Source organism: Trichococcus shcherbakoviae (assembly GCF_963666195.1).
GTDB lineage: Bacteria > Bacillota > Bacilli > Lactobacillales > Aerococcaceae > Trichococcus > Trichococcus shcherbakoviae.
The window spans coordinates 1,880,515-1,938,185 of sequence record NZ_OY762653.1 but is presented as its reverse complement, the minus strand read 5'-3'; the positions used below and the strand labels follow the sequence as shown (position 1 = coordinate 1,938,185).

At 49.4% G+C, this 57,671-nt stretch carries 50 protein-coding genes and 1 other annotated feature (1 of these 51 running past the window's edge); of the genes, 10 read left to right on the top strand and 40 right to left on the bottom strand.

What is annotated here, in order from left to right:
• Positions 1 to 115: 115 nt before the first annotated feature.
• Positions 116 to 802, bottom strand: a complete 687-nt coding sequence (locus ACKPBX_RS09175) for a CBS domain-containing protein (RefSeq protein ID WP_072763807.1) — start codon at positions 800 to 802, stop codon at positions 116 to 118.
• A gap of 180 nt (positions 803 to 982) precedes the next feature.
• Between ACKPBX_RS09175 and ACKPBX_RS09170 the strand changes: the two genes are divergently transcribed.
• The gene (locus tag ACKPBX_RS09170) at positions 983 to 1,351 is read left to right on the top strand and encodes a VOC family protein (RefSeq protein ID WP_319995223.1); all 369 of its coding nucleotides are present in this window, start codon (positions 983 to 985) and stop codon (positions 1,349 to 1,351) included.
• A gap of 101 nt (positions 1,352 to 1,452) precedes the next feature.
• Here ACKPBX_RS09170 and ACKPBX_RS09165 read toward each other — a convergent pair whose 3' ends face one another.
• From ACKPBX_RS09165 to chvE, 5 genes are all read right to left on the bottom strand, one after another.
• Positions 1,453 to 2,175: a RibD family protein gene (locus tag ACKPBX_RS09165; RefSeq protein ID WP_319995222.1), complete on the bottom strand. Its 723-nt coding sequence runs from the start codon at positions 2,173 to 2,175 to the stop codon at positions 1,453 to 1,455.
• 367 nt (positions 2,176 to 2,542) lie between these two features.
• Positions 2,543 to 2,866, bottom strand: a complete 324-nt coding sequence (locus ACKPBX_RS09160; protein WP_319995221.1) for a PTS sugar transporter subunit IIB — start codon at positions 2,864 to 2,866, stop codon at positions 2,543 to 2,545.
• A 13-nt stretch (positions 2,867 to 2,879) separates the two neighbouring features.
• On the bottom strand, positions 2,880 to 4,079 hold the full coding sequence (gene mmsB / locus ACKPBX_RS09155; RefSeq protein WP_319995220.1) for a multiple monosaccharide ABC transporter permease: 1,200 nt from the start codon (positions 4,077 to 4,079) through the stop codon (positions 2,880 to 2,882).
• A complete protein-coding gene (gene mmsA / locus ACKPBX_RS09150; protein ID WP_319995219.1) occupies positions 4,080 to 5,612 on the bottom strand; it encodes a multiple monosaccharide ABC transporter ATP-binding protein in 1,533 nt (510 codons plus the stop codon).
• Positions 5,613 to 5,677: 65 nt separating this feature from the next.
• Positions 5,678 to 6,766 carry a multiple monosaccharide ABC transporter substrate-binding protein gene (gene chvE / locus ACKPBX_RS09145; protein WP_068561532.1) on the bottom strand — a complete coding sequence of 363 codons (1,089 nt, stop codon included), beginning with the start codon at positions 6,764 to 6,766 and terminating at the stop codon, positions 5,678 to 5,680.
• 233 nt (positions 6,767 to 6,999) lie between these two features.
• Here chvE and ACKPBX_RS09140 point away from each other — a divergent pair, with 233 nt between their 5' ends.
• The 3 genes from ACKPBX_RS09140 to ACKPBX_RS09130 are packed head-to-tail and all read left to right on the top strand — an operon-like array spanning position 7,000 to position 10,995.
• Positions 7,000 to 7,968, top strand: coding sequence for an ABC transporter substrate-binding protein (locus ACKPBX_RS09140; protein ID WP_319995218.1), 969 nt, complete (start codon positions 7,000 to 7,002; stop codon positions 7,966 to 7,968).
• Between the two features lie 12 nt (positions 7,969 to 7,980).
• Positions 7,981 to 9,405 carry a sensor histidine kinase gene (locus ACKPBX_RS09135; protein WP_319995217.1) on the top strand — a complete coding sequence of 475 codons (1,425 nt, stop codon included), beginning with the start codon at positions 7,981 to 7,983 and terminating at the stop codon, positions 9,403 to 9,405.
• A 15-nt stretch (positions 9,406 to 9,420) separates the two neighbouring features.
• Positions 9,421 to 10,995, top strand: a complete 1,575-nt coding sequence (locus ACKPBX_RS09130) for a response regulator transcription factor (protein ID WP_319995216.1) — start codon at positions 9,421 to 9,423, stop codon at positions 10,993 to 10,995.
• 379 nt (positions 10,996 to 11,374) lie between these two features.
• On the opposite strand, the gene ACKPBX_RS09125 is transcribed toward ACKPBX_RS09130, so the two are convergent.
• Positions 11,375 to 12,214, bottom strand: a complete 840-nt coding sequence (locus ACKPBX_RS09125; protein WP_319995215.1) for an AraC family transcriptional regulator — start codon at positions 12,212 to 12,214, stop codon at positions 11,375 to 11,377.
• 123 nt (positions 12,215 to 12,337) lie between these two features.
• Between ACKPBX_RS09125 and ACKPBX_RS09120 the strand changes: the two genes are divergently transcribed.
• Entirely contained in the window at positions 12,338 to 14,095 is a 1,758-nt protein-coding gene (locus ACKPBX_RS09120) for an ABC transporter ATP-binding protein (RefSeq protein WP_319995214.1), read from the top strand.
• A complete protein-coding gene (locus ACKPBX_RS09115) occupies positions 14,076 to 15,857 on the top strand; it encodes an ABC transporter ATP-binding protein (RefSeq protein ID WP_319995213.1) in 1,782 nt (593 codons plus the stop codon). Before ACKPBX_RS09120 ends, ACKPBX_RS09115 begins: the two co-directional genes overlap by 20 nt.
• A gap of 386 nt (positions 15,858 to 16,243) precedes the next feature.
• Here ACKPBX_RS09115 and ACKPBX_RS09110 read toward each other — a convergent pair whose 3' ends face one another.
• The 10 genes from ACKPBX_RS09110 to ACKPBX_RS09065 form a co-directional block, all read right to left on the bottom strand.
• On the bottom strand, positions 16,244 to 18,649 hold the full coding sequence (locus ACKPBX_RS09110) for a phosphoketolase family protein (RefSeq protein WP_319995212.1): 2,406 nt from the start codon (positions 18,647 to 18,649) through the stop codon (positions 16,244 to 16,246).
• A gap of 108 nt (positions 18,650 to 18,757) precedes the next feature.
• Positions 18,758 to 20,182: an L-arabinose isomerase gene (gene araA / locus ACKPBX_RS09105; RefSeq protein ID WP_319995211.1), complete on the bottom strand. Its 1,425-nt coding sequence runs from the start codon at positions 20,180 to 20,182 to the stop codon at positions 18,758 to 18,760.
• Between the two features lie 13 nt (positions 20,183 to 20,195).
• Positions 20,196 to 20,894 carry an L-ribulose-5-phosphate 4-epimerase gene (locus tag ACKPBX_RS09100; protein ID WP_140187357.1) on the bottom strand — a complete coding sequence of 233 codons (699 nt, stop codon included), beginning with the start codon at positions 20,892 to 20,894 and terminating at the stop codon, positions 20,196 to 20,198.
• Between the two features lie 16 nt (positions 20,895 to 20,910).
• Positions 20,911 to 22,521: a xylulokinase gene (locus ACKPBX_RS09095; protein ID WP_319995210.1), complete on the bottom strand. Its 1,611-nt coding sequence runs from the start codon at positions 22,519 to 22,521 to the stop codon at positions 20,911 to 20,913.
• 478 nt (positions 22,522 to 22,999) lie between these two features.
• Positions 23,000 to 24,076, bottom strand: coding sequence for a GntR family transcriptional regulator (locus ACKPBX_RS09090; RefSeq protein ID WP_319995209.1), 1,077 nt, complete (start codon positions 24,074 to 24,076; stop codon positions 23,000 to 23,002).
• A gap of 131 nt (positions 24,077 to 24,207) precedes the next feature.
• On the bottom strand, positions 24,208 to 25,320 hold the full coding sequence (ald, locus tag ACKPBX_RS09085) for an alanine dehydrogenase (protein ID WP_319995208.1): 1,113 nt from the start codon (positions 25,318 to 25,320) through the stop codon (positions 24,208 to 24,210).
• Positions 25,321 to 25,325: 5 nt separating this feature from the next.
• The gene (locus ACKPBX_RS09080) at positions 25,326 to 26,414 is read right to left on the bottom strand and encodes a glycerol dehydrogenase (protein WP_319995207.1); all 1,089 of its coding nucleotides are present in this window, start codon (positions 26,412 to 26,414) and stop codon (positions 25,326 to 25,328) included.
• Between the two features lie 165 nt (positions 26,415 to 26,579).
• Complete coding sequence (locus ACKPBX_RS09075; protein WP_319996424.1) at positions 26,580 to 28,082, bottom strand: flotillin family protein; 1,503 nt, start codon at positions 28,080 to 28,082, stop codon at positions 26,580 to 26,582.
• Positions 28,083 to 28,094: 12 nt separating this feature from the next.
• The gene (locus ACKPBX_RS09070) at positions 28,095 to 28,679 is read right to left on the bottom strand and encodes an NfeD C-terminal domain-containing protein (protein WP_319995206.1); all 585 of its coding nucleotides are present in this window, start codon (positions 28,677 to 28,679) and stop codon (positions 28,095 to 28,097) included.
• A 362-nt stretch (positions 28,680 to 29,041) separates the two neighbouring features.
• Positions 29,042 to 29,380, bottom strand: a complete 339-nt coding sequence (locus ACKPBX_RS09065; RefSeq protein ID WP_319995205.1) for a winged helix-turn-helix transcriptional regulator — start codon at positions 29,378 to 29,380, stop codon at positions 29,042 to 29,044.
• 123 nt (positions 29,381 to 29,503) lie between these two features.
• Between ACKPBX_RS09065 and ACKPBX_RS09060 the strand changes: the two genes are divergently transcribed.
• Entirely contained in the window at positions 29,504 to 30,619 is a 1,116-nt protein-coding gene (locus ACKPBX_RS09060) for an S-(hydroxymethyl)glutathione dehydrogenase/class III alcohol dehydrogenase (protein ID WP_319995204.1), read from the top strand.
• 4 nt (positions 30,620 to 30,623) lie between these two features.
• The gene (fghA, locus tag ACKPBX_RS09055) at positions 30,624 to 31,454 is read left to right on the top strand and encodes an S-formylglutathione hydrolase (RefSeq protein WP_319995203.1); all 831 of its coding nucleotides are present in this window, start codon (positions 30,624 to 30,626) and stop codon (positions 31,452 to 31,454) included.
• Positions 31,455 to 31,509: 55 nt separating this feature from the next.
• Here the strand turns inward: fghA and pepT are convergent, their stop codons facing one another.
• From pepT to ACKPBX_RS09000, 11 genes are all read right to left on the bottom strand, one after another.
• Complete coding sequence (pepT, locus tag ACKPBX_RS09050; RefSeq protein ID WP_319995202.1) at positions 31,510 to 32,811, bottom strand: peptidase T; 1,302 nt, start codon at positions 32,809 to 32,811, stop codon at positions 31,510 to 31,512.
• A 130-nt stretch (positions 32,812 to 32,941) separates the two neighbouring features.
• On the bottom strand, positions 32,942 to 34,609 hold the full coding sequence (locus tag ACKPBX_RS09045; RefSeq protein WP_319995201.1) for a peptide ABC transporter substrate-binding protein: 1,668 nt from the start codon (positions 34,607 to 34,609) through the stop codon (positions 32,942 to 32,944).
• Between the two features lie 216 nt (positions 34,610 to 34,825).
• Entirely contained in the window at positions 34,826 to 35,566 is a 741-nt protein-coding gene (locus ACKPBX_RS09040) for an amino acid ABC transporter ATP-binding protein (protein ID WP_086990048.1), read from the bottom strand.
• Entirely contained in the window at positions 35,541 to 36,326 is a 786-nt protein-coding gene (locus tag ACKPBX_RS09035; protein WP_370684643.1) for an amino acid ABC transporter permease, read from the bottom strand. The genes ACKPBX_RS09040 and ACKPBX_RS09035 overlap by 26 nt, the downstream gene beginning before the upstream one ends.
• Positions 36,327 to 36,350: 24 nt before the next feature.
• Positions 36,351 to 37,061 carry an amino acid ABC transporter permease gene (locus tag ACKPBX_RS09030; RefSeq protein ID WP_086990053.1) on the bottom strand — a complete coding sequence of 237 codons (711 nt, stop codon included), beginning with the start codon at positions 37,059 to 37,061 and terminating at the stop codon, positions 36,351 to 36,353.
• A 61-nt stretch (positions 37,062 to 37,122) separates the two neighbouring features.
• Entirely contained in the window at positions 37,123 to 37,995 is an 873-nt protein-coding gene (locus tag ACKPBX_RS09025) for a transporter substrate-binding domain-containing protein (RefSeq protein ID WP_086990056.1), read from the bottom strand.
• Positions 37,996 to 38,027: 32 nt separating this feature from the next.
• Positions 38,028 to 39,131, bottom strand: coding sequence for a uroporphyrinogen decarboxylase family protein (locus ACKPBX_RS09020; RefSeq protein WP_319995200.1), 1,104 nt, complete (start codon positions 39,129 to 39,131; stop codon positions 38,028 to 38,030).
• 1 nt (position 39,132) lies between these two features.
• On the bottom strand, positions 39,133 to 40,173 hold the full coding sequence (locus ACKPBX_RS09015) for a Gfo/Idh/MocA family protein (protein WP_086990608.1): 1,041 nt from the start codon (positions 40,171 to 40,173) through the stop codon (positions 39,133 to 39,135).
• A 150-nt stretch (positions 40,174 to 40,323) separates the two neighbouring features.
• Positions 40,324 to 41,370 (bottom strand): uroporphyrinogen decarboxylase family protein, encoded by a 1,047-nt coding sequence (locus ACKPBX_RS09010; RefSeq protein WP_319995199.1) that lies wholly within the window; start codon positions 41,368 to 41,370, stop codon positions 40,324 to 40,326.
• Positions 41,371 to 41,422: 52 nt separating this feature from the next.
• Positions 41,423 to 41,682, bottom strand: a binding site (T-box leader).
• Between the two features lie 201 nt (positions 41,683 to 41,883).
• On the bottom strand, positions 41,884 to 42,744 hold the full coding sequence (locus ACKPBX_RS09005; protein WP_319995198.1) for an SDR family oxidoreductase: 861 nt from the start codon (positions 42,742 to 42,744) through the stop codon (positions 41,884 to 41,886).
• A 23-nt stretch (positions 42,745 to 42,767) separates the two neighbouring features.
• Positions 42,768 to 43,127, bottom strand: coding sequence for a putative quinol monooxygenase (locus tag ACKPBX_RS09000; protein ID WP_319995197.1), 360 nt, complete (start codon positions 43,125 to 43,127; stop codon positions 42,768 to 42,770).
• A 190-nt stretch (positions 43,128 to 43,317) separates the two neighbouring features.
• Here ACKPBX_RS09000 and ACKPBX_RS08995 point away from each other — a divergent pair, with 190 nt between their 5' ends.
• On the top strand, positions 43,318 to 43,887 hold the full coding sequence (locus ACKPBX_RS08995; RefSeq protein ID WP_319995196.1) for an NADPH-dependent F420 reductase: 570 nt from the start codon (positions 43,318 to 43,320) through the stop codon (positions 43,885 to 43,887).
• Positions 43,888 to 43,973: 86 nt separating this feature from the next.
• Here ACKPBX_RS08995 and ACKPBX_RS08990 read toward each other — a convergent pair whose 3' ends face one another.
• The 9 genes from ACKPBX_RS08990 to ACKPBX_RS08950 form a co-directional block, all read right to left on the bottom strand.
• Entirely contained in the window at positions 43,974 to 44,942 is a 969-nt protein-coding gene (locus ACKPBX_RS08990) for a transketolase family protein (RefSeq protein WP_407702536.1), read from the bottom strand.
• A 2-nt stretch (positions 44,943 to 44,944) separates the two neighbouring features.
• Positions 44,945 to 45,781, bottom strand: coding sequence for a transketolase (locus tag ACKPBX_RS08985; RefSeq protein WP_319995195.1), 837 nt, complete (start codon positions 45,779 to 45,781; stop codon positions 44,945 to 44,947).
• Between the two features lie 16 nt (positions 45,782 to 45,797).
• On the bottom strand, positions 45,798 to 47,159 hold the full coding sequence (locus ACKPBX_RS08980) for a PTS ascorbate transporter subunit IIC (RefSeq protein ID WP_319995194.1): 1,362 nt from the start codon (positions 47,157 to 47,159) through the stop codon (positions 45,798 to 45,800).
• Positions 47,160 to 47,185: 26 nt separating this feature from the next.
• A complete protein-coding gene (locus ACKPBX_RS08975) occupies positions 47,186 to 47,476 on the bottom strand; it encodes a PTS sugar transporter subunit IIB (protein ID WP_319995193.1) in 291 nt (96 codons plus the stop codon).
• Positions 47,469 to 49,532, bottom strand: a complete 2,064-nt coding sequence (locus tag ACKPBX_RS08970; protein ID WP_319995192.1) for a BglG family transcription antiterminator — start codon at positions 49,530 to 49,532, stop codon at positions 47,469 to 47,471. Before ACKPBX_RS08970 ends, ACKPBX_RS08975 begins: the two co-directional genes overlap by 8 nt.
• Before the next feature lie 313 nt (positions 49,533 to 49,845).
• Positions 49,846 to 50,595 (bottom strand): esterase family protein, encoded by a 750-nt coding sequence (locus ACKPBX_RS08965; protein WP_319995191.1) that lies wholly within the window; start codon positions 50,593 to 50,595, stop codon positions 49,846 to 49,848.
• A gap of 15 nt (positions 50,596 to 50,610) precedes the next feature.
• Positions 50,611 to 51,774, bottom strand: coding sequence for an ATP-grasp domain-containing protein (locus ACKPBX_RS08960; protein ID WP_319995190.1), 1,164 nt, complete (start codon positions 51,772 to 51,774; stop codon positions 50,611 to 50,613).
• A 375-nt stretch (positions 51,775 to 52,149) separates the two neighbouring features.
• Entirely contained in the window at positions 52,150 to 53,217 is a 1,068-nt protein-coding gene (locus tag ACKPBX_RS08955) for a hypothetical protein (RefSeq protein WP_288925794.1), read from the bottom strand.
• A gap of 17 nt (positions 53,218 to 53,234) precedes the next feature.
• Entirely contained in the window at positions 53,235 to 53,525 is a 291-nt protein-coding gene (locus ACKPBX_RS08950) for a hypothetical protein (RefSeq protein WP_319995189.1), read from the bottom strand.
• A 332-nt stretch (positions 53,526 to 53,857) separates the two neighbouring features.
• Here ACKPBX_RS08950 and ACKPBX_RS08945 point away from each other — a divergent pair, with 332 nt between their 5' ends.
• Positions 53,858 to 55,012, top strand: coding sequence for a plasmid pRiA4b ORF-3 family protein (locus ACKPBX_RS08945; RefSeq protein ID WP_319995188.1), 1,155 nt, complete (start codon positions 53,858 to 53,860; stop codon positions 55,010 to 55,012).
• A gap of 392 nt (positions 55,013 to 55,404) precedes the next feature.
• Here the strand turns inward: ACKPBX_RS08945 and ltrA (ACKPBX_RS08940) are convergent, their stop codons facing one another.
• The 3 genes from ltrA (ACKPBX_RS08940) to ltrA (ACKPBX_RS08930) form a co-directional block, all read right to left on the bottom strand.
• Positions 55,405 to 56,643 (bottom strand): group II intron reverse transcriptase/maturase, encoded by a 1,239-nt coding sequence (ltrA, locus tag ACKPBX_RS08940; protein WP_319995187.1) that lies wholly within the window; start codon positions 56,641 to 56,643, stop codon positions 55,405 to 55,407.
• A 549-nt stretch (positions 56,644 to 57,192) separates the two neighbouring features.
• Positions 57,193 to 57,639 carry a group II intron maturase-specific domain-containing protein gene (locus ACKPBX_RS08935; protein ID WP_319995186.1) on the bottom strand — a complete coding sequence of 149 codons (447 nt, stop codon included), beginning with the start codon at positions 57,637 to 57,639 and terminating at the stop codon, positions 57,193 to 57,195.
• A protein-coding gene (gene ltrA / locus ACKPBX_RS08930; RefSeq protein ID WP_319995185.1) for a group II intron reverse transcriptase/maturase crosses the window boundary here: on the bottom strand, positions 57,570 to 57,671 show its final stretch. It continues 855 nt past the right edge of the window; 102 of the gene's 957 nt are visible here — the last part of the coding sequence; the start codon falls outside the window, past its right edge — the gene reads right to left on this strand; its stop codon occupies positions 57,570 to 57,572. Before ltrA (ACKPBX_RS08930) ends, ACKPBX_RS08935 begins: the two co-directional genes overlap by 70 nt.

The following is a 57,671-nucleotide window of genomic DNA, read 5'->3' as shown; positions in this document are numbered from 1 at the left end:
AAGGGGTCACTCACAGGAGCTGCGTATACATTTCGGCGCTCTGTTCCAAAAAAGACAGGCATTCCCACAAAAATGGGTAGCCTGTCTTTGTCGTATTTTCTGAACTAAAATCTATCTACACTTCCACCAGGTCAAATCGTGTAATGATGCCAAGCAGATTTTCCGTATTTTTGCCGCTGTGCGTCACCAGTAATGCATCGATTTTTTGGTTGTCGAATAGCGCTTCCGCCTCATAAATGCTCGCATCTTTTTTGACGAAGGCAAAATTATCCTTGTTATCGTCCAGTACAAGGATATCGCGTGCCAGCGTTCCGCCGATCGACACGGTTGCCTCATGCGCATGTTGGGACAGCCAGTGCGTGATGCCATTTTCTGTCAACAAGCCCATCACTTTTCCTTTTCCGTCTTTAATCGGGAATTGCGTCAAATCAGTGTTCCTGATCGTTTCGAGGACAGCGGATAGCGGGGTAGTTTCCTTGAAGAATTTCACATCATCCGATTTGATGTCGAAAGCCGTCTTTGGTTTCAACAGTTGTTCATGGATTGCTTTGATCATAGTCAGTGACTCCTCATTGACGAGCACCAGATCGCTTTGGTTTCCGTGGCTCAAGAAATTGCGCAGATCCCCTAGTATCTGGAAGTCATCCCGCTTCCTTTTCACAAAACTGTCGTAGCGCGCGGCGTTCTCCACCAACTCATAAAAGCTATAGTAGGATTTCCCGCGATTGGGCTTGTACGTCTTGTTGAAGAAACTCTCGATATCATTGAAATAACCCATAAATGCTTCGTTATTGCTATTCAATCGCCTTCACCCTCTCTCAAATTGATCTCGTTATGCTTCTATTCTAACAAGTCAAAGCGGGAAATACGAATCCAAAGCCTTTCATCCAAAGACGCTTGCTGCAACCGTTCTTCACATTGGCCTCCGAATTACTCCGAGCGTATAATGATATTATGATTGATAAGAAACGGAGGAAATGATATGACCACAGCGAATATCATGCTTTACGTAGAGGATGTAGAAGCGAATGCCGATTTTTGGAAACACTATCTCAATTTCAAGGAGGTTGAGCGTTATGACTTTGGGGATTCCATCAGCATCGTGCTGGCGGTGAGCTCTACGTGCAATCTGCAGCTTTTCAATATCGATTTCATCAGAAAGAATTCACCGGAAGTGGCCTCCAACAAACCTTCCTTATTGTTCGACATCTCCGATTTCGATGAGCTTTATGCGCGCTTCAAGGAGAACAACGAGACGGTCGGTGAGATCATCGAAATGGGCGGCGCCAGGACTTTCAACTTCCCTGACAGGGACGGGAACTACTTCGCCGTCCGGGATGCGGCTGAATAAGCAGACCACGCGCTCCGAACAAAGTTTAGTCAAAGAACCACCGAATCCAAAGGCAAAACGCCTTGGATCCGGTGGTTCTTTCGTTCTGCATGACCCTCGTTTCACTCCGAAAGATAATTCAGCCGGATGCCATCCGGACCGATCCGCTCGAATTTATCCAGCCTGAACTTCCGGATACGCTGATCAACACTGTTCCCGAACTCGAATAAAGAAACGGAATCGGAAACGCCTTCGATAAGTGGAGCGATGATGAGGCTGATTTCATCGACCAATCCTTCGCTCGCGAACGATCCGTTCACAAATCCTCCGCCGACCAGCATGAAAGTTTCGATGCCAAAATGGCTGTGCAGTTTGTCCAAGGCGACTGTCATCGACAATGGTTTGCTCTTCCCTGTAAAGATGTAGGAAACGCCCACTTTCCTGAGATGGGCCAGATACCGATCAGAGACCGCCTCGCTCAAAATCGTAACGATATGGTCGCCTCTTCTTTCCGGATACTCGTCACCGATCACATTCGTTTGCCAGCCGAGTTTCCCTTCCGGATCGACCGCAATCGCGTAAGTGCTGAAGGCAGCCGGATGAATGTAATCTTCCCTTGGGATGGCTTCATCCGAATAAATGGACAGGTCCACTTTGTTCCCGAGGGTGATGTGCTGCTCGAACGTGATCCGCCCGCAGATCCAATTGTCCGAACCGTAAGCTTGTAGCGTATCCTCATAGGCCTTTCCGTACGGCCCGAATTCGACCGCACTTAAATAGTGCCCCGCCGCGCGCCCGTCTATCGACATCGCCATGTGGCAAATCACTCTGTAAGGTCTGTTCATTTCTTTTTCCTCCATTCTGAATCTTAGTTGATGATTCCATCATAAACCCTTGAGGTTAGTTTAAGTCAAGAAGAAACTGTCAGGAAAATATGCTCAGATATCCTCGCGATTGAAGGAAAACTCAAAATCTATCCCCAGCTCCGGCGAGGCCCCGCTCGCCGGAGGACAACGGTAACTATCGCTCCTATCTCCGGTGAAGCCCGCCTCATCGGAGAACATATACAAAATGCAAGCTTACCTTCGGCGAAGCCTCCGTTCACCGGAGCTGAGAGCCGAAAAAACATTACCAAATATTTTATTCGGCTTATAAAAGTTCCCAATAAAAAGAGCCGACTCAACTTGAGGCGGCTCCCATACTTATTTGTGTTTATTCCCCGATCAACGCGATGATTTCCTCCAGCACCGCTTCTCCGTCCAGGATCTCATAATTTTCCCTCGAGATCAGCTTGTAGGGCACTGCCTTGTAAGTCAGGAAATCCTTCAACCGCGCGATTTCGTATTTTGATTGCGGGCCGATCATCAGGGCATCGATTGCTTGGCTTTGGATCGCCTGCTCCGCGATGATCGCCGGCGCGGAGTAGACATGGATGTCCAGTCCCCTTTCATCCGCCGCGTTCTGCACATTCTTCACCAGCAAGCCGGTCGTGATGCCTGCCGTACAAATCAATAAGGCTGTCTTTTGTTCGGTCATCTGCTTCAACCCCTTATGCTGCTTTCTTTTTCTTGTTGTAGATATCCAATACCACGGCCAGCAACAGAATCAAACCTTTAATCGCTTGCTGCCAGTCGACACCGACACCGAGAATGGACATCCCGTTATTCAAGACACCCATAACCAAACCGCCGACGATCGTGCCCACGATGGTGCCGATCCCGCCTGAAGTTGAGGCTCCGCCGAAGTATACGGCTGCCATCGCATCCAACTCCATGGAAGTACCTGCTTGCGGTGTGGCCGCATTCAGACGCGCTGCTAAGATCAAACCAGCCAACGCAGCCATCGCGCCCATGTTCACGAATACCCAGAAAGTGATTTTTTTCGTTTTGATACCGGACAATTCCGCCGCTTTACGGTTTCCGCCGGTTGCGTAGATTTGGCGTCCCGCAACGGTCTTGTTCGTCAAGAAAGCATAGGCTGCCACGATGACTCCCAAGATTACCAAAATGACAGGATAGCCTTGGTAAGAGGCAAAGATGTAAGTAACCCCAATCATCACCACTGCTGTCATGACCGCTTTCAACATGAACATATTCATTGATTCAACTTCGAACAGATTGTTCTTGCGTTTTTCGCGTGTGCGCCATTGTCCGAAAACAAGTGCTGCGGCAATAAGGACGCCCAGGATCATCGTCAGCAGATGCACACTGCCATCCGTCAGATCAGGCAGGTAGCCTGTAGAAATCTTTTGGAATATTTCCGGGAAAGGCGCCAACGATTGCCCGCCCAACACAACCTGTGTCAGCCCGCGGAACATCAACAGCCCCGCCAAAGTGACGATGAAGGCCGGGATGCCGAAGTAGGCTACCCAGTAACCTTGCCAAGCGCCGATGATCGCTCCGATCGCGATGCAGATCGGCACCGCTAACCAAGGGCTGACGTTCCAGTTCACCATCAAAATACCGGAGATGGCACCCACGAAAGCCATCACCGAACCGACCGAAAGATCGACATGGCCCAACAGGACCACTAATAGCATACCAGCAGCCAGAACCAGAATGTGGCTGTTCTGCAGCACGATGTTGGTGATGTTCAGCGGCCGCCAGAAGATGCCGTCCGTCATCAGTTGAAATGCGATCAATAACCCAATCAGAATAATTACCATACTGTATTTGCTGAAAATATCAAGCGCCTTTGTTTTTAGATCCAGTGTTTGCTTTTCCTTTTTTACGCCGTTCGTCGTTTCCATCTATAACACACCCTCTTCTTCCCTAGTCATTAGATTCATCAGCGATTCTTGGTTCGCGTCTTTGCGTAAAACCTCACCTGTGAATTTGCCGTCATTCATTGTGTAAATGCGATCGCACATCCCCAATATCTCAGGCAATTCGGAAGAGATGATGCAGACACATTTGCCTGCAGCCGCCATCTCCTCGATGATCGTGTAGATTTCGTATTTGGCGCCGACGTCGATTCCGCGTGTCGGTTCATCCAGGAACAGCACATCAGGTTCCGTCATCAGCCATTTGGCAAGGACTACCTTTTGCTGGTTCCCGCCGCTGAGACTGCTGACTTTTTGGTAAATCGAGTTCGTCTTTGTCCGCATTTTTTTGCGGTATTCTTCGGCTATCTGGACTTCTTTTTCTTTGTCCAAGACGCCCTGCTTGCTGATTTTCCCTAAGCTTGCGATTGTCGTATTCTCACGGATATCCATCAAGAGATTCAAACCCAGCGCTTTCCTGTCCTCGGATACATAAGCAAGCCCGTTTTCGATGGCTACAGGCACATCCTTGACCGAAATCTCCTGCCCTTCCTTAAATACTTTCCCGGAAATGTTGCTGCCGTAGGAACGACCGAAAACACTCATCGCGAATTCGGTCCGGCCTGCTCCCATCAATCCGGCAATCCCGACGATTTCGCCTTTGCGGATCTTAAAATTGATTTTGTCGTTCATGATGCGGTGTGCATCAATCGGATGATGGACCGTCCAATCCTTCACTTCAAAGTAGACGTCGCCGAGGTTCGGATGGCGTTCGGGATAACGGTTCGTCAAGTCCCTTCCGACCATGCCGCGGATGATGCGTTCCTCATTGATGGCTTCTTTTTCCAGCGTCTCGATCGTTTTGCCGTCGCGCAGAATGGTGATTCGGTCGGCCACATTGACGATTTCATTCAACTTATGGGAAATGATGATGGAAGTGATCCCTTGCCTTCTGAATTCCTTGATCAGCTCCAAAAGATTGGCGCTCTCTTCCTCATTCAGCGCGGCTGTCGGCTCATCCAAAATCAGCAAGCGTACCGATTTCGAGAAAGCTTTCGCGATTTCGACCAATTGCTGTTGCCCGACCCCGATCTGGGAAACGAGCGTATTGGGATTCACTCTCAATCCGACTGTCTTCAGCAGATTAGTCGTTTTCTTTTCCGTCAGGTCCCAGTCAATAATGCCGTGCTTTGCCTGTTCATTGCCCAGGAAAATATTTTCACTTACGGACAGATACGGGCTGAGCGCCAACTCCTGATGGATGATGACGATACCTTCATTTTCACTGTCCTTCAGATTCTTGAATTTGCATGTCTCGCCGTTATAGACGATGTCCCCCTCATAGCTCCCATAAGGATACAGCCCACTCAATACATTCATAAGTGTGGATTTACCCGCACCATTTTCGCCGCATAGGGCATGAATTTCGCCACGCTCGATTTTCAGATTCACATCACTCAATGCCCGGATGCCAGAAAATTCTTTGACGATATTTCGCATCTCCAATATATAATCCGCCATGATACCCCTCCTCTATGAAAGAGACTTCCTTGGCGTCACAAAGGAAGTCTCCGTTATTCACATTTTTATAAGCCTAAATCTTCTTCAGAATAGTAGTCTGTATCGATCAGCTCTGCCTGGTAGTTTTCTTTGTCCACTGAAACAGGATTAGCCAAGTAAGTCGGTACGACTTTCACGCCATTGTCATATGTTTCTGTATCGTTTACAGGCACTTCTTCCTCGTTGAAGATCGCTTCGATCATCTCGATTGTGTTTTGAGCCAAAATACGCGTATCCTTGAAGATCGTTTGTGTCTGTTCGCCAGCAATGATCGATTTTACGCCTGCTTGCGTTCCATCTTGGCCTGTGATGACCGGTAATGGTTTTTCAGCTGAACCGTAACCCACGCCTTTCAGAGAAGAAATGATTCCCAAGCTGATTGGATCATAAGGAGACAATACTGCATCCAAGGTTTTATCCGTGTAATTTGCGCTCAACAGGTTGTCCATCCGTGCTTGGGCAGTCGATCCGTCCCAACGCAAGGTTGCGATCTGGTTGAACTTTGTTTGTTCTGAAGGGATGACCAATTGGCCGCTCTCAATGTATTGTTGGAATACGGACATCACACCGTTGTAATTGATCAAGGCGTTGTTGTCATCAGGAGATCCGCCGAATAATTCGATGTTGTATGGGCCTTCACCTTCGGCCAAATTCAATGCATCTTCGATGTATGAAGCTTGCAGTACTCCCACCCCGAAATTATCGAAAGTTGCATAATAATCCACGTGTTCGGAATTCATCAACAAGCGGTCGTACGCGATGACTTCGATGCCTTCATCCGCTGCTTTTCCAAGCACGTCCGTCAAGGCGGATCCGTCAATGGAAGCGATCACCAAAACATCCACACCTTTTGTGATCATATTCTCGATCTGCGCCACCTGGTTCTCGACTTTGTCCTCGCCGTATTGAAGGTCCGTCTTGTAGCCCAGTTTCTCCAACTCAGTGACCATATTGTTGCCGTCCGCAATCCATCTCTCGGCTGACTTAGTCGGCATCGCGATTCCCACATAGCCGGCATCCCCTGTTGATGCTTCGCCATCCCCGCATGCACCTAGCACTACTGCGGATAATAACGTTGCTGCTGTAAGAAAACTTTTCTTCCAATTGAATTTCATCCCGAATTCCTCCACTGCTGTTTTATTTGATATACACATTGTACCCCTATCGGATACCGCTTACATTCACTATCTTTTTCCGTTTCTTGATATTCTTACTCAATTGTATCCGTTTCCATATGGATTTTTTCCGATTTTCTTTGTTTTTTTTCGAAGGCCTCATAAACTGTGCTAAACTATTCGATGGTAGCGTTTTATTTATAGTCAAATAATAGGAAGGAAGTTTTCCAACCATGAAGTACCTCCTGCATCTGCTCCTCTTGCTCTTTGTTGTCGGCGGCTGCGCGAACAGCCCTGATGCGGAAGAAGAGCCGGGGAACATCGTCATCGGGTTCTCGCAGTCGGGAACGGAGAGCAATTGGCGCAAGCGTCACACAGAATCAATCAGAGAAGAATTGGATAAAGAAGGATACGAAGTCCTGTACCGGAACGGTTTCATGAACCAAGGCCGCCAAATCCAGGATATGCGCACCTTTATTGCTTATAAAGTCGATATGATTGTCTTCACACCGATCGTGGAAGACGGTTGGGATGCTGTTCTCTTGGAAGCAAAAGCTGCAGGCATACCTGTTATCGTTGTCGACCGCGATATCCGCACAGCAGAAGAGAATCTGTATCTGACGCATATCGGTTCCAGTTTTAAGTCTGAAGGAAACCGGGCGGGACTCTATATCACCAATCATTTCCAAAACAGCTCCCAGTCTTCCGTAAAGATTTTGGAAATGAAAGGGCTTGCGAATACTTCCCCGACCAATTTCCGCAGTGAAGGCTTTATGGAAGTGATCAGCCGCGATTCAAGGATCATCGTCGAAGCCTCCTTGGAAGGGGATTTTATTCGATCCAAGGCGAAGGATGTCTTCCGGAAATACATAGAAGAGAACGGCTGGGAAGATATCGATGTCCTCTACAGCCATAACGATGAGATGACGCTGGGCATGCTGGAGGTCATGGAAGAAAACGGCATCGTCCCCGGTCAGGACATCCTCATCGTCACGATTGATGGCCAAGCGGAAATGATCGAAAACCTTCGTGCCGGCAAGGTCAATTGCGTCGTCGAATGCAATCCGAATGCGGGCTGGTACGTCCGAAACACCATCAAGCGTTATTTGAACGGCAATACGATCCCTGATGAAATTTACATGCCCGAAACGGTCTTCTCCGATAAAGGCAATCTCGACAGCATTCCGCCAAGGGACTACTAGGGAGGTCACGAGATGGAAAAAATAGCCAGCATCAAAGAAATTTTCCAGCAGACCAATCGCCTGCTGTTCAGCATCACACTGATCCCCTTGCTGGTGATCAGCATCTTTTACACGCGCAATATCCTGATCTACCGAAGCGCATTGGCGAACGTCGAGGAAGCGAATAGCGTTTCGACCATCGTTCAGGAAAATGTCTTGGAGGAACTGTGGGACCTGGTTTTCGGCCTCATCCAAGTCAGCGATTACGAGTCCGGCAACGAACTGGAAAAGGTGCGGCTCGCCATCGAAGAGATCCAGGCCAACACCACTACCGCAAAGGAAGCAGCCAACCTGGATGTCGCTTTGCGGACACTGGACACGCTCGACCACTACATTTCCAAAATGGAAAGCAATATCGCAAACGAGCGGCCCTTCGATGAGAACGAAGCCATCATGGTCCAGGTCGACGCCGTCACGGTCCTGCTTTACGCTATCCTGCAGGACTTTGTGCGCGTCGAAATCGAACTTGCGGGTAAAACCAGCGATGATATGCTTGTATCGCTCTATTACCTGATGCTCTTTGAGCTCATCATCGTCCTCACAATCATCTACTCTGCAAAAAAAAATAACCGCTTTTTAACGCAGCAGGTCCAGGAGCCGTTGAACGACCTGATCGTCCTTTCCGAGGAACTGTCACAAGGCCATCTCGATTACCGGGCAAAAGAGCCGGAAGTCGCCGAGCTGCGCGTCGTAACGGAAAGCATGAATGACATGGCGCAGAATCTGCATGTGTTGATAGAGGAAAACGCCGTGAAGCAATTCGACCTCGCCCAGAGCGAGCTGCGGGTCCTGCAGGCGCAGATTACGCCTCACTTCATCTACAACACCTTGGATGCCATCCTCTCCTTGGCCGAGCAAGGCAACAGCGAGCAGGTGAAGACGATGACCTACGCCCTCTCCGATTTCCTGCGTATTTCCTTGAGCAAAGGCCAAGACTGGATCACGATCGAGAAAGAAATCCGCCACGTCGAAGATTATCTCACGATCCTGCAGATCCGCTACGGGGCCATGCTGACGTTCGCCATCGACATCCCGGAAGAAATCATGCAGACGGAAGTGCTGAAGATGATCCTGCAGCCTTTGGTGGAAAATGCGGTCTACCACGGAACCAAGCATGTCCGGCGGGCCGGGAAAGTGACAGTCGCGGCGACCTATACGGCTGACACGATCCAGTTCTTCGTGACGGACAACGGCATCGGCATGCAGGAGGAGCGGCTCCTCGAAATTCAGGCACGGCTCGCCCAAGCCACTGTCGATGACTCCGGTGAAGGCGGGTATGGCCTTTACAATGTCCGCAAGCGTTTGTTGTTGTATTACGGCAATGTTGCTTCCCTGGATATCGACAGCACCTACAGAAAAGGCACGACCGTCACAGTGACAGTACCGAAGATTACCTAAAAGGAGCGAACAAGCATGTATAAAGTCTTTATAGTCGAGGATGAACACCTGATCCGCGACAGCCTGCGGAAACAACTGCTGTCCCTCGCCGAAACACACCCGCTGATTTTTTCAGGGGAAGCCTCCGACGGGGAAATGGCCTTGGCCTCGATCATGGACGTCAAACCCGATATCCTGCTGACCGATATCCGGATGCCCTTCATGGACGGCCTGAGTTTGGCAAAGGAAGTCCGGAAGATCTTCCCTTGGATCCGCATCATCTTCATCAGCGGCTTCGATGATTTCGAATATGCGCGTACCGCCATCCAAGTGCAGGCGGACGCCTATCTTCTGAAGCCGATCAAAGATACCGAGCTGATCCAAACGCTCGAGACTGTCATCACGGTATTGGACAAACAAAAAGAACCCGTCATGGAACGGGATACGCATGCGGATAATTTCGTCTTCGAACTGAAGAAAAATCATTTCCTGAACGGCATCTTCCGCGGGGATTTGTCGGTTCCGGAAGTGCTGCAGGAATCCGCCGCTTTGAAGCGCTCGGTTGTCGGGAAAAAGACCTGCGTCGTGTTGGCCACCAATCATTACGACAAGAGTTTCGACGATTATTTTCGTTTCAGCAATTATCTGCATTTTCTTTTCGGAGCGGATGAGAGCATCATTTTCTCCAGCATCTCTTCCCGCTTCATCAAATTTCTGCTGATGGACAGCGATACGGACAGGTTGTTGGAAAAGAGTTACCAACTGGCTCAGACGCTCGTCCACGAACTGAAGGACGAAGAGGCGGAGGACCTGATCGTTTCGATCGGCCCGATCGTCGAACGGCTCAGCGAAATTCCGCAGGCCTACCGCTACACGCAGAATATGCTCCAGACCTATGGGGTGCTGCGGACCGAACGGATCATCAGCTACGAGGACGACATCAAGGACGGCGAAGTTTCTCCGACGAATCCTTTCAAGCTCGATCTGGCCCAAAAAATCGCCCAGACCGAAGCGGATGAACTGGAGGAGCTGGTGCTGGAGCTTCAGGGAACACCCGGGGATACTGAAGAACGCAACCGCCTCTTCCGCTTTTTCGTGCTGACCGAATTGGGCAATCTTGTCCAAAAAAAGAAGCCCGGTTCGGAGCAGCCTTTGCTTGAAAAAATGAATGACCTTGATCAATTGGCGGCGGTGGCGGCCGATGCCGCGGAATATACCCAGATCATCGAAAAGCTGCTGGCTTTCCTGATGGCGGCCCACATCCACCCTTCCATGGTGAAGTATCAGAGCGTCATCCAAAAGGCCTTGGGATTCATCAAGGCGAATTTTACCGATCCGGACATTTCCCTGAATGTCGTGGCGGATGCCGTAAACCTGAGTCCGTCGCATTTCAGCACCATCTTCTCGCAGTCTTTGGGACAGACTTTCATCGACTTTCTGACCGAGTGCCGCCTGCAGCATGCCAAGGAGTTGTTGGCCGGGACGGATGATAAGCTGTCCGCCATTGCGATGGACATCGGCTACAACGATCCCAATTATTTCAGCTACCTCTTCAAAAAACGGGAAGGCCAGACCCCAAAAGAATTCCGAAGAACACATGCCAGAGCGTGATGAATCCCGCTCTAGAAATCGAGCACTAAGAGGACTACCACAAAGAGGACGCTTTTTGTCCTCGTGTGGTAGTCAGCTTAGGCACAGATTTCTGGGATTCAGAACGCGTTTAAGCCAGAGCGTGATGAATCGCGGGGGCGTGAAATTCCCCGCCAAATTGTCTTTGAAGGGGAATATTGTGTTGCCTTCGGACGTTTTACCCCGCCTAGTAGGTTTTGGCGGGCTATCTCGTGTTTCCCTTGGACATTTTTGCCCGCCAAATGGTTTTTGGCGGGGTATCTCTGAGCGTAAATTAAATTTCCACATAAAGAGGCTGTATCAAATCCAGAAAATTCTGTTCTGGTTCTGATACAGCCTCTTTTCTTGTTGACGATACTCGCTATACCGTTCGCTGTTCCTTGGTGACTTGGGACGGCGCAGTCCCGTAGTATTTTTTGAACAGTTTGCTGAAGTGGTACGCGTCCTGGTAACCGACAGCCTGGGCGACTTCTTTGATTGTCCACCCTTCCTGCTTCAGCAATTCCTTCGCATGCTTCAGGCGCACGTGGATCAGGTAATGGATTGGGCTCACTCCGGTCGCTTCCTTGAATATTTTTGAAAGATGGGCCGGGCTGACGAAGAGTTGCTGCGCCAGTTGTTCCAGCGTGATTTCCTCGGAATGGTGGTTTTCCAGATAATAGACGGCATGGTTCACCAGATGCTGTTGGCGCACAGCCGTTTGGGAAAGCGCCTGAGGAAGCGTATTGTCGGATCCGTCCTCCAGACTCCGCAGCAACAACCCCAGCATCTCCAATATCAGCCCTTTGCCCATCAGCTGATATTCACTCCGCTGCTCGTTGAACTCTTTCGTCACCCGCCAAGCCTTCTCCATGAAGGCATCCGCATAACAGCCCAAGTCCAGCAAAGCGCGTTTGTTCGGAAAATGATTGCGCGGAAGTCCGTTCAGCGAAAGGTTCGTCAAACCGATATGCAATTGATGGGAAACCGTGCCCTCTTTTTGCCGCTCCGCATGTTTCACACCCGGATTGAAAAGCATGACGGCGCCGGTTCCCAAGTCTTGCCGTTTTCCGTCCACCAAGTAATCCGCTTCCCCTTCCAGAAGGATGCTGATTTCCAGAAAGTTGTGGCTGTGCGTTTTGGAATAATTTCCGGCTTCATTCAAAGGATCGAAAGCGTACAGAATTTCAGGATTAAATGTTTGTACGTGTGTATAGGCCATCGCAAAAGTCCTCTCTGTTGAATACCCTTATATTGTACAGGAATTTGACGAAGAAAAGCCATTCCCATTCCTAAAAAAAGCAGTAACCTGTTAACATACACTTTTTTTGAGGAGGACTGTCTTATGAATCATTATCAATGGATTTGGCGCTATGCTCAGGCATACAAATCCAAAGGCTTACTGGCTTTATTCTTTGTTTTCCTGAATGCCCTCCTGATCATCGTCAATCCCTTGTTGGCCGGGGAATTGGTCGACAAAGTCATCGATGGGGGGCAGGATGATTTGTTGGTGCCGATTTTGGCACTAATGATCGGCATCACGCTCTTTCGGACGACCATCCGCTACAGCTACCAGATGCTGTTCGAACGGATCGGTCAAAATTCCCTCTTCGTGCTTCGTCAGGACATGTACCGGAAGCTGCAGGAGCTGGATTTTGACTTCTTCAACCATACCCGGGTCGGGGACATCATGGCCCGGATGACCGGTGATACCGACGCCATCCGTCATTTCGTTTCTTGGGTCACCTACAATATCCTGGAGAGCATCCTCTGGTTCGTGATGGCTGTCGCGGTCATGGGCACGATCCACTTTCCGCTGATGCTGTCGTTGGTGGCGGTCACGCCGATCATCTTCATCCTGACGCAAAAGATGTCCCGGAAGGCCTTCCCGCTGTTTTTCCAGATCAGGGAAAGCTTCTCGCGGCTGAATTCGATGGTGGAGGAAAATATCGGCGGCAACCGCATCGTCAAGGCGTTCGCAAGGGAAGACCATGAAATCGAAAAATTCACGAAGCACAATGAGGATTTCAAGCGCCGCAACCTGGATTCCGCGGCCGTATCCCGCACCTATCTCCCCTGGCTCGACGGTTTCGCCGGGACACTGAATGCGATTGCTTTGGTGCTCGGCGGCCTCTACGTCATCCGCGGGGAAATGTCGATGGGGGATCTGGTCGCCTTCAATGGGTTCCTCTGGATGCTGAACATGCCGATGCGCATGAGTGGTTGGCTCATCAATGATGTGCAGCGCTTCTCCGCTGCCTGCATCAAAATCCGCGACATGCTGGACACGGAGGCGCGGATCCCAATCACGGCTGCCGAGGAGCACCTCCGGATCAAGGGTACCGTCACGTTCGACGACGTCTCCTTCGCCTTCTCTGATGATCCCGGAACGGATATCCTGTCGCACGTCTCCTTTACGGTCGGTCCCGGACAGACGTTGGGAATCTTGGGCGAAACCGGCTCAGGCAAGACGACGCTCGTCAATCTGGTGGGAAGATTCTACGATCCGACCTCGGGAGCCGTCCTTATCGACGGCAAAAATGCCAAGGACTATCCGGTCCGCCAGTTGCGGGAAAACATCGCCATGGTCATGCAGGACGTCTTTCTGTTTTCGGATACGATCGAGGACAACATCGCTTTCGGCAATCCGCAGGTGGAACGCTCCTATATCCAGCAGATGGCCCGGATTGCCGATGCGGACGGCTTCATCACCAGCATGCCCCAGGGATACGCCACAATTGTCGGTGAACGCGGAGTGGGCTTGTCGGGTGGACAAAAGCAACGCATTTCTTTGGCACGGGCATTGGCGAAGGATCCGGCCATCCTGATTTTGGACGACACCACTTCCGCTGTCGACATGGAAACCGAATCGAAGATCCAGCAGGAGTTGCTTGGATTGACGGAATCCAAGACCACCTTCATCATCGCCCACCGGATTTCGTCGGTGCGGGATGCGGATCTGATCCTGATGATGGAAAAAGGCCAAGTCGTCGAACAAGGAACCCATGCGGAACTTTTGGCCAAGCGAGGCAAATACTATGACGTTTACTGCAAACAACTCGGATTGACGGGAGGGGAAGCCAATGGCACGCAATACGTATGATGTCGATGAAAGCTTAGAGCAAGAATTCAATTGGGGGCACTACCGGCGCTTGGCCGGCTACATCAAGCCCTACAAAAAACCAATTTCAAAGATATTGGCTGTCATCATTTTGGCGAACATTGCCGGAATGGCAGGCCCATATTTCACAAAAATCGCAATCGATGACCTGATACCAGCAGAAAACGTGCAACAACTGCTAGGACTGGGCGGCATCTTCATCCTTTCCCTGGTCCTGATCGGCGGGTGCATGCGCTACCGGATCTACGCCATCACCGAAGTCGGCCAAGATATTCTGAAGGACATGCGCTACGATATTTTTGCGCATCTGCAGCGCTTGCCGTTCGCTTACTTCGACAACCGGCCCCACGGCAAAATTCTGATCCGCGTAGTCAATTACATCAATACGCTGAGCGACCTGCTGAGCAACGGTCTCATCAATCTGATTTCGGACCTTTTCAACGTAGTGATCACATTGGGCTTCATGCTCCTCATCGATGTGCGGCTGACGCTTTACAGTATGGCTCTTTTGCCGGTACTGTTCGGACTGGTGCTGTTCATCAAGAAGCGCCAGCGGATCGCTTTTCAGATTTTGAGCAACAAACAATCCAATCTCAACGCGTATATTCACGAAAGCATTTCGGGCATCAAAATCACCCAATCGTTTGCCCGCGAACAGGTCAATTATGACATCTTCAATGAAGTCAGCGAGGAATACCGGACGTCGTGGATGAAAGCCGTCAAAATCCAATTTCTGATGTGGCCCGGTGTGCTGAACATTTCGGTCCTGACGACCTGCCTGATCTATTTTGTGGGCATCCGCCAGATCGGCGTATCAGTGTCAACAGGGACACTGATCGCCTTCATCGGCTACATCAACAATTTCTGGAATCCCGTCATCAATATCGGCAACTTCTATAATTCCTTGATCACAGCGACTGCCTATCTGGAACGCATTTTCGAGACATTGGATGAGGTGCCTTCCATTCAGGATGCGCCGAATGCCTACGAATTGCCATCGGTCTCAGGAGCAGTGGACTTCGAGGACGTCACCTTCCGCTATGAGGACGGCAAAGACATCTTGCATAAGGTCAACTTCCATATCGAACCGGGTCAGAGCATCGCTTTGGTCGGGCCGACCGGAGCGGGCAAGACAACGATCATCAACCTGTTGACCCGCTTCTACGATATCAACGAAGGACGCGTAAAAATCGATGGCCACGACGTACGCGATGTCACACTCCATTCCTTGCGCAGCCAGATGGGCGTCATGCTGCAGGATACCTTCATCTTTTCCGGTACGATCCTGGAAAATATCCGCTACGGAAAGCTGGATGCCACCGAAGAGGAAGTGATTGCGGCGGCGAAGGTTGTGCGCGCACACGACTTCATCAAACACCTGAAGGACGGTTACCATACAGTCGTTGAGGAGCGCGGCAGCACCCTTTCGGCTGGCCAACGGCAATTGCTTTCCTTTGCGCGGGCCTTGCTAGCCGATCCGAAGATCCTGATTCTCGATGAAGCGACCGCCAGCATCGACACCCGGACCGAGGAATTGCTGCAGGAAGGTCTCCAGAAACTTCTGAAAAATCGGACTTCCTTCATCATCGCTCACCGGCTGTCGACGATCAAAAACAGCTCCCAGATTTTCTACGTGGCAGGCGGTAACATCGCCGAAGCAGGCACCCACGAAGAGCTGATGGCCCAAAAAGGCTTGTATCACCATCTCTACCAATCCCAATACGACCTGTTGCAGGCCGTGTGAATGACGGGAGCCGCATAGCTGAGTGCTCTATTTAATCGTGTTGTCCGATAATGCGATCTAATCGGACAACCTACATGCTTTGGCTGGTCGCGTTGTCCGATAACCCGATCGAATCGGACAACCTACATGCTTTGGCTGGTCGCGTTGTCCGATAACCCGATCGAATCGGACAACCTACATGCTTTGGCTGATCGCGTTGTCCGATAATCCGATCATATCGGACAACCTGAGCGCAGCGCGCTCCCACTAACATAGTTATTGCCGTATCTCTCGGCAGCTTCTTCATTTGCAAAAAAATATCCGAAAAAGATGCGTTCCTGCCCTTAAGAGCAACTGCTCCAAGGGCGGGGACGCATCTTTTTGATTTTTTAACAGTCTTTCTTACGTCAGTCCGCTTTGTTTGCAATCAGTTCTTTGGCTGTTGCCGCACCTTCCAAAGCTTCCCATTTCCATTCCATGACTTCCGGGATGTCATCGCCGTTCTCGCGGATGAAGCGGTGATGGAAATCAACCGTTTTCGTCATCTTTTGCGAGAAGGCTGCCGCTTCTTCGCCATAGACGGCATTGGCCGCATCCTGTGCCAAGTGGAAACGATCCATCTCCGACAAGACGCGCATGTCGAACGGTGTCGTGATGTCCCCGTTCTCACGGTAGCCGTGGATGTGCAGGTTATGGTTGTGACGATCAAAGAAGATGTCACGGATCAAGCCTTCGAAGCCGTGGAAGGCAAAGACGATCGGTTTATCGGTTGTGAAATAAGCATCAAATGCTTCATCGCTCAAGCCGCGCGGATCCACATCCGGATGGCGCAATTTCAACAGGTCGACGATGTTGATGAAACGGATCTTCAGATTAGGGAACTGCTTGTGCAGGATCGTGACTGCGGCAAGCGCCTCCAGGTTCGGTTCCGTTCCCGCTGCCGCGATCACGACATCCGGTTCTTCGTCTCCGCAAGTCGAAGCCCAGTCGATGACTTTCAAGCCATCTTTGACCAATACTTCCGCTTCTTCAGCCGAGTAGAATTGCGGACGCGGGTGTTTCGAAGACACGATCAGGTTGATCTGTTCTTCGGAAGCCATCGTTTCCGCCATCACGGCCATCAAGGAGTTCGCATCCGCCGGCAAGTATTCGCGGATGAATTCCGGTTTCTTCTCAGCCAAATGCGTCAACAAACCTGGATCTTGATGGGTGTAGCCATTGTGGTCCTGTTGGAAAACAGTCGAAGTCGCGATCAAGTTCAATGAAGGATAGTGTTTGCGCCACGTCTGTTCTTTGGCTTTGCGCAACCATTTGAAATGTTGGGTGATCATCGAATCGACGACACGCAAGAAGGCCTCGTAACTCGCGAAGAAACCATGACGCCCGGTCAAGACATACCCTTCCAGGAAGCCTTCGGCTTGGTGTTCGGACAACTGCGAATCGATGACACGGCCGGATGGAGAAAGCCATTCATCGTAAGCAGGATCGATCGCTTCCATCCAGATGCGGTTCGTCACTTCGAAGACCTTGTTCAGACGGTTCGATTTGGTTTCATCCGGTCCGAAGATGCGGAAATTATCCGGATTGTCCACAATCAGATCACGCGCAAAGTTGCCGAATTCGATCATATCCTGGGCAATGACTGCCCCTGGAACGGTCGTGTCGACGGCATACTGCTTCCAATCCGGAATGTTGAGCGGTTTCGGATCGATACCGCCATTCGTGATCGGATTCGTAGCCATCCGTCGGTCGCCTTTCGGTGCCATTTCTTTCAATTCAGCCACCAATTGACCGTCGGCAGTGAACAGTTCTGCGGGACGGTAGGACTGCATCCAATCAACCAGTGCGTCGATGTGTTGCATATGGTGCGCATCCACCGGAATCGGCACTTGGTGAGCACGAAAGCCGCCTTCAATTGGTTCGCCGTCCCACGTTTTCGGACCCGTCCAGCCTTTCGGTGTGCGGAATATGATGACCGGCCAAGCCGGCATCTTCGCTTCGGCAGCGGAGCCTTTGCGGGCTTCCGTTTGGATTGCTTTGATTTTTTCAACGGCCGTATCCAACACTTGCGCCATGATCGGATGCACCGCTTCCGGTTCGGTTCCTTCCACGAACAACGTCTCCCAGCCCATGCCGCCAAAGTACTGTGTCAATTCTTCGTTCGATTTGCGGTCGAGGATCGTTGGGTTGGAGATTTTGCCGCCGTTCAGATACAGGATCGGCAAAACAGCCCCATCGGTTACCGGGTTGATGAACACATTGGAGAACCAACCTGCAGCCAACGGACCGGTTTCAGCTTCCCCGTCACCAACGACAGTCGCTGCGATCACTTCCGGGTTGTCGAAGATGGCGCCTGTGGCATGGGAAAGTGAATAGCCGAGTTCGCCGCCTTCATGGATTGATCCGGGTGTTTCCGGCGCCGCATGGGAAGCGACCCCGCCGGGGAAGGAGAATTGTTTGTAGAGTTTCGTCAACCCTTCCAGATCCTCAGTGATTTCCGGATAGATTTCCGTGTAAGAACCGTCCAGATAAGAGTTCGAAACCATGACTTGGCCGCCATGTCCCGGTCCTTCGACATAGAACATGTTCAGGTCATATTTATTGATGACGCGGTTCAAGTGAGCATAGATGAAATTCTGTCCGGAGATCGTTCCCCAGTGGCCGATCGGATGCAGCTTCACATCGGTTTCCTCGATTGGGCGTTGCAATAAGGGATTGTCCTTCAGATACAGTTGCCCCACGGAGATGAAATTGGCGGCGCGCCAGAAGGCATCCACCTTGTCCAGATACTCTTTTGAATCAAATGCAGTCATTTTTGTTGCTCCTTTTCATTTATATTATTGAAAACGTTTGCTATAACTTTCACAAATGTCCTCCAAAAAATCGGTTTGACGATTTTCTGTCAAACCGATCGAAAAAAACTATTTGATTAAAGCTACCTCAAGACCGACCAGTTTTGCCCAAGCCAGGATCTGATCTGTGCTCAAACTCAATGAAACGACAGTGTGGTGACCGCCGCCAGCTTCGATCCAAGCGCGGATGCCGTCATGGAAATTAGGTTTCACTTCCCATAGGACGCGTGCTACTGGAAGGTTTGGAGCTGCCTCAGTCGGTTCAAAAGCAGAAACTTCATTCACCAACAATTTGTAGTGCGTTCCGAAGTCAGCCATTGAAACGACAACGCCGTCCCCTGCTTTACCATCGAAGACAAGGCGGGCAGGCTCTTCACGGTTACCCATCGATAATGGTGCGATCAAAATTTTCGGTTTGTTGACTGCCAGTCCTGGATCGACTTCCAACATATGCGATTGCAGAATCGCTTCTCTGCCTTCAGCCATTTCATACGTGTAGTCTTCCATGAAGCCGGTGTCGATGTTGTGGGACATGATTTTCATCAAGCGGTCGATTGCTGCTGTTTTCCAGTCGCCTTCGCCTGCGAATCCGTAGCCTTCTGCCATCAAACGTTGCACGGCCAAACCAGGTAATTGTTGCAAACCATGCAGATCTTCAAAGTTTGAGGTAAAGGCAGTGTAGCCACCCGCTTCCAAGAAACGACGGATGCCGATTTCTTGACGTGCCTGCACTTTGACATGCGCTTCCCATTTGCCTTGTTCATAATCGCCGTAGTCGAAATCATACAAATCTTTGTATTCATTGAACAAAGCATCGACTTCTGAATCTTCGACCGCATCGACATAGTCCACTAGATCCCTGATGCCGTAGTAATCGACTGCCCAGCCGAATTGGATCTGCGCTTCCACTTTGTCGCCTTCGGTCACGGCAACGTTACGCATGTTATCGCCGAAACGCGCCACTTTGATGGAGAAGCTTTCATTGTATGCTACCGCAACGTCCATCCATTCCGCGATTTGGGTTTGGACATTTTCACGTTCCCAATAGCCGACAACGACTTTGTTGTTCTTTTTCAGGCGCGCATTGATGAAGCCGTACTCGCGGTCGCCGTGTGCTGCTTGGTTCAAGTTCATGAAATCCATATCGATTGTTGCCCATGGAATGCTTTCGTTGAATTGAGTTGCCAGATGCAACAACGGTTTTTGTAGCAATTTCGTTCCGCGGATCCACATTTTTGCTGGCGAGAAGGTATGCATCCAAGTGATCACACCTGCCACTTCATCACGGTAATTCACTTCTTTCATGATCTTCGTGATTGTATCGGGCGTTACCGCCAATTCCTGCAGCACAAGCGGATAAGGCAGTTTGCCGCTGTTGTTCAGGCTTTCCACGATGACCGCTGCATTGTTTCTTACTGTCTGCAAAGCTTCTTCACCGTATAAATGTTGTGAACCTACTACGAACCAAAATTCTTTTTTCCCTACTTCTAACATATTTTCAGCTCCCCTATTTTTTTTGCCCGTAATAGGCGTTTTCTCCGTGTTTTCGCAAATAATGTTTATCCAGAATGCGCTGCGGCAGTTCCTCCGCGAAGGCATTCAATTGACGGGCGAACAGATTGGTTTTGCAGACCTCGTCCAAGACGACGGCATTCAGTACTGCACCCTTGGCGTCCTTGGCCCAAGTGAAGGGCCCGTGCCCATGCAGCAAGACACCAGGAACTTCCATCGGTTTGATGCCGCGTTCGCGGAAAGTTTCCACGATGGCGCGACCCGTTTCTTCCTCGTAACCCCTGTCGATTTCTGCCTGCGTCAGGAAACGTGCGCAGGGAACCGTGCCGTAAAAGGTATCGGCGTGTGTCGTACCCATGGCCGGCACATCCAATCCGGCTTGCGCCCAAATCGTGGCCCAAGTCGAATGCGTGTGCACAACCGCGCCGATTTCCGGGAATTCTTTGTACAGGACGGCATGCGTCGGCATGTCGGATGACGGGTTCAGATCCCCTTCGATGACGTTGCCTTCAAAGTCGCAGACGACCATATCGCTCGCCTGCATGTCGTCATAGCCGACACCGCTGGGCTTGATGACGAACAAGCCTTTTTCGCGGTCGACCGCACTGACGTTTCCCCATGTGTATTTGATCAATCCCCGTTCCGGCAATTCCAGATTGGCTTGAAAAACTTCTTCTTTTAATTGTTCCAGCAAGATGTTTCCTTCCCTTCTATCTCAAACTCAAATGCTCGACTGCAGCTTGTTCGATCGCTAGCCCTTTTTGGTAACGTTCGATGAAAGTTCCGAAACCTTCTACATCGCGCGCATCGGGAGCGATCGTGATGCCTTCATCGGCACCGAATACTTTCTTGTCCAAAAATGCATCCAAAGTCTCTGACGTTTCTTTGCGATCAGTGTAGGCAGCCAGCAATGCAATGCCCCATGCGCCGCCTTCTCCTGCAGTCTCCATGACGGTAACCGGTGCGTCCATGACAGCAGCCAACACTTTCTGTCCGACTTCAGGGGTTTTGAAGATGCCGCCGTGGCCGACGATTTTGTCGATTGCGACATGTTCCTGCTTCAGGATGTTCATGCCGATCTTCATTGCCCCGAAAGCGGTGAAGAGGTGCACGCGCATGAAGTTGGCTAAGTTGAAGTTGCTTTCCGGTGTGCGGACAAACAACGGCCGTCCTTCTGCCAAATGGGTGATGTTCTCACCCGAGTAATAGCCGTAGGAAAGCAATCCGCCGCAATCGGCATCGCCTTCAAGCGCTTTGTTGAATAAAGTAGCGAATAATTTGTCCGTATCAATTGCGAAACCAGCAGCCTCGCTGAATTCCCGGAAAAGCTTGACCCAGGCATTGATGTCGGATGAACAGTTATTGGTATGAACCATCGCGACCAGACTGCCTGCCGGTGTCGTCACGAGATCGATTTCCGGATGCACTTCATTCAAGTCCTGCTCCAAGACGATCATCGCAAATGCCGAAGTCCCCGCGGATACATTTCCGGTGCGTTCTGCCACGCTGTTCGTGGCGACCATACCGGTTCCGGCGTCCCCTTCCGGCGCACATAACGGGATGCCCGCTTCGAGTGTGCCAGTCGGATCAAGCAGTTTGGCTCCCGCTTCCGTCAGATTCCCGGCCGCGTCCCCTGCCAACAATACTTCCGGCAGCAGATCCGTCAATTTCCAATTCGCGCCTTTTTCTGCTACCAATGCATCGAACTGCCCCATCATCCGTTCGTCATAATTTTTCTTCTCGACATCGATCGGGAACATCCCGGATGCATCACCGATTCCCAAAACTTGCTTGCCTGTCAGTTGCCAATGGATGTAGCCAGCCAAAGTCGTAAAGTAAGCGACTTCATTTGTATGTTCTTCCTTATTCAAAACCGCTTGGTACAAGTGGGCGATGCTCCAGCGTTGCGGGATATTGTATTTGAACAGTGCGGTTAATTCCTTTTCGGCATCAGCCGTAGTGGCGTTGCGCCAAGTCCGGAAAGGCACCAATAACTCATTTTCCTGATTGAACGCCATGTAGCCGTGCATCATCGCGCTGAAACCGATCGATCCGACTGCGGTCAAGGTCACGCCGTATTTTTCTTTAACCTCACGCGTCAGTTCTCCGTAGCTTGTTTGAAGGCCTTTCCAAATTTGGTCCAACGAATAGGTCCAGATGCCGTCGACTAGCTGATTTTCCCATTCGTAGCTGCCGGATGCGATCGGAGCGAAGCGGGAGTCGATCAGCACCGCCTTGATGCGGGTGGAGCCGAATTCGATTCCGATGCTCGTCTGCCGCGATTCGATATCAGTGACTATCGCTTGTAACTTCTCAGTCAAAATATTTCCTCCTTTTTGCGGTGCACCCTTTTCGGATGCTGTCCGTTCTTCTTAGGTATATTATATTCCATATGTCCGTACATGTAAAGAGATAAATTGAATATTTGTCCGAACACAAAAGAAGCAGGAGGGCTAGTTTTATTAAAATGCGGCTGCGGGGGTGATCTGATGGGTTGATGATTGTCCGATTTCCGCTATGTATCCGACAATCTGGAGATTTGGTAGGGTAAACTTGTCCGATATTCTTTAGGAATCGGACAAGTTTACGCTTTTAGGCGCACAGTTGTCCGATTTCCACTAAGTATCGGACAACCTCATTGCGCTGACATTCAATCTTGTCCGATTTCCGCTAAGTATCGGACAACCTTATCTCCCGAATGCGCACATTCACTCGAAATATCAGAGTTTTATTCAAAAGATATCCGAATAAATGACAAAAAAGAAACCATCCCGATTCAAGGGATAGCTTCTTTTTTAGTTATTGGATCCGTTTGACCGAGTCACGGATGATCAATTCCGGCTCGAATATTTTGTTGCCTGTCACTTCTTGCTGTACGGCCAGCATGATCCACTCGGCAGCGGCCTCGCCCAATTCCTCTTTAGGATGGGAAAGGGTCGTCAGCTTGACGCTGCCTGCCGTGCTCAAGAACGAGTCATCATTGCCGACCACCGAATAATCCTCAGGAACCCGTTTGCCCATATCAGCAAGCGCTTGGATCAAGCCCTGCGCCACTTCATCATTGTAGCAGACGATGCCGGTGACTTCCTGCTCGCTCGCCAGCTTCTCCCGAATCGTCTGGAAAACTTGCCCCTTCGTTTCGGTCGTGTACGTATACACATTTTTCGGATCGAAATTTGTCCGCATCTCTTCGTGGGCTTTGATGAAGCCTTTCATCCGGTACTTCCCTTGCAGGTCATCGATCTTCGTGATCAGAGCCAAATGCTGATGGCCCTGCTCGAATAGATGTTTCGTTGCAAGATAGCCCGCTTTCGTGTCATTGACGCAAATGAAAGGGACCGACAGTTCTTCATAGTAGGCATTGATCATGACAACCGGTATGCCACGTTCCTTAAAGGAAAGGTAATAAGCCAAATTCGCATTGTATTGGTTACTTTTTGTCGGTTCCACGATCAGTCCCGAAACACCTTGGCTGAGCATCTGTTCCAGACACTCCCGCTCCTGATCGACGTCGTTGTTTGTGCTTGCAAGCAGCAAAGAGTAGCCATTCTCCCGCAACTTCTGCTCGATGCCGCGGATGATCGACGGGAAAATATAGTCCGACAGATAAGTCGTGATGACGCCGATCGTTTTGCTGGATGACACCCCGTCACCACGCCTCTGATACGTATCGTCGACATAGGTCCCGGAACCTTTCTCCTTGCGCAGAAAGCCTTCATTCACCAGCAAGGCGATTGCTTCCCGGACGGTATGGCGGCTGACCCCATAATCCTTCTGCAACTGCAGTTCGGGCGGAATGACTTTGCCTACCACAAATTCATTCGAAAGTATTTTTGAGCGTATCTCATCGGCAATCACCTGGTATTTTGTTTTCATCGCGTGTTCTCCCTCTGCATATGTCCGTACAAATAGTATAGTAAACCAACCGGAAAAATACAAGTGCGCATTGACGAATTCTATGCAAAAACCGGACTTCCTGTTTGATTCCACAGGAAATCCGGTGCCTTTTACAACAAAGTTTCGATTGGGGTGTAGACTGCGCCGATCGATTCGGCGACATCTTTGTTCGTCAACTTGCCTCTGTGCACGTTGAATCCGGTCAGGATGGTCGGATTTTTTTCCGCCGCTTGCCGCGCACCTTGATTCGCGATTTCCACTGCATAAGGCAATGTGACATTCGTCAACGCGATTGTAGCAGTGCGCGGAACGGCGCCTGGCATGTTCGGCACCGCATAATGCAGGACGCCATACCGTTCATAAACCGGGTCATCGTGTGTGGTCGTACGGTCTTCGGTTTCAAAGATGCCGCCCTGATCCACCGCGATATCGACGATCACGGAACCCGGCTGCATGCTTTTCACCATCGCTTCGGTCACTAACGTCGGCGCTTTCCGGCCGGGAATCAGGACAGCCCCGATCACGACGTCGGCATCTTTGATGGCATGGGCGATGTTCCACTCGTTCGACAGCAGGGTGATGACCGCGTTCCCGTACAAATTCTCGATTTCCGTCAAGATCTCCGGTCTGACGTCCAGGATCGTGCAATGGGCGCCGAGTCCCAATGCGATCTGCAACGCATTGCGCCCGGCCACACCGCCGCCGATGATGACGACTTTCCCGTTCGCCACACCCGGAACGCCGCTCAAAAGAACGCCTTTGCCGCCGTATGGTTTTTCCAGGAACTGCGCGCCAATCTGGACGGAAAGACGGCCCGCGATGACACTCATCGGTGTGAGCAACGGCAAATCACCTTTTTTGCCTACCATCGTTTCGTAGCCGATCGCGGTCATGCCCGCTTGCAGCATCGCCTTCGTCAACTCCGGTGCGGCCGCCAAGTGCAGATAGGTAAACAGAATCAGGTCCTCGCGGAGGTATGGGTACTCCGATTCCAAAGGCTCCTTCACTTTGATAATCAGTTCAGCGGCCCAGACTTTGGCTGCGTCTTCCAACACCGTCGCCCCTGCCTTTTCGTACTGTCTGTCTTCGAATCCCGATCCGACACCGCAGCCGGATTGGACCCAGACTTGATGGCCGTTCTGGACCAGCAACTGCACACCTGCAGGCACTACCCCCACCCGGTTTTCGTTGTTTTTGATTTCTTTCGGCACTCCGATGATCATCCCGATCATTCCTTTCCGACAAGTCCATCCACCGCCAAAATGGCGTCGGCGACTTGCTCAGCCGTTATTTTTTTATTTAGATTTTTCATGGTGTTGCTCTGGGATACAGCAAGTTTTCCGACTTTAACGAGCTCTTCATGCGTGGCTCCGGTCAGATGCATCTCGGCCAGAGTCGTCGGCATGCCGATCGCCTCCAAAAACTGGCTGTATTTTTGGAAGTCTGCGTGAGGGCGCTCTTCAAGTACGAGTTGGACCAATAGGCAAAAGCCGACTATTTCCCCGTGCGTCAAGCGATGGACCTCGCCTTTGATGGCGGTGAAGCCATTATGGATGGCATGTGCGGCCGCCAAGCCGCCGTTTTCAAAGCCCAGTCCCGACAGCAGCGTATTCGCCTCGACAATCGCCTCGACAGCCGGCGTCACCAAGCCTTTTTGGACATCAGCGAACGCGCTGAGGCCGTCACGGAACAAGGTTTCTTCGCAGGCCTTCGCAATGGCGGTGCCGGCAATTGTTGGCAATCCTCCGGCCAACGCATTCTCCCCGGAGGCCTTTGTTGCCAACGCTTCCGCACAGGTCGCCAGGGCATCCGCCATCCCGCTTGCAAAAAAACGGATCGGTGCTTGGATGACGATTTGCGTATCAACAAGTACCAGATCAGGGTTCTTCGCATAGAAACGGTAATGGTCGAACAGCCCTTCCTGCGTATAGAGCACCGATATCGCACTGGTCGGTGCATCCGTGGATACGGTGGTGGGGACAATCACGACCGGCAATTCGCATGCAGCTGCAATGCCTTTCGCAACATCGATGATTTTGCCGCCTCCGAGGCCGATGATGACGTCCGCCGTCGCATCGGCGACCTCGTCAGCCAAACGGACCATTGCTTCCAGCGAGGCTTCGCCAGTGAATGCTTCATAATCATAGGGAAAACCCTCCAGAGCCCGTTCCACTTTTTCCTGGAGCAAGCCCCAAACGAAATCATCCGTAAGCAGGAATGCCTTTTTTCCGTAGACAGCCGCTTCCTTCCCCAATGCGTCTATAGCACCTACTCCTTGAATATACCGGCTAGGCGACCGAAAAACATGATAAGCCATATGTGCGCCCCTTTTCCATTTGTGATTTATTTATTATGCCTTTATTTTACCACAGCTATTCTTATATTTTCCTGTTCCACAAAAAATCCTTCGGAGCTCTTATGCTTCCGAAGGATTCTGATTTTATGCGTATTCTGTTTGCAAGCCTAACTTGTATGTCTGCTTTTAAGAAACGGCTGTTTCCATTTCCGGTTCTTTGCCGGCTTCCGATGGACTGATCGTCTTATCTGCTGAAATTTCAGCTGCCATTGTCTCATTGATCACACCCAATTTACTGCCGATATTTTTGTTTCCGACGAACGATTCGATCAACGCCGTCACATCCAAGCCGGTCGTTTCTTTGAGACCTTCCTGAGTGGCAGCCAGGACTTGGCTGGCATAATTGGCTACTTTGGCAGCGCCTTGGCTGCCGTTGCCGCCATCTATCACCGTGATTCTGTCGATATTGGAAATAGGCTCAGCGGCAGCGCGCACGATATCCGGATATTTTTCGATCAGCATCGTCAAGATGGCCGCTTCCCCGTATTGTTTCAATGCGTTCGCTAAAGCTTCCTTCGCTTTCGCTTCGGCTTCCCCGATCGCAAGGATGCTGGCGGATTCCGCCAAACCGTTCAGCTCTTTCTCCTTCGCCCGCGCTTCGGATTCCCAGATCGCTTTTTGTTTGTCGGCAGCCGCCTTTGTTTCGATGGCATACCGCTCTGCATCTGCTTTCTTCCGCACTTCTGCATCATATTGTTTTTCTCTCCGGACGATTTCTTTTTCTTCCAGTTCGATTTGTTTCACACGTTCCGTGATTTCAACGTTCATTTCTTTTTCTTTCAATAAGATATCAAGCTGCGCTTTTTCCAAAGCATAGGCATTATCCGCTTTCGCTTTGGCGACGTCTTGTTCTTGGCGGAATGCAGCCAACTTCAATTCTTTTTGTTTATTCGATTCCGCGATTTGGGTCTCTCTCAAAATTTCGGCTTGTTGCGATTCTTGTTCCGCTTGGGCACGCTTGATGCGCGTTTCCTTATCGGCTTCTGCCTGAGCGATATACGCATCCCGTTTGACTTGGGCGATACGCGGTTGCCCAAGGGCATCCAGATAACCATTTTCATCCGTCACTTCCTTCACAGTGAAAGAAACGATGACCAAGCCCATCTTCGCAAGGTCCACACTGGCGACTGCTTGCACTTCTTGTGAGAACTTATCACGGTTCTTATAGATTTCCTCGACTGTCATGGAACCCAGAATGGACCGCAAATGGCCCTCCAAAACCTCACGGGCTTCATTCTCCAGATCTTCTGTCGGCTTGCTCAAATATTGCTCTGCCGCGGTGGCAATCTCTTCCACTGTGGAACCGACCTTGATGATGACTGTTCCATCCGCAGAGACGGGAACCCCTTCCTCCGTATAGACAGCCGGCGTGCTGACTTCCAACTTGCTCGACAAGAGCGATAGCTCCTTGGCTGTCTGAAATACCGGGATGACAAAAGTACCGCCGCCGCGGACAACTTTCATCGTGTTGCCTGTCGCTTTATCTATATAAGTATTTTTTCTGCCAAGAAAACTCCCGCTGACGATCAGTGCCTTATCCGGCGAAGCCGTCTTGTATCGTCCGATGAAAATTATCAAGGCCACCACCAGTAAAATCACTAAGATACCGATACCCATAAACTGATCCAAAAAATTCGTCATTTATTTCCCACCTTTATATTTTTTTTGATTCCATGTAGTAGGCTCATCCACCAAATCGTGGACAGCATTTTTGTACGGTGTTACATATGCGATATTATCCCGAACTTCAATGATCAACACCGTTTCCCCGTTGGCGATGTTCAACACATCCTCCGTAGCGGAACAGGCATAGATAAGCGCCATTCTGTTCATTTTACCGAATCCGGTCGATACGATGATTTCCCCGATCGTTTTCTGCCCGATTGGCACAGTCACCGTCGCTTCTTTGCCTTCCAAATCTTTTGAACTCGTGATGGTGCTGTTTTCTGCCCGTTTCAATAAGGGCAGTACAAAGAAAATTTTGAAGGCGATGATGATGGCTGAAACAACCAGAAAAGCCGATGCGAACAAGCCAAATGACCAGCCATCCGATTTTTGCAGCGCATTGACGAGCAGGCTCGTCATCAAAATACCCAGGAAAAAGTCAGTGATGTCGTAGAAGCCCACGGACAAAATATCATTGAGCGGGAATGTCAGGACAGTGCCGGCCACACCAATGATGAACAGCAATTCCAACGGCTCAATCGTTTGAAAAAGTGTAATCATATTTCATCACCCTCCTTTCAGCCAAAATTTTGTAATAAAAATGAGCCGCATACATGTTCATTATCGAACAAACGTAGCCTGAAGTAAAGCCAGAACCCTTTTGGCCTTTTCGGGCTCAGCCAGAACCGGAAACCACCAAAAGAGGTGTGGCGGGGTATTTTTCTTTTGATTTGGCTGAATTAACCCGCCAACGGTCGTTTGGCCGTTTATTTTGCGTTATATCCGCTGAGATAAGCGGCCAACTGGTTTTTGGCGGGGTATTCCACTCATCTTTCAGCACTAAAAGCCCGCCAAAACGGTTTTGGCGGGCTTTCAGGATTCTTGCAGCCTGATAATCTTCCAGCTAATGATTCAATCAGAGACTATTCCTCCGTTATCACTTTCAGATATTGGTCTCCCCAGTCGCAAATGGATTGGACGACAGGCGCCAATTCCTTGCCGATTTCGGTCAGGTGATACTCGACTTTCGGAGGAACAACTGGATAAACCGTCCTTGCGATGATCAGGTCGCGCTCCAGCTCCCGCAACTGGCGGATCAACATCCGTTGGTTGATGTCAGGAAGGATCTTGTTGAACTCGCTCAGCCGCAGCGTACCGTTGTGGAGCAAGGACCAGATGATTGCAATTTTCCATCTTCCACCCACAACAGATAGGGCTAAATCTTTTGTATTGTAAAATTCTTTCTCTTGGTATTGGATCATCGGGCAGCCTCTTTTCATTAAATTAATCATAGTGACAATTATGTCAGTATTCACACAACAGTCATTATATAGTATTCTGTAACAGAACGAAATACCATTTTTAAGAAAGAAGGAAATAAAATTATGAAAAGTAGAGCAGCTGTCGCTTTTGGACCAGGCAAACCGTTGGAGATTGTGGAAATAGATGTGGCAGAGCCAAAAGCCAAAGAAGTATTGGTGAAAATCCTTTACACTTCCGTCTGCCATACCGATGCCTTCACTTTGTCCGGAGACGATCCGGAAGGTGTTTTCCCTGCCGTACTGGGGCATGAAGGTGCCGGCGTGGTCGTTGCCGTAGGCGATGAAGTCACTTCCGTCAAACCCGGAGACCACGTCATTCCTCTTTACACGCCGGAATGCGGGGAATGCGAATTCTGTCTGTCCGGGAAGACAAATCTGTGTTCAGCCGTGCGCGAAACCCAAGGAAAAGGCTTGATGCCGGATGGCACGACCCGTTTCTCTTATAAGGGCGAGCCGATCTATCACTATATGGGGACAAGCACGTTCAGTGAATACACGGTCGTCAACGAAATCAACTTAGTGAAAATCGACAAGGCAGCACCGCTCGATAAAGTCGCTTTGTTCGGTTGCGGGGTAACGACCGGACTCGGTGCCGTCGAAAACACCGCTAAAGTGGAAGAAGGTGCTGTGACGGCAGTATTCGGTTTGGGCGCAATCGGTTTGGCCGTGATTCAAGGCTTGAAAAAAGCCAAAGCCAAACGCATCATCGCTGTCGATATGAACCCCGCCAAATGGGAATTGGCCCAAAAAATGGGTGCCACTGACTTCGTCAACCCAAGCGATCACGAGCGTCCGATCCAGGAAGTTTTGATTGAAATGACCAACGGCGGCGTGGATTACAGTTTTGAATGCATTGGAAATGTCGAAGTCATGAAAGCCGCTTTGGAGGCTTGCCACAAAGGTTGGGGTGAAAGCATCATCATCGGTGTCGCGGGAGCAGGCAAAGAAATCCATACACGCCCGTTCCAATTGGTGACAGGCCGCGTTTGGAGAGGTTCCGCGTTCGGCGGTGTCAAAGGCCGTACGGAATTACCCGGAATGGTGGATGATTTCATGAACGGCGAAATCGATTTGGACAGCTTCATCACCCATCATCTGAATTTCACCGACATCAACGAAGCCTTCGATCTGTTGCACAAAGGGGAGTCCATCCGCACGATCTTGACCTATGGAGAATAATGATATGACAACAACCTTGATCGAAACGCATAAAGTATTTGAGGGTGAACAAAGAAAATACCGTCACTATTCTGAAACACTGAATTGCGACATGGTTTTCAGCCTTTTCCTGCCGAAACAAACGGACAACAAGCCAATAGCTTTGGTTTGGTGGCTTTCGGGACTGACTTGCACGGACGATAACTTCAGCCAAAAAGGCGCATTCCAAAAATACGCAAACCAACACCAACTGGCCATTGCCATGCCTGACACTTCCCCGCGCGGAACGGATGTGGCGGATGATGAAAGCTGGGATCTGGGCCAAGGCGCCGGTTTCTATCTGAACGCGACCCAGGACCCGTGGGAAAAAAATTATCGGATGTATGACTATTTGACGGAAGAACTGCCTCAGCTTGTCTACAGTCTGATTCTGAATTTTTCAGGAAAAGAGAGTATCATGGGTCATTCGATGGGCGGACACGGCGCATTGGTGATCGGATTGAAAAATCCGGAACGCTACTGCTCCATTTCCGCTTTCGCACCTATCCTGAATCCGTCACAGGTTCCTTGGGGCCAAAAAGCCTTCACCGCCTACTTGGGATCCGATGAAAAAGATTGGACAGCTTGGGATACGACCAGCTTGATCGCGCAAAGCCCTACAGTTCCTCCCATCCATATTTCACAAGGCACTGCTGACAATTTTTATGATGTCCAGCTCAATGAGGAAGCCTTCCTGCAAGCCGCTGCCGGCAAAAAAGTGAGCTACCAAAAACTCGACGGCTACGATCACAGTTACTTTACGATTGCTTCCTTTATAGAAGAACATCTGCAATTCCATACAGACTATTTGGGGTAGAAAAAAACGGATTCCGCTGCGGAATCCGTTTTTTTGGCATCATATCCGTTTATAGTTATCCAATTTCCACGCTGTATTCGGCAACCGCAACATGCCCGGTATTCCCGGCAACCTCGGCAGTTCCAACCAACGCAGCATTCTTTTCGGCGATCGCCATGATGACATCGACGGATTTCTCCAGCGTCTCCAGCGTCACGAATTCGTATTTCCCGTGGCCATTTTCTGTGCCGGAGAACAGGTTCGGGGTCGGCAAGCCTTTGTGCGAGATGATGCAGCCGTCCGTACCGCCACGCATCGGTTTGAAGACCGGCGTGATGCCGCAGGATTCATAAGCCTGCACAGCCAGGTCAACGACGACCGGATGCTGCTCGATGATGTCGCGCATATTGTAGTATTGGTCGAACAACGTCAAGGAAATACGCGGATCGGCAAATTGGGAGTTGAAAGTTGCCACCTGTTCGGTGAAGAGTCGCTTGCGGGCAGCAAAGCCGTCCCGGTCATGATCGCGGATGTAGTAAGTCTGTTTGACTTCGTCGACGGTCCCGCTCTGGCAAGTCAGGAAGTAGTATCCTTCGTAGCCACTGGTGCGTTCCGGAGTTTCGTGCTGAGGCAAAGCTGTCGCAAATTGGCTGGCGACCAGCAAAGCGTTGACCATCGTATCCTTTGCGGAACCGGGATGGACGCTCGTACCGCGGATGGTGAGTTCCGCTTGGGCTGCATTGAAATTGTCGTAAGTCAGATTTCCAATCGGCCCGCCATCGATCGTGTAGGCGAAGTCGGCCGCGAAACGGTCCACATCGAACAGTTTCGCCCCGCGAGCCCCAAGTTCTTCATCGGGTCCGAAAGCAAGACGGATCTTCCCGTGCTTCCGTTCCGGATGCGCGATGAATTGCTCGCAGGCGGTCACGATCGAGGCAATGCCGGCTTTGTCGTCGGCGCCCAACAGGGTCGTGCCGTCCGTAGTGATGACCGTCTCCCCGATATAGTTCCGCAAGCGCGGGAATTCCTTCGGCGAGAGGATAATTTTTTCAGCCTCGTTCAAGACGATATCGCCGCCATCATAAGCACAATGGACCTGTGGATGGATATTGACTGAGTTGAAATCGGCCGTGTCCAGATGCGCAATGAAACCGATGACCGGCACTGCTTCTGCCGTATTGCTTGGCAGGGTCGCGGTCAGAAAGCCGTTCGTTTCATTATATTCGACCTCCTCCAGACCGATTCTGATCAGTTCCTTTGCCAACTCCAAGGCAAATGTCACCTGGTTATGCGTTGACGGCACCGTGTAGCTGCTGTCATCCGAACGCGTGTCGACCTTTGCGTATGCGATGAATCTTTCCAATAAATTTTCGTACATATACCTCATCCGCCTTTCTTTGACGCTTTTCATATCAATATAAGGAAATATCCGACTAACGGTCGCCTTCTGAAGGCACGCCCGTTAAGCGGATATTTTCTCAAGTGCTTGTTTTCAGTCTATTGTCCGTTTACTCTTCCACGTAAGCCGTTCGGAAATACATCGCTGCGCCCACTGGTTGGATCTGCACATCCTTCAAGGACGGATCGACCAAGTTGGCGTTGGCGCCTTGATAGATCGGCGCATTCACGGCGTTCTCGGCAATCAAGGTTTCTTCCGCCGCCAACAGTGTTTCCCAACGTTGTTCCGGATCGTTCGCATACGTGCTTCTGGTGTCGTCCAACAAGGCATCGTAACCTTCATCCGCAAAGCGCGAACTGTTCAGGCCGCTTGTGGATTCATACATCTCCAGAAAGGCAATCGGATCGGCGTAACTCGGGGTATACGTTCCGTAGGCGATGTCGTAATCACCGTTCGTGGTCGATTCCATCCGGCTCTTCAGCGGCACATTGCGGATTGTGATCGTCAAACCGGGCAAGTTCTGTTGCCATTGTGATTGCAGAAATTCGGCAGTCGTCTTGGAAGTTTCGGTATCGGAAGTCAGCAATTCGATCGACAATGTTTCGATGCCCAATTCTTCCTTAGCGGTTTCCCACTCGGCCTGTGCCGTTTCCAGATCGTAGACTGCCAAATCGCCGCTCTCTTCGCGGAAATCTTCATCGGTTTCCGGATTGAAGGCGTAATTGGAAGGCACAAAACCATTCGAAGGCACGGAACCGTCATTCAAAACGGTATCCACATACGCTTCCTTGTCGAACGAAGTAGAAAGAGCTTTCCGCAGATGGACATTGGCTGTGCTCGTGCGGCCTTGGTTAAACCAGACATAGCCGGACAGAGCTTTCGGTTCCGTCACCAAAGCGTCGGATCCTGCATATTGTTCAATGTAAGGATTGCTGATCTGCGTCAACTGGACTTCACCGGATTCGAACAAGTTGATGTTCGTGGCGATTTCTTTGCTGACTTCCCAGTTGATCTGATCCAATTTGACGTTTTCCGCGTCCCAATAAGCTTCGTTTGGAACCATCGACCAGTTCAGATCCGTGCCATCCCAACCTTCCACCACAAAAGGTCCGTTGTACACAGTGTTTTCACTGTTCGTTCCGTAGGCGCTGCCCAACTCGCTCGCCACTTGGTGGTTCTGCGGCAAATAAGAGGACGTCCCCAACAAATCCTTGAAATAAGCGGTCGGATTGCCCAAAGTGAACTTCACGGTCTTTTCGTCGATCGCTTCCACGCCCAAGTCCGCTTTGTCCAACTCTCCATTGTTGATCGCTTCGGCATTTTTCAACGGGTACAGTTTATTGATATTCGGAGAAGCCGTAGCCGGATCCACAATTTTTTGATAGGTATAAACAAAATCTTCCGCGGTCACTGGATCACCGTTCGACCAGTTCGCATCTTCCCTAATCTTGAAAGTATATTCCAGTCCGTCTTCACTGACGACAGGCTCTTCGGCGGCGATACCCAATTCAAACGCGCCTTCGTCACCGACGCGATAAAGACCTTCATTTGCGTTCTCGAGCACCACCAAGCTGGAGTTATCTGCTGAGATGGCGTTGTCCAAGGAAGCCAACTCCCCCGTATTCGTGATAGTGATGACTTGCTCCGCGGCAGGTGTGGCTGATGAAGCGGCTGCCCCTTCGCTGCTTTCCGTATTTGCGGCATCCCCGGTCGAACAGCCCGCCAACACCAAACTTATCGCTAGCGTTGTCGTGATGACCCATTTATCTTTTAACATACTGTTCCTCCTGACGATTCTCATTATTTTTATCCCTATGTTGGAATTCATTTCTTTGATATGTATGTACAAGTAGCTTACCATCACAGGATGATTTAGGATAATTCTGATTTCCGAACAACTGTGATAGGCAACGCCGATACTTCCAATAACCACAAAAAGCTCGCCCCCGTTGCGAACGGTAGGACGAGCTAAATAAGGGAGCTGCCAGCTAGATCAAGCGCGGGCCAAAATCCGCTGCAGGAACCCTCTGGTGCGGGCTTCTTTCGGATTGCCGAAAATAGCTTCAGGGGCGCCTTCCTCCACAATGACCCCCTGATCCATGAAGATGACGCGGTTGGCCACTTCCTTGGCGAAGGTCATTTCATGCGTGACAATGACCATAGTGGTGCCTTCCTCCGCCAGTTTGCGGATCACTTGCAGCACTTCGCCCACAAGTTCCGGATCCAAAGCCGAAGTGGGCTCGTCGAACAGGATGACGTCCGGGTTGACCGCGAGGGCGCGGGCGATGCCCACCCGTTGCTGTTGGCCTCCGGATAGTTGCGAAGGATAGTAGGCCAAGCGGTCGCTCAGCCCGACCTTTTCCAAGGCGCGGATAGCCGCTTCGATGGCTTCCTTTTTGGGAACTTTGCGTCCGACGATCAGGCCTTCAGTGACGTTATCCAATACCGTCTTGTTGTCGAACAGGCCGTAATTCTGGAAAACGAATGCAGATTTTTTCCGCACCGCATTGATGTCCTTCTTGCTTGCTTTCGAAAATTCGGTCTGAATCTCATCGAAATGCAGCGAACCCTCGTCGGCGCGCTCCAGGAAGTTGATGCAGCGCAGCAAGGTCGTCTTACCCGAACCGCTTGGACCCAGGATCACGACGATATCGCCCTTTTCAACGGCGATGTCCACACCTTTCAAGACTTCCAGTTCACCGAATTTCTTATGAATATTCCTCAATTCCAGCATGGTATCGCTCCTTTCGCGCATCTACAAAATACTCCGGTTGGTTTTCTGATTTTACGGCAATGTTACGCCCGCGTTTGTAGCGGGACAAGCGCTGCTCCAACAATTGGAAAAACACCTGAACGAGTGAACAGAGCACAATGTACACAATGAAAATCACAAGGTACGACTCCAGATAATTGTAGCCGAATGCCGCTTCCGTCTTGGCGATGGCCGTGATATCCTGGACCGACATCAGAAAGGCCAGCGAGGTCGATTTCAGCAGATTGACGGTGCTGTTGCACAAGTTCGGCGTTGCCGCCACCAATGCTTGTGGAATCACGATGCGACGGTAGGCCTGGATCGGCAGCAGGCCGATCGAAAGGGCCGCCTCCAGCTGACGTTTGTCGACCGTTTCGAGGGCCGAACGGAAGACTTCGGACAGGATTGCGATCGTATTCAGCGTAAAGACGATATAGGCGTAGTAGATCGGATTGATGCCGAAAACGTCGAAATCGATTCCCCTGCTTTTCACGAACACATTCAACAGGCTCGGGAAGATGCTGTACATCACCAGAATCTGAACGATCAAAGGGGTTCCTCTGATGAAGGACACATAAACTTGGGAAACACGGGCCAGTACTTTGAGATTGCGCTGTCTTGCCACTGCGATCAGGAAAGCGAACGGCAACGCGAGCAGCAAGGGGATAAAGGTCAAGCGCAGTGTTGTCGGGATGCCCTTCAACACAAGGATCAGAATTTCCTGCACATAGGCTAAATCAATGGTCATGCGTCTTGCTCCTTTCTCTTAGGCCGCGCGCAGCGGTTGTTTTCCTGCTGATAGTTTGTCTTCCGCCAACTTGAACGCTTTTTCGATCGCCAGCGTCAATAGCCAATAGATGCCCGCCAAGGCGATGTAGGTCTCGATCGAATACCCGCCGAGATTGCGCGCGATGATCAGCTGGCCTTTGCCCATAATGTCGACGATGCCGATGGTGTAGGCCAAAGCTCCCTCCTTCATCAACAGGATGAACGAATTTCCGAGGTTCGGCAACGCACTCACGAGCGCTTGGGGCAAAACGATTCTTCTGAACGCTTGCGCTTCCGTAAGGCCGATGCTGAGGGCAGCCTCACGTTGCACTTTAGCGACCGCCAAGTAAGCCGAACGCATGATTTCCGAGCAAGGTGCGGAGAACAGGAGCGACAGGGCGATGACGACAAAGTAGAGGCGGTTCCAGCTATTGATGTCGATGCCGAAGACACCCAACAGCACCTCCGGCAAGCCGTAAAAGACCAAGAACATCATGACGATCGAAGGCGTGCAGCGGATGATCCAGATATAGCTATGGACGATTGCCCGCAGCCATTTTGGACCGCGGAGTCTTGCCCAGGTCGCCAAAAATCCCAGGATGCCTCCGATCACGATCGTTCCGATCAAAAATTGCAACGTCACGCCGAGACCGGACAGAATGTCCGGCACTGCCTTCCAAATATAAGTGATGTCGAATGGACGATTCATCTTTTTGCCTCCCTTTGTAGCTTCAGCTGTTGTGTTCCGTTCTCCGGCAGCAGCGCGAATCTTATTCCTTCACGTATTGGAATGTGTTTTCGCCAAGAAATTCGATCATCAAATCATCGATTGTTCCGTCTTCTTGCAATTGCAGGAAGGCTTCGTCGTATGCGTCGGCCAACGCTTGTTGGTCCTTGTTGAACAACGGCCATGTCGGCAGCGCTTCATAGACGAAGTAGGAAAAATCATCCTTGTATTGGCTGTACGGTGCGCCTTCTGCCAACACGTTCACTTCATAAGCGGTCTTGACGGCGAAGTAGCCGTCATAGCGGCCTTCCAACAACCAGGTGTAGGCATCCGCGATTTCGAATACGTCTGCCGCAGTCAACTCGATCGGCGTATCCGGGTGCTCTTCATTGAATGCTTGGATCACATTGTACTGGGCGTTGTTCGGCGAAATCGGCACTAGGCTCTTGCCGGCAGCCGCGAATGTTTCCAAGTCCGTGATTTCAGCCGCATCTTCCGAACGGATCAGCACGCCGATACTGCTGGCGCCGATGTAATGTTCAGGGAAAATGAATTTCTGTGCGCGTTCCTCGGTGTACCAAGCGCCTTTCGTTCCGACAGCATACTTGCCGGATTCGATCCCGATCAGCAGATCCTCGTCGGAAGTCGGCACATATTCGAATTCATACTGCGGCAATAACTCGTCGATGGCCTTCAGCACGCTGACTTCATAGCCGGTCGATTCGCCGTTCTCATCGACATAATTCATCGGTGCGGAACTTTGTGTATGCGCGACTTTCACCGTAGTCACTTCCACCGCCTCGGCTGCAGAACCGCTCGTTGCTTCGCTTGAAGTTTCCGCTCCGATCTGGCCGCATCCAGCCAAAAATGCCGCCCCCAATAAACTTACTGTCGTCACTAATCTTTTTCGCTTCATATATTTACTCCTCCTGTATGTTTCTGATTCGTTTAATGGTTCGCTGTTTTTAGGATGGTAGCCTGCACTTTTTGGGCAGCCGCATGGATGCGTTGGTAAAAATCCGGGTTGGCTTCCAATGAAATTGCGCAGCCGGGTGCAAATACGATGCCCGTGTCGCCGGTTTCAGTCAGGACATCCGCCAAGCGATCGACCAGCAAGTCCTCGATTTCCTGCGCCTGATTTGAGAATGTCAGATCGGTTTTTGGCGAGATACCGCCAACCAGCAGTTTATCCGTCAGGGCACGTAGTTTGCGGAAACTTAACCGGGTCGGATCCTCCGCGTGATCGCTGCCGTCTTCCCAGTTGATGGCTTGGACATCGTAATCGATAAAACGCTCCACAGCCAAATCGACATGTCCATGCGCATGCAGGATATTGAACCAGGTACGGTCCTTGATATAAGCCAACAGGTCATCCGTATAAGGTTTGGCGAAAGCGGCATAATCGGCTTCGGATATGTCGCCGCGCTGACTGTACTGTTCGGCGATGAAGAAGCCGTCCACGCCGGCAGCGATCAATTCGTCCACGAACACCTTGTTGGAGGCATGCAGCACATCGAGCGCCGCCTTCAATTCCTCACGGTGATGCTCCAGAAATTCTGCAATCGGGCTTTCTTCCGGTCCGTCGACGATATGCGCGATCGAATCGTTACCCGGCGCAAATTGCTTCACCCATGACAAAGGCGAGAAGACGGTACCGACGACCACTTTTTCGCTTTTGTAGTGCTCCACGATTTTCTTGGCAAAAGCGGCTTCGCGCTGGATCACCGGATTGTCCGCCTTGAGAGGCACCAAACGGGTCAAATCTTCCGCGCTCCGGATCGGATAGTCCAGTATTTTGCCTGCCCATTCTTTCGCATCCGTCGAGAAGGTGATTGGCGTTCCGTAGGCTTCAGCGAAGAATTGGCCTTGCGACATCAGCTTGATCAGGTCCCAATCATTCTCATCCGTGAAGGCGATCGTCGCTTCGGCGAACGCCTCAACATCCCGATCCACCAACGGCATGTGACGCCAACCGGAAATGGCCGGTCTGTCCAAAGGTTGCTTCTTGAGTGCCGCTTCTATTCTTTTTCTTCCATTAAATGTTTCTGTCATGTTATGCATCCTCCTGTTCGATGGGTATCCATGTCTGTATTGCTTGCGAGCGGTAAGCGGCGGCCAGAATACGCAATGCCGTTATCCCCTGTTCCGCTGTCACGAAGGGAACTGTATCCTGTTCGATGCTTTCGACAAACTTGTCGACGATCGGTGTCAATGGTTCTGTATAGAAACCGTCCTGCGAGGGATCATCCAGGTAGGTCTTTTCCCCGTTCTTCCGGTAAAGTGCCACCGGATGCCCGTCCGCATAAGTTACGGCCGTGGCCTTTTCGCCGTAGATGACGGTCTGCCTTTCGTTCGAATAATCAAACCAGTGGGTCAGCAAGGTTCCTTGGATGCCCGAGCGATGTTGGAGTTGCAACACTGCATAATCCTCATAAGGAACCGGGCTTCCGTCCGCCAACTGCTTGCCTTGTGTCGCGGTCTGGGCCAACACTGCAGTGACGGGATCTTCGCTGAATAAGTAGTTCAACAAATCGATACGGTGGACGCCCACCTGCGCCAGAGCGCCGTTCGTATGGCCGATCCGATCGTAGAAATCGGGGACCGCCGTACCCCAACCGTCATTTTCCTGACCTTGGTTGGCCAATGTCGTCCGGTAAGCATGAATCTTTCCGAGTGTCCCTTCCGTCAGCAACTTTTTCAGCAGCTGATGTGCGGGATAAAGTCGTTGGTTATGGATGATCATCAGCTTTTTCCCCGTTTTTTCGGCTGTCTGCTGCATGCGTTCGGCCTCGGCCACCGAATCCGCCATCGGCTTTTCACACAGCACATGCTTACCGGCTTCCAGTGCAGCGATGGTGATGGGGCTGTGCGATTGTTCGTTCGTTGCGACGATAACGGCATCGACCGTTCCGTCTTCCCAGATTTCCTCAAGAGTCCGATAGACTTTTCCGCCGTACTTCTTTTGGAAAGCTTCTGCTTTTGCGATCGTACGGTTATAGAATCCAACCAGATCGACTTTTTCGTTTTTATCGCTTAGAGGGGCGTGCCGCTGTTTCGAAACATCCCCGCAACCGATGATGACGATCCCGACCATGGGACCCCTCCTTCCTGAACTCCGGCTTACCGGAATGGCTATCGTTTTTTAGTATGTGTCTGATTCTAACACGGTGCTTATTTTAAAAATAATACCGATTGTCTATCAGGGTTGACCGACTTTGGCGAACACCGCTCCTGCCGTCCTGTTTTATTTTTGCAGCGACCTCGTTTGTTTGTTGTTTTTGCCTGAGACGCCTGCCGCTGTTTGCCTTACCAATTCCAAACGATCCAGTCCGATCTGCGGATCGACAGTGCAATCCGCTCCGATGATGACGCCTGTATCGCCGATTTCGTGGATGATGTCGACCGTGAATCGGGCGATGTCCGCCTTGTTCCCCGAGTCCAACAAGGTGCCGGTGTTATTGTCGAAGCCGCCGATCACCGCTTTGTTGCCGAAGAAATCTTTGCCTTCCTTCAGACTGATTTTTTCGGTGTGTACCGCCCAGTTGTAGGCTTTTGCTTCATAATCCCGGTAGTACGACAAGTCGTTTTGATGATGCTCATAGCCGCAGATATGTAGGATATTGTAGTCGCTGACTTTGTTCGCCTCCGCCAATACCGCCAACTCACTCGGCGCGATGTAATTTTGATAGGCTTCTTTGGTGGCAGTGCTGCTTTGGACGTTCTGCACGCTCAGATAGATGCCGTCCGTGCCCGCCTCTTCAATGACTCTCTGGGTCAAGACTGCGATGTCTTTTGCGATTTCGTTCGCCGCATAAGCGAGGGCTTCCGGTTCGGTTTCGAAGAAGCGGGTAAATTTTTCGGGATCCTTGTCCCACGCTTCGAAGGCAATCCGGATATAGTTCGCCGGCGAAAAGATATTATAGAAAGTTGCGACTTCGCCGTTGAAGGATTCCTTGATCCGTTTCACCGTCTTGACCTGCTCCGTGATCCAAGGGTGATTCGGCCCAACTGCTTGGACGTTGTAGAGGTCATCCGCTATTTCAATCCTTTTTTCCAACAGACTCGGATGCCCGAAAAAGCCATCGCTCATGATCTTTACGAAATCGGGTTTGAAGGCGTCATAGAATTCCTTGTGCCCCGCGATCACTCGATCCAAAATCGCTCTGTCCTCCAAACCACGGAATTGAGCATCACCGAAAACAAAGTGAAACCAAAAGCCAACCGGCACACGCTCCGTTTCCTTGTTGTCGAAAGTGTCAAAAATCAATTGTTTTCTATTCGTCTCTGTCATATGTTTTCCTCCTAAAATGTAAAATAAAAAGCCGCCCTTCCTGGATTGTTCCAGAAAGGACGACTGTTAGATCGTGGTTCCACCTTTTTTCGCGAAAAGCTTGCGCTTTCCGCCTCAACCGGTACAGAGCCTTTTGCTGCGCTCGATACCGTTGCCTGTCTAACGGGGGCGTCCGGATACGTCTGCAGGAAAACCCCTGTCAACGCATCAACTCCGAGGCCATTTTTCCTGTGCTGCCGTCCACTCTTTTCCACCGACCAAGAGCTCTCTGAAGGACTATCCAACCAGTACTTTCCTCTTCTTTGCTTTTTTCTGTATGGCTTTTATTTGATAGACAAAGTCTACCACCGCAGCCACGGCCTGAAAAGCACACGATTCCGAACAGGATTGACAGGGAAAAGCGAACAGCGGGTTGGTTATGCATGGGGTAAAACATGGATAACGGCCAAGTATCCATGTTTAAGCGCACAAAAAGGAGCCGCCTCGCAATGAGACGACCCCTTTTCTTACCTATTACTTTGCCGAAGCAGCCTGAAAATCGAATTCTCCGGTCAAACCAAAGTCGATATACAGAACTTGACCGCTCAGGTAACTGAACAGGTCACTGCCGATAAACACCAACGGATAGCCCATTTCTTCCGGCAATCCCGGACGGCCGTTCCAGCTCTTCAGGTATAGATCGTGCAGAACTTGTGCGCCACCGGCTTCGGTGCCATCACTGCTGGCAGCCAAGTTGAACTCTTTGATTAAAGCCGTAGAAGTGAAGCTTGGCCCGATTGCGTTGATCCGGATTTTATGTCCGATGAATTCCGGCGCACGCGTTTTTGATTTGACATAGGCAGTGACGCATTGCTTAGAAAACTGATAAGGATCGGGAGTCTGTTCCTCTGTAAACAGATCCACGTGTTCATCCACCCATTTCTCAGTTGCTTCGAATGTTGGGCAAGCCAATACCTCGCCAACATTCTGCATGTTTTGCTCCCAACCATAGCCGCCCGTGGACGAAATGAAAGTCACTGAGCCGCCATCTGTGATTCTCGGCAACAGCTCCTCAACCATGTAGCGTTGGCCAACAAAGTTGACCATTTGGATGAATTTTTCTTTGCCTTTGCCGATACCCACACCATGACACATGAACAGCGCATCGATTTTCTCGGGCAATTGTGCCACAACTTCATCGATTGTCGCTTTTTGGCTTAAATCAGCAGAAATGAATTGAAATACGGGCAAGTCAGTCTCATTGCGATCGACTGCGTAGACTTTTGCGCCCAGGCTCAATAATAGTTCTGTGGCAGATTTTGCCATACCGGAAGCCGCTCCAGTGATCACGACTGTCTTACCTTGATAGCCTAATAATTCTTCGATGTTTTTCATAACTAGTTCCTCGCTCCTTTATGTTAACGTCTAAAGCCACCGATAGGCGCCATGTATTTAGCCCCAAAACCGTCCAAAGCTTCAATTACAGCTGTATTGGGTGAACCATAAACGACAAAACTGGTTGCATCGCCAAAGGCCATCAAACGTGCAGCATATTTTTCTTTGAATGTTGCAAGATGCGCTAAAGTAGCTTCATCACTTTCGTAGCATTCATAAATATGGCAAATTTCTCCATCTTCCGAAACAGTCCATTCATAAGCCAATGTGCCTGGCTCATTTTCCTTTGTTGTGTTCACCATTTCATTCATCAGTTCTTTCAAACCGGACAACTCTTTAGTATTTAATGTTAACTCAAAAATCCACGCAATATGTTCAAACATGTTTACATCCCCAATCAAATTTAATTAATCCCATCTTATATGACAGCATTCCGGCTGACTAGTACGCACCTTTTTGTAACCTACTGATGAAAAAGTGCCTACTTACAGATTGATAGCTGAAATGTCTATAATGAATGCATGGGACGAATAGCCCATTCCACACCCAATAAATTTTCCAGGAGGAACTACAATGAACGTAACAATTTTCGGAAAAGGCAATATGGCAACAGCAATCGCAAAGAATTTTGAAGCTGCAGGAAATGCAGTGAATTATGTTGAACATGAAACGGATGCAACACTGGATGAAGTCGTTGTATTGGCAGTCCCTTATCCTGCGGTCGATGATGTGATCAGCCGTTATAAAGAGCAATTGGACGGAAAAATTGTCGTTGATATCACCAATCCATTAAACTTCGAAACGTGGGACGAATTGGTTGTGCCGGCAGATGGCTCTGCTGCTTCGGAAATCCAGAAGAAACTTCCAAACAGCAAAGTTGTCAAAGGCTTCAACACAAATTTCGCCGGAACATTGGCTTCAGGTAAAGTCAGTGGTGAAATCCCTACAGTCGTGTTGCTGGCTTCTGATTTTGCAGACGCGAAAGAGCAATTGATCACTGCGCTGAAAGACAGCCCGTTAACGGTCGTTGACGCCGGCAGCTTGAAACGCGCACGCGAACTGGAAGCATTCGGCTTCCTGCAGATGACACTGGCCGTCAAAGAAGAAATCACATGGGCCGGTGGGTTTGGAATCGTGAAATAGTTCATCAAGAACGACTAATTTGTTTTGACCATTAAAAAAGGAACGGAAAAACAGGACGTCCCCTGCTTTCCGTTCCTTTTCAGACGTTACACGTTCACGCCAACCTTTGTTTTTTGATCAACCAATTTTTTGGCCTGTGCAACAATGTTTTCCACGGTCAGACCGTATTGTTCCTTCAGATAATCCACTTTCCCGACTTGTCCGAAAGCTTCGCGGACGCCGACGCGATATTGCAAAGTCGGCTTCAGTTCAGCCAATGTTTCGGCTACCGCGCTGCCGATGCCGCCGATGACATTGTGGTTCTCGGCTGTCACGATTGCGCCCGTTTCAGCAGCTTTCAGTAAAGCCGCTTCATTCACCGGTTTGACCCGATATAGATCGATGACCGTGGCTGAGATGCCTTCTTCCGCTAACCGATCTGCAGCCTGCAAAGCATCGGATACCATGATCCCCGAAGCGATGATGCTGACATCGGAACCTTCCCGCAACAGCTTGAAGCCGTCTTCGAAAGTTTCTCCTTCCGGATAGATTTCGATCGCGTTTTTACGGATCATCCGCACATAGTTCAAGCCATCCGTATGGTACGTTTCTTCAAGGATAGCCTGCAAGCATTTGTCATCGCTGGCCTCATAGACATGCGCATCCGGGATGGCACGCAATAGGGACAACTCCTCGAAAGGCATATGCGTTCCACCATTGGCCTCCGCTGTGACGCCCGCATCGGAGCCGATGATGGTCACATTCGTTCCGGCATAGGCGACCGAGATGAAGATCTGGTCGAATACCCGTCTGCTCGCGAACGGTCCGAAAGTATGGATATAGGGTTTGAACCCGGCTACCGAAAGTCCTGCGGCGCAAGATACTTCCTGGGCCTCCATGATCCCTACGTTGATGTAGCGATCGCCCAACTCTTCCTTGATTTTATCCGTGGACATCGAGCTCGACAAGTCTGCTTCCAGCACAACGATGCTGTCGTCTTTTCTCGCTTTATCCAACAAGAATTTTCGGTATACTTCACGCAATTCGGTTTTCCCAATTTTCGCTTCAAAAGTCATCCTTATCTCACTCCTATCTCAATGCCGATTTTTTCAGTAGTCGCCTCAATGGCAGCCTTTGCCGCATCATCCAAGCGAAGGTGGTGGTTGCTGTACATGTCTTCGATGTACGGAACCCCTTGACCTTTTACCGTATCCAGTACGATGGCGATCGGCTTCCCTGTCAGGGACTTAGCCGTTTCGACTGCGGCATTGATTTCTTCAACTGAAGATCCGTCGGCTTTCCGTGTATGGAATCCGAAAGCAGCGAATTTCGCTTCGAAATCAAACGGATTGCAGATTTCAGTCGTATACCCATCGAGTTGTTTCTTGTTGTCGTCGATGAACAGGATGAAATGATCGAGCTGTCTATGGGCGGCAAATTGTATTGCTTCCCAGCATTGCCCTTCATTCAGTTCACCATCCCCGACTACACAGTAGGTATAGTTATTGCGCCCGGCAAGCTTGTTCCCATACGCAATCCCCGTAGCGGCGGAAATGCCTTGACCCAGCGATCCGGTTGTCATATCCACGCCTGGTGTTTTATTTTTGTCCGGATGCGACGGCAAATTCGTACCATTCTGGTTCAATGTGTAGAGCCAGTCTTCAGTGATGTAACCTTTCAAGAATAGGGTTGCGTACAACGCAGGTCCGGCATGCCCTTTCGAAAGGACGAAGAAATCGCGGTTCAGGTCATCCTTCGTTTCAGGACTTACTTGCAGTTGATAGCCATAGAGGACGGCGAGCGTCTCCACAATCGAGAGACTGCCGCCGTAATGCCCGTAACCCATATAGTTCAATTCTTTTAAGGTATAGTACCGAATCTGATCTGCTAAGTTTTTTATTGCTTGGTTATCCATGTATGCCACTTCCTCCTTATTCTGCGGTTACTGTTTTTTTGTTTTTATCAAGAGCAGTCAAAGCCAGCATGATTGCAATAACGATTGCGATACCGATCATGATTGCTGTCTTACCGCCCATATTAGCCAGGCTGCCAAGAATGATGCCTGATGAAGCAAAGTCGGCATCTGAGAATGTGGATCCAGCAAAACCTAATTCGCCCAATACCGGCATTAAGAATAGCGGCAAGAAGCTGATCAACATACCTTGCAGGAATGAACCGGCGATTGCACCTCTTAGTCCGCCTGAAGAATTCCCGATGACCCCGGCAGTCGCTCCAACAAAGAAATGTGGGACTACACCCGGAAGGATGATGACACCGCCAGTGAAGATCATGATGACCATGCTGACAAGTCCACCTACAAAACTTGAGAAGAAACCGATCAGTACAGCATTTGGCGCATACGGATAAACGATTGGGCAGTCCAATGCTGGTTTTGCATTCGGAACCAATTTATCGGAGATCCCTTTGAAGGCCGGAACGATTTCATTCAGGATCAGACGAACACCAGCAAGAATTACGAACACGCCGGCTGCGAATGAACCGGACTGCTGTAAAGCGAAGATCAGATAGTTCGTCCCGCCGCTTAAATTTTCTTGGATGTATGCAGAGCCTGTAAACAAGGCAACTATGGTGTAGAGAACAGTCATCGTAATCGCGATGCTGACGGTTGAATCACGAAGGAAACCAAGGCTCTTAGGGAATTTGATGTCTTCCGTAGACTTTTCTTTATTTCCGATTAATTTACCGACATATCCGCTCAATGCATAGCTGACGGCACTAAAGTGTCCCAAAGCTACCGAGTCATTGCCTGTCAATTCAACCATGAAGCGTTGAACCAATGCCGGCGATACGGACATGATGATCCCTAAAACCAATCCACCTAATAAAATAAGCGACAGAGAAGTGAAGCCGGCAACGGACATGATTACCGCAACCATGCACGCCATGTACAGCGTATGGTGACCGGTCAAGAAAATGTATTTGAATTTAGTGAAGCGTGCAATCAGGATGTTGAAGATCATCCCCGACAACATGATAAGGGCTGTACTTGTGCCGTATTGGTCTAATGCGACAGCTACGATTGCTTCATTATTCGGGATAACACCTTGCATGTTAAAGGCTACTTTGAACATTTCCCCAAAAGGCTCCAACGCACCGACGATCACGCCGGCTCCTGCAGTCACAACCAGGAACCCGACGAATGTCTTTACGCCGCCTTTGACAACATCTGTTGTTGATTTCTTTTGAAGCACGGAACCCAAAACAGCGATTAAAGCTACTAAAATGGCAGGGGTACTGGCAATGTCAATCAGGATATCTAATAGTCCATTCATAATCTCTACACCTCTTCGATTTTATTTTATGCGATCAAACCTTTGTCTTTGCATGCTTGCGTCACTTTTTCGCGCAGTTCATTCATGTCAATAATGCTTTTCAAGAAGCGCACATCGCCGAGATGTCCCGCAGAATTCTCCAGGTCTTGCCCAACGAACCACACATCCGCTTCACCTGGACTTGCAGAACTTAGGTCGTAATGCTGCACCGTTACTTTGTCGCTTACCCCCAGTTCCCTTAAGATCGATTGAATGTTCATTTCCACCATAAAACTCGAACCCAAACCTGAACCACACGCTGCTCCAAATCTAACCATTGACTTTCTCCCCTTCACTGAACATATTTATGATTTCTTTGCTGGTAGTTGCTGCTTTCAATTCCGACAATTTATCTTCTGAACTCAGGATGCCGGTCAATTCCGACAATGCCTTCAGGTGGGTTTTGTTGTCGATAGCTGCGATACAGATGATCGTATCCACTGCATGGGCTTCATCCCCCAATAGATTCACCGGTTCCTTGAGCCGCAGCATCGACATACCGATGCGGTTGACCCCTTCCTCCGGTCTGGCATGCGGGATGGCAACACCTTTCCCCAAGTCGATAAATGGACCGAATTCTTTCACTTTATTGATCATCGCTGCGATATAATCGCTCGAGATTGTGTCATTTTCCAATAACGGGTTTCCTGCAAAACGGATCGCCTGCTCCCAATCAGCGCACTGATCGGCAAATTGAATCGTATCCGCTACCAATAAATCTTTTAACATAGGCGTATATCTCCTTCCGTAGGCATCTGTTGGATTCAAAGTCATGCTCAACTCGTTCCGTAAGGCCCCTTCATTTTCAATTTTTGCATGTTTCTTGATGATCGCTATGAGCGCATTCAGGTCCGGCCCTAAATAACTGTCTACCGGAAAAGCATCCAGTACTGCGCGGATCAGGTGCCTTTTTGATTCCGCGTTCATCATCGGGTTCACTATGAATACGGGTTTGGCGGATTCGACATATACGGTTGAAAAGACGAGATCATATTCCTTCGAATCGAGATCGTAAAAACTTTCCAAATTGTGTCCATCTATCCAACTGATATTTCCGAACATTTGGCGCAGCTCCGAAAGCAGAATCAAAGAAGAACTGATGCCGCTCGGACAAATGACCGCTGCCCGATACGTACTCTGCTTATTGATTTGGCCTTCTATCTCGCCGCCGAAATGGATCGTGAAATAAGCGATCTCATCATCGGTCATCGCACCTTCCGCATATTCTTCTAACGGTTTAAGCGCACGCTTCACCAAAATGAACAACCTTTTGTGTTTGGCCTGGATCATTTCCGTCAAGACATTATCAAGCTCGATTCCGAAAAGAATGCGGTAATAGGCAGGCACCAGATGAAGATACAGGTTTCGGAAGAGTTCCTCTTTCCTTTCGAAAGATACGACGGCGATCCGTTCCATTTCGGAAATGATGGCCATTGTGATTTTCTTGAGGGCTTCATCTTCGCTGCTTTCCCATTTGCCCTCGATTGTTCCCAGGAAAAGCATCACGATGAAGCCAATTTCCTCTTTCTCCCCTTGAATCTCGAAATCCTTGAACAAGTGGCGGTAAACCTTCTCTGCCAACTCCCATAACGGGCTTGCCGACAGAACTCCTTGCTGTTTCTCTGTAAAAGTCAGGTGCCCTTGGACACGCGCTACCCGGATCCTCGTGTAAAGGATAAGATAAAGCGAGTCACGGATCCGTTCCTCCACATAATGCATATTGTGTTCGTTTGCGTAGGCCTTGATGATCCGAATGACCGGCTCAAGGTCGATCGTTTCCTGCCAATCTTCCGCAATATAGTTCAATGCCCAATTTCCGGAAGCGTGGCGCAACAGCTGGCTGATGCTGTGGAAAGCCATCCGCCGTTTATCGGCCTCATTCCCCTCCAAAAAGTACCCTCTCGAACGCTGATATTCCAAGGTAGTTCCGTATTCAGACAACTTGCAGCGCAGCCGTTTGATATCGGCCAATGTCGTGTTCTTGCTTACTTTCAATAGATCCTGATAGTGAAAATTGGAAATAAAATCTTTGCGGATGAATGTATACAGGTAAAGCATATACATCCGCTCCTCTTCATCGAGATAAATCTGCGGTGAAGCGAAAACTTTTTGAAGCGCATCCTCCATGGCGATCAAGGATTTGGGCACGGTGTATTTTTCCGGATCAACTGACACCGTTGGAAAATCATTTTTGGCCAACAACTCATTCAAGGTAGCTAAGTCCTGCATGAGCACGTTCGTCGGCTCGTTCATCTTCAATCCCAATTCCCAATAATGCATCTGCGGCATGGCGATGATTTTTTTGAGGAGAATCAATAATCGATTGTCGTACATGTACACCCTCCTTACGAAACCTAGTATAGCTTGCAACCCTTTTCATTTGAAGCTTATCTCGGTCCAACCGTTTTCCCGAAATCGAAAATCGACTGGACCCAATTCCAAAAACGCTTTCATACCAATGGAAATGAATGATTGAAGGCGTGCTGCAGCTACTAGCGTTTGTCTATTTTTTCTGGACAATCCAGAACAATAGTATTATTATAATCAATTTTGAAGCTGCTGCACCCTGAATTCGAGAGAATTTCATTTTTTACGCGCAACAAAAAGGCCCTCTCAGCAAAACGCTGAAAGGACAGATTTTTCATCATTATAGTTTGCCTTGCTCATTCAGTTTGCCCAAGAAATACGGCATCTGGACGCGCCACCATTCCCAGTCGTGGTGGACATCAGTGCCCCAAAAATCGATCCAGGCGGGGATGTTCTTGAAGCGCAGCACTTCTTCGATTTTCTTCGTGTCTTTGATGCTGACTTCTTCCCAATTGCCTTGGCCGGTGGCGACGATGATGTTGCCGGAACGGTATTTGTCCAGGAACCAGCCGTCATTCAGATTCCAAAGGTAGTCGATCGGGGAGTTCTCATAAACGTTGCGGTCATGGTAATCCCCGAAGAAATAACGGACATCGTAGAGCCCGCTCAGCGCGATGACGCTGTCGAAGACGTCCGGATAGCGCAGGTAAAAGTTCAGGCTGTGGTAGCCGCCCATGCTGCAGCCGGTCGCGATCATCGGTCCCTGATGGTTCGTCTGGTGCTTGATGTGCGGCACCAGTTCCTCGATGATGTAGCGGTCATAGAGTTCGTGCATATTGGCGCGGTCGTAGGGACTTTTCCATTCGCACAGCCAGGATTCGTTGTCCACGCTGTCCGGCGTGTAAAACTGCACCAAGCCTTGGTCGATGAACCACTGGCAAGCTTCAATCATGCCGAAGTCCGCGTATTCGTTGTGGCTTCCCCCGGATGATGGGAAGACGATGATCGGTTTACCAGCATGTCCATAGCGATTGAAACGCATCTCACGGTTTAGGTGACCGCTCCATTGTGATGAATATTCTACGTGCATCTTATTTCCCCCAGTCTATTCGGTTACGGAAATCATGTGGATGATGTCCATCAGTTCTTGATATTCTGCCGCACGGATCACGTAGCCGAAATCCCCCATAATAGCCGCAAAAATCCCCGGCATTTCTTCAAACAGGACCACGTTGCCACCGTAACGGGCCATCACTTCCTCATGTGTGAAGCGGTAAGGATGGACGCCCTTGCGGCTGACGTAGCAGCAGTAATAAGGAAAATGCATCTGCGCCGTGAAATTTCCGGTCGCGACCAGTTCGCCATAAGCGGCATAGAGATCGGCGTCATTCGCCCAGTTCCACATGTCCATCGTATGCCCGCCAGGCGGACGCAGGTTGGCCTCCAGGGCAACAAGGCTGCCGTCAGGCAAACGGAAAAACTCAAAATGGAAGAAACGCTCACGGACATTGAAAGCCTGCACGAGCTTGGTGCCGATTTCACGCAAATCATCCGGCATATTGCGGTCGACATAGTAGAACATATCCGCATTTTTTTCGACGATTTCCAACACGGCTTTTTCGTACACCAGAGTAGCATCGAAAAGGATATTCCCGTTTGCATCGGTCAAGCCATCATACGTGACGATCTTTCCATCGATGAATTCCTCGAGAATGTAGGACTCATAAGGATTCTTCACATGGAAAAAGTACCCTAGTTCCTCTTCGGAACGGATTTTGTGCGTGTCCGCCGCACCTACGCCTGAATCAGGCTTGATGCAGACCGGAAAGCCGTATTCGTGGCATAACCCGAGGGCATCGTGATAGTCACCGATGACGCGCCCGCGCGCTACCCGAATGCCGACTTCGCTGAATTTTTCTTTCATGGCTGACTTTAGTTTTACGAAGGCCATATCCTCATTTTTGAAGCCGAACACGTTGAAATCGGTGCGCAGACGCGCATCCTGCGCCAACCAGTATTCATTGTGCGATTCGATTCGGTCCATTTTGCCGTGCTTGTATGTCAAGTAAGCCACCGCGCGCAGCATTTCATCATAATTTTCCATATCATTGACGCGGAAATACTCGGTCAGACTCTCGCGCAAGTCCGTATCCAACAACTCGTAAGGTTCGCTGGCGATCCCGAAAACATGCACGCCCGCCTTCTTCAGACCGACCGCGAAATTCTTGAAATTACTGGGAAAATGGGGTGAAATAAATACATAATTCATGCTGATTCCCTTCTCTCTTCCGAACATTAGATTATAATGAGAATGTACCATTATAACGGCAGATTTACAAGCGTTTTTCTGGTGAAAACGAAAAATATTGATACAATCGTGAGGTTTTTCTGATAAGCTATGAATAACTAAAATCCATTTCTTCGAAAGGCGTGAACAGTATGAAAAAGATAAATCGGTTCTCAGCCAAAAGAGCATCCGCCAGGATCATTCGACTCTCATCAGATGCGCGAAGCACCCTTCTTTCCCGACAACAAAATCAGAAAACGAATGATTCGGAAACATTTTTAGCATGTGTGATTGAATCCATGGCTGAATACGACGAAGCTCTAAGGGGATTGATTGAGCGCTAACAACCTCACTTTCTTAAACGAACAGCCATTCCAAATTCAACAGTTCCGGAAAGCTGAGCATCAACCGGTTGACCTGGTCCAAGGTCAGTTCCCCCAACTCCAGTTCACCTGCCCGGATAGCATCCAATCGTTGCCTCGCGACCCCACTCACGAAAGCCAACTCATCTGTCGGTTTGTTGACAAGGAAGATCAGTTCGAACAATGCCCGTTCGACCCGATCCAAGAAAGTATCATAAAAAACCTCACCGATTCCGGTCTTTTTTGCCGATCCGTGCGCTATCTTTCCGCAAGCCGAAAGCATATGGTCGATTGTTTCGTCCGTGTCGGCGTAAAAAATGCGGATCCTTTTCTCATCCATCGAAAACCCAATGTGGTCGACATCACTGAAGTTTGCGGAGATCTTTTCAAAAGCCGCGATTATGCCCGGCATCTGAAGTGTGATCGCCCTCGATATGAGCACATCGTCCATGAACATCCGTTTGGACTGGAAATTCAGGTCCAATGGGAAGCCATTTTTTCGCAACTCAAGCGCTGCCCGATTGATGATTTCGTTGCGGAAATCGATCATGCTGATGACCATATCCGGGTGTTCCCACGTCTCGGTTCCATCAGCTGCCGCCACTTCATCCTCCTCACTGGGATCCCAGACCTTTTCCTCTACCTGTTTCTCAATTTCCTCCCAGTTATCGGGCATGCCGTAGACCATGACGAACTGCCTGCCTTGGCGGTCCACCGCTTCAACCGTCATCATTTCATGAAAATAATGATAGGCGAAGTCATCCATGAGGGCATATTCGATCCCATCGATTACCCTGGTGCCGTATGTGTTCGCCATGCTTGTGTAGAATTCTGCAGATTCGTTTTCTCCGACATAGAGCTGTTCATCCATCAAATTCAGATAGCGCAGTTCTTGGAAATGCAGTTCCAGGAACGGAAAGCCACCATCCTGAGCAGCCAATTCACTCAATCTCTCTTCAGGTATTTCATAATCGCTCAGTTCTTCCAACAAGTCTTCCCAGTCCATTTCAAAATCAGCTTTTGCCTCAAATTCATGACTCTCAAAAATATTGTCTTCATCCATTATTGTCCGCCTCCCTTTCAACCATGTAACAATGATTCGGAACTGCGCGTCCAGAGTGAATCCCAGAGTTCGTCCGTTTCCGCTTCGGTCAATAGCGCATTTTGATAATCTTCCCAAAAAACAACATTCCGGTCCCAATCCTTGATTTCCGTGAAGGCCTTTGTTTCCTTGCAAATCGGGCAATACATATGTTTGACGTGCCCCAATTTACGCTGCTCTGCTCTTTTGCGGTAAAGCACCATCTGCGCTCCGCATTCTTGGCAGATGAACTTGCTTTGGACCATTCTCTGATCTTTTTTTCTGGTCATTTTCAACACTCCATTCCTCTGAATGACAAATCCGAAGGGACAGTGCTCAAAAAACAAATGGGTATACGAAACGATTGCAACCTTTCGTTATACCTATCATACACCTAGACACACACTGAAACAATTTTGTGAATTCGTCATCAATATTTCACAAAATTGACTTTCATGCCCCTTGATACGGCCGCTTAAACGGCAACTTTTTATACTGATATAACTATTTTCTGGTATGCTCATCCGCAAAATATCAGGTTGCTTCCCAACCCCATTATTGGTTATGATAGGGATACTAACACCCAAATTGCGGCAATTATTTTTGCCAAGGAGGCTCTTACGTGATTTACGAAATGACGATAGAAAAAAATCTGCTGACCGAACCGATTTCTCACACAATCCGGATTGAGGACAATTCCACATTCGAGCAACTGTATCAAGATATTTTGGAAGTCCTCCAGGAAGAGGCTCCCAAAAATCATTCTTTCCAAATCATACGTTCCAACGGAAAAAAGCAGTCCGGCGTCTCGATTCAGCCGCAACCTGCCTCTGACCAAGTGTCTGAAGATCCCTTTGTTTACAACGAAGACTCTGAGAATACCTCGCTTTTCGATGAAAGATTCTATGAAAATGGCACACCCCTCAAGGACTACTTCAAGAAACCCGGTGACGCGGCAACGTACATTTCCGTTCAGGATATTCCAGATGAATACACAGTCACTTTCAGAAAAACATTAACTCCCGCAGAGGCTATCTTGGCAGAGCTCAACCAACTCATTGAACGGTCTCCCGAACGCGGAGATAGCTATGACATTATAAAAGGGCAGATGGATGAATTAACACAGCTATTGAATCCATCCTCCCGAAAATCGAAAAAGCCAGCCGCACCTAAGCAGCCACAAATCTACTCCTTCAAGATCACGCTTGAAAACGTCAGAGGCCCGGTCTGGCGGAAGGTTCAGGTCAACAGCGCCAGCTCATTCCAGGAACTGCACAAAATCATCCAGATCCTGTTCAATTGGCAAGGCCACCATCTTCATGACTTTATGATCCAAAAATCGAACGGAGTCCGCCAAAAAAATGTCTACATCGAACTTATCGAGGAGGATGCGTCTCCCTTTTCCAACCTCTTTTTTAATGCCAGAAAGATTCGCCTCTCTGAAGTAGAGGAATGTCTGCATGATCATTTTCTGGTGGAGAAGGACCAAGCCCGTTACACCTATGACTTCGGCGATGATTGGCAACATAAGATTGTCCTCGAAAAAATTCTCGAGCCCGCAGAAGGAACGACCTATCCGATCTGCACGGCCGCGAAAAACGATGCCCCTTACGAAGACAGTCGTTATGAAGTCATGACCGGGGATCTCAGCCTCCTCAACAGCGATGCTAAAGGTATTGTCAGTAGCGTGAACACAGTATTGGAAATGAGGCTACATAATAAAAAAACGGCTCGAAATAAAAATATTAAAGTGTGGCGCGGCCGGTTTCCCGAATAGACCTCCAACATTCGCGGATTTCGTCTTACGTTAGGCGAGAATTATCGAATGTCACTGCAACATCCGACAATTCCGTTCCATGCTGTGATCAAATTGTCGAATGATTTCACCCATTCGACAATTTCACCTTACGCTGAGGTTAATTAGTCGAATAGCCGTCCACTATTCGACAATCTCACCCTCCTGTACAGTTTTTTATCGGTGATGAATCGGTGAGCACAGCGATTCACTCCGCATAAGCTAAGACCCGCACCCCTGCGTCTCGAATCGAGTAGGAGGAGCCTTTAGGCTCCGACCTCTCAGTCGAGTAGCACTTAGGAATTTCACCTAAATGCTCTCACAGAACCGTACGTGAACCTCTCGATTCATACGGCTCATATCACTCACCTTACTTATGGCATTAACTTGAGAGTCCAATGTGGAAACATGTTGGGCTCTCTCTTTGCCACCTCTATTAACCATTCTCTTGCTCTCTTTGGATGTCCTCTAAATCTTTTATATTTTCGAGTAGCCCACTTAACTAATCTTCTATTTAGTACATCTAACGAACTCTTGAGTTGGCTTCTGTTGTATCTTCCGAAGTAGTTAATCCATCCTCTTACTATGGGATTTATTATTTGAGATATTATTTGAATAGTACTTCCCGTCATTTTATGTATTTGTAGATTTTTCAGTTTAGTTCTGAAAGCTTTCTCCGACTGTTTGCTTACGGCTGGAAGAAAATTGAATTGCAGTCTCCCTGTTCTATCTTTGATAAACCTCTTCTTGAAAGTGTATCCCAGAAAGTCAAAAGAGGTAACAGGATACGTGCACTTTCTGTCTTTATCACTACAATATACAATTTTCGTTTTATCAGGATGAAGTTCAAGCCCACATTGTTTTAGACGTCTATCAAGTGATTCAAGAATATTCCGGCATTCTATTTCTGATTTACAGTGGATTATTGCATCATCTGCGTATCTTTCAAAAGGAGATTTTGGGAAATAAATGTCCATCCACTTATCAAAAGCATAATGCATAAATAAATTTGCTAGAACGGGACTTACTACACCACCTTGTGGTGTTCCGCTTTCTCTCTTGACCTCTTCACCATTTCTATTTACAAAAGGTGTTTTCAACCACCTCTCTATATAGAGAATTAGCCAGTCTTCCTTTATGTGCTTGTGAACAGCTACCATGAGCAGATCATGAGGAATATTGTCAAATAAACCCTTGATATCAAATTCCAAAACATAATCGTATTTCCAGCATCTCGTTCTGGCTTGTCCTACTGCATCTAAAGCGGACCTATTCGACCTATATCCGTAAGAGTCTTTATGAAAAATAGGCTCCAATGATGATTCCAGATAGTATTTCACTACGGTTTGCGCTATTCTGTCGGATACCGTAGGTATTCCTAGTGTCCTTGTACCGCCATTTTTCTTCGGTATTTCAACCATTTTTACTGGAGGCGGAAAATAGGTACCCGAACTCATCCGATTCCATATTTTATATAGGTTAGCCGATAGATTTTCATCGAATGCTTCAAAATCTTGCCCATCTATTCCAGCACTGCCTTTATTGGCTTTTGCTTTCTTATAGGCCTCAAATACTGTCCTTTTGGGAATAATGTAAGGTTTGCTGTTGTTCATCTGTTCCTCCTGCTTTCTAACAGTTGACTTTTTACTTTCAGCTAAATGATATAACCCCTTCACTCCACTATCATTACAATAGCTTCTTCATTACTACGGGTTATTCCGCCCCTATACAGCACATCACTACTTTCGGTCTTATCTTTCTGTGACTTGTACCTTTTCGTTTATCATTGCTGTCTAGGTTCCTGTGTTTCACATCGAAGCCTGTTATGCATTCATGCCGCCTTAATACCGGATGCCGAGTAGCCAACAGGCAGTTTGGTCGCTACTCTTGTCCTTGATGAGTGGTGAAGTTCAAGTTTTGACATCGTTTTACGCTATCGATACTTCATCAGCGGTTCACTTGCGTTCATCTCTACATAACCTACATGACCATTATTTATGGCCTTTTCCATAGTTGCTCACTACCATAGCTCTTTACTACAGCAGCACTAGGTTGTTTAATAAGTCTGCCTGCCACAGCCCTTATTGGAGGGCCTTCCTCCATCTTCGATGTGCCTTTGCACAGCACACCACCACCGTGCGTACGGTTCCGTACACGGCGGTTCAATAACTTAAGTATCTGTGCTGGTATAGTTGATTGAGGTCTTTCAGACCCCAACTTACCAGCCTTTTTTTGTTAATAGCTCTGTGAATCGTCTGGTTTTTCGACATTCTCCAGTAGCCTTTACGGGAATTTGCAACTTTCCAAGCCTCTTCCCTACCAATACCATAACGCATTAATCCGTAAAAGCGGGTAGAAACTCTTTTCCATCTCTTCCAAATTAGCTGTCTCAATCGGTGATTAAGCCATTGAGCTGTTTTGCTAATAAAGGTCTTCATGTCACCAATGCCATAGTAGTTAATCCATCCTTGTGTGTACAAATTGATTTCTTTCACTATGTCTAGGAAGGTGCCCGGTCGTTTCCGACTAGTTAGCTGTTTTAATCGTTTGCGAAATTTGTGTTTAGCCGTCTTATGAGGACGGCTTCTGACTTTCCCATCGTTTTCCAAATGGTGAACCCAAGGAATTTAGCACTACCGGG

Excerpts from the sequence above, each read along its gene's own strand:
- ACKPBX_RS09015 (WP_086990608.1), bottom strand. The coding sequence starts at position 40,173 with ATGGTCGGGATCGTCATCATCGGTTGCGGGGATGTTTCGAAACAGCGG.
- ACKPBX_RS09070 (WP_319995206.1), bottom strand. The coding sequence starts at position 28,679 with ATGATTACACTTTTTCAAACGATTGAGCCGTTGGAATTGCTGTTCATC.
- ACKPBX_RS09030 (WP_086990053.1), bottom strand. The coding sequence starts at position 37,061 with ATGAATCGTCCATTCGACATCACTTATATTTGGAAGGCAGTGCCGGAC.
- ACKPBX_RS09005 (WP_319995198.1), bottom strand. The coding sequence starts at position 42,744 with ATGAAAAACATCGAAGAATTATTAGGCTATCAAGGTAAGACAGTCGTG.
- ACKPBX_RS09115 (WP_319995213.1), top strand. The coding sequence starts at position 14,076 with ATGGCACGCAATACGTATGATGTCGATGAAAGCTTAGAGCAAGAATTC.
- chvE (WP_068561532.1), bottom strand. The coding sequence starts at position 6,766 with ATGAAATTCAATTGGAAGAAAAGTTTTCTTACAGCAGCAACGTTATTA.
- pepT (WP_319995202.1), bottom strand. The coding sequence starts at position 32,811 with ATGTACGAAAATTTATTGGAAAGATTCATCGCATACGCAAAGGTCGAC.
- ACKPBX_RS09000 (WP_319995197.1), bottom strand. The coding sequence starts at position 43,127 with ATGTTTGAACATATTGCGTGGATTTTTGAGTTAACATTAAATACTAAA.
- ACKPBX_RS09125 (WP_319995215.1), bottom strand. The coding sequence starts at position 12,214 with ATGGCCTATACACACGTACAAACATTTAATCCTGAAATTCTGTACGCT.
- fghA (WP_319995203.1), top strand. The coding sequence starts at position 30,624 with ATGACAACAACCTTGATCGAAACGCATAAAGTATTTGAGGGTGAACAA.
- ACKPBX_RS09010 (WP_319995199.1), bottom strand. The coding sequence starts at position 41,370 with ATGACAGAGACGAATAGAAAACAATTGATTTTTGACACTTTCGACAAC.
- ACKPBX_RS08995 (WP_319995196.1), top strand. The coding sequence starts at position 43,318 with ATGAACGTAACAATTTTCGGAAAAGGCAATATGGCAACAGCAATCGCA.
- ACKPBX_RS09090 (WP_319995209.1), bottom strand. The coding sequence starts at position 24,076 with ATGAAAACAAAATACCAGGTGATTGCCGATGAGATACGCTCAAAAATA.
- ald (WP_319995208.1), bottom strand. The coding sequence starts at position 25,320 with ATGATCATCGGAGTGCCGAAAGAAATCAAAAACAACGAAAACCGGGTG.
- mmsA (WP_319995219.1), bottom strand. The coding sequence starts at position 5,612 with ATGGCGGATTATATATTGGAGATGCGAAATATCGTCAAAGAATTTTCT.
- ACKPBX_RS09020 (WP_319995200.1), bottom strand. The coding sequence starts at position 39,131 with ATGACAGAAACATTTAATGGAAGAAAAAGAATAGAAGCGGCACTCAAG.
- ACKPBX_RS09060 (WP_319995204.1), top strand. The coding sequence starts at position 29,504 with ATGAAAAGTAGAGCAGCTGTCGCTTTTGGACCAGGCAAACCGTTGGAG.
- ACKPBX_RS09160 (WP_319995221.1), bottom strand. The coding sequence starts at position 2,866 with ATGACCGAACAAAAGACAGCCTTATTGATTTGTACGGCAGGCATCACG.
- ACKPBX_RS09040 (WP_086990048.1), bottom strand. The coding sequence starts at position 35,566 with ATGCTGGAATTGAGGAATATTCATAAGAAATTCGGTGAACTGGAAGTC.
- ACKPBX_RS08970 (WP_319995192.1), bottom strand. The coding sequence starts at position 49,532 with ATGTACGACAATCGATTATTGATTCTCCTCAAAAAAATCATCGCCATG.
- ACKPBX_RS09080 (WP_319995207.1), bottom strand. The coding sequence starts at position 26,414 with ATGGCTTATCATGTTTTTCGGTCGCCTAGCCGGTATATTCAAGGAGTA.
- ACKPBX_RS08990 (WP_407702536.1), bottom strand. The coding sequence starts at position 44,942 with ATGACTTTTGAAGCGAAAATTGGGAAAACCGAATTGCGTGAAGTATAC.
- ACKPBX_RS09165 (WP_319995222.1), bottom strand. The coding sequence starts at position 2,175 with ATGAACAGACCTTACAGAGTGATTTGCCACATGGCGATGTCGATAGAC.
- ACKPBX_RS09120 (WP_319995214.1), top strand. The coding sequence starts at position 12,338 with ATGAATCATTATCAATGGATTTGGCGCTATGCTCAGGCATACAAATCC.
- ACKPBX_RS08960 (WP_319995190.1), bottom strand. The coding sequence starts at position 51,774 with ATGAATTATGTATTTATTTCACCCCATTTTCCCAGTAATTTCAAGAAT.
- ACKPBX_RS09110 (WP_319995212.1), bottom strand. The coding sequence starts at position 18,649 with ATGACTGCATTTGATTCAAAAGAGTATCTGGACAAGGTGGATGCCTTC.
- ACKPBX_RS08950 (WP_319995189.1), bottom strand. The coding sequence starts at position 53,525 with ATGACCAGAAAAAAAGATCAGAGAATGGTCCAAAGCAAGTTCATCTGC.
- araA (WP_319995211.1), bottom strand. The coding sequence starts at position 20,182 with ATGTTAGAAGTAGGGAAAAAAGAATTTTGGTTCGTAGTAGGTTCACAA.
- ACKPBX_RS09025 (WP_086990056.1), bottom strand. The coding sequence starts at position 37,995 with ATGAAGCGAAAAAGATTAGTGACGACAGTAAGTTTATTGGGGGCGGCA.
- ACKPBX_RS09170 (WP_319995223.1), top strand. The coding sequence starts at position 983 with ATGACCACAGCGAATATCATGCTTTACGTAGAGGATGTAGAAGCGAAT.
- ACKPBX_RS09130 (WP_319995216.1), top strand. The coding sequence starts at position 9,421 with ATGTATAAAGTCTTTATAGTCGAGGATGAACACCTGATCCGCGACAGC.
- ACKPBX_RS08985 (WP_319995195.1), bottom strand. The coding sequence starts at position 45,781 with ATGGATAACCAAGCAATAAAAAACTTAGCAGATCAGATTCGGTACTAT.
- ACKPBX_RS09065 (WP_319995205.1), bottom strand. The coding sequence starts at position 29,380 with ATGATCCAATACCAAGAGAAAGAATTTTACAATACAAAAGATTTAGCC.
- ACKPBX_RS08975 (WP_319995193.1), bottom strand. The coding sequence starts at position 47,476 with ATGGTTAGATTTGGAGCAGCGTGTGGTTCAGGTTTGGGTTCGAGTTTT.
- ACKPBX_RS09140 (WP_319995218.1), top strand. The coding sequence starts at position 7,000 with ATGAAGTACCTCCTGCATCTGCTCCTCTTGCTCTTTGTTGTCGGCGGC.
- ACKPBX_RS08965 (WP_319995191.1), bottom strand. The coding sequence starts at position 50,595 with ATGCACGTAGAATATTCATCACAATGGAGCGGTCACCTAAACCGTGAG.
- ACKPBX_RS08955 (WP_288925794.1), bottom strand. The coding sequence starts at position 53,217 with ATGGATGAAGACAATATTTTTGAGAGTCATGAATTTGAGGCAAAAGCT.
- ACKPBX_RS08980 (WP_319995194.1), bottom strand. The coding sequence starts at position 47,159 with ATGAATGGACTATTAGATATCCTGATTGACATTGCCAGTACCCCTGCC.
- ACKPBX_RS09045 (WP_319995201.1), bottom strand. The coding sequence starts at position 34,609 with ATGTTAAAAGATAAATGGGTCATCACGACAACGCTAGCGATAAGTTTG.
- ltrA (WP_319995187.1), bottom strand. The coding sequence starts at position 56,643 with ATGAACAACAGCAAACCTTACATTATTCCCAAAAGGACAGTATTTGAG.
- ACKPBX_RS09135 (WP_319995217.1), top strand. The coding sequence starts at position 7,981 with ATGGAAAAAATAGCCAGCATCAAAGAAATTTTCCAGCAGACCAATCGC.
- mmsB (WP_319995220.1), bottom strand. The coding sequence starts at position 4,079 with ATGGAAACGACGAACGGCGTAAAAAAGGAAAAGCAAACACTGGATCTA.